Here is a 57,671-nt window from a genome sequence, read left to right on the forward strand (position 1 = left end):
CCACACAGTCTCACGACCATGACGTTTCGGGTACGGGAGGTGACTTCTCCTTCTATGAGCTTGGCGCGCCGCTTCTTGTTGAGGGCGATTTGAATCCCAATGTTCCTCTTGAGCGGGTCCGTGAGTATGTGTGGTTCACCGAAACGGGGCAGCCGTTTTCGAATCCGCCCAGTGCCCATCCGTATTTCCTGGGTCGGCATGAGGATGCGTCGTTGTTTTTCGTGTATGAGCCGGATCGTGTGACGAGTTTGGATCGTGGCTATCTGGCTTCTATCCCGATCGAGTGTGCGGCTAGTTCGTATGTGATTTATGCCGATACCTGTTTGTTGTCGGATGAGGAGCTGCGCTCGCTGAATATCACGTTCAAGAAGATCCCTCGGGATATCACCCGTCTCTAAGGAGTGTTGGTCATGGAGTTGAAGAAGTATCAAAACCGGGTGATTGCCGATCTGGAGGATTACCTCACCCAGCTTAACGAGCAGCCCACTCTGAGCGAGGCTTTCAAGATGTTTTGGGAGTCTCGCCAGATTGAGGTTGGCACCCTGCAGATGCCGGGCTACCAGAATGTGATCGATGGTGTTCCGCACGTGTGTTACAAGGTCCCAACTGGTGGTGGGAAGACGTTTTTGGCGTGTGCGTCGGTGAAGCCGATTTTTGAGGCTTTGCCGCCGACGCGGAAACAGGCTGTGGTGTGGCTGGTGCCGTCGGATTCGATTTTGACGCAGACGTTGGCGGCGTTGAAGAATTCCTCGCACCCGTATCGGCAGAAGTTGAATACTGATTTTGGTGGCCGGGTTGAGGTGTATTCGAAGGAAGAGCTGCTGGCGGGGCAGAATTTCAGCCCGTCGACGGTGGCTGAGCAGTTGTCGGTGATGGTGCTCTCGTATGACTCGTTCCGCTCACGGACAAAGGACGGGCGCAAGGCATACCAGGCCAATGGGAATCTGGCGTCGTTCTCGACTGCGTTTGGTGCCCCGGAGCAGCTGATCGAGAACGCGGATGAGACGGCTTTGTTTCAGGTGATTAACCAGTTGAATCCGGTGGTGATCGTGGATGAGTCGCATCACGCGACGAGCACGTTAAGCCAAGAGATGCTCACGAATTTTAACCCAGCGTTCATTCTTGATTTGACCGCGACCCCGAAGCGGCAAGCGAACGTGATCTCGTATGTGGATGCGCTCTCGCTCAAGAACGAGAGCATGGTTAAACTTCCGGTCATTGCGTATAACCGGTCCTCGCAAAAGGATGTTGTTACGGATGCGATCGATCTTCGCCGTTCTCTAGAGGTCGCCGCTACACAGCAGTATGAGAATGGTGGCGCTTATATTCGCCCGATCGTGTTGTTCCAGGCTCAGCCGAAGACGAGCGAGGATGCGACTTCGTTTGAGCGGCTGCGTGACAAGCTGGTTAAGGCTGGTATTCCTGCAGAGCAGATCGCGATCAAGACCGCCGACGTAAACGAGCTCAAGGGCGTGGATCTGCTCAGCGAGGAGTGTCCGATCAGGTTCATCATCACCGTGAACGCGTTGAAGGAAGGTTGGGACTGCCCCTTCGCCTACATTCTGGCGTCGTTGGCGAACAAAACCAGCCAGGTTGATGTTGAACAGATCCTTGGCCGTGTTCTGCGCCAACCCCACGCGAAGAAGCAGCCGAATACGTTGTTAAACATGAGTTACGTGTTGACCTCCTCGAACGATTTCGGCGTCACGCTCAAACAGATCGTTGCAGGGCTCAACAGTGCCGGATTCTCCAAGCGCGACTTCCGTACAGCCGATCAAGTAGCTTTCGACTTCACTGGTGCGAACCAGTCCAGCAAACCTGCCCCTACGTCGTCAGACTCAGTGGAAGGTATGGACGTTGAAGAGTTTCTGGAGTTCGATGAAGAACAGGTTGCAGCGGATTTAGATGCGCGAGAAGAATCCGCTAGTTCACCAGAGCCTTCGCCGGATCTGACGGTTGCTTCGATGATCGAGCAGGCGGCTCAGCAGGGTGCGGACTATGAGCAGGAGGCCGAAGAAGCCGCCCAGATGGGTGAGGGCTTCGTGCCTTCGGATTTGGAGGATGCTGTGGACACGAGCTTCGTGAACCCCGAATTCGCTGACGAGATCGAAACCCTTCGCCTTCCCCAATTCGTCATCCAAGAGCCTGGATCAGCATTGTTCCCGACCGCTCATGAGGGATACAACGAGCTCAAGCACGAGGCGCTAGCCGGTGACTTCGACTTGGCTACGAAAGACATCGATATCGACTTGTCGACGGCCGATGAGCAGATGTACAAGATTGACGTGCGAAAAGACTCAGAGGTTCCTAAAGCCTTCCGGATGTCGAGTACCGACCAGAAATTCATGCGCGAACACTTCTCGAAACTGAGCATCGAAGGACAAAAACGTAACACGGCTGAAGCGATCTACCAACGGATCAAACCGATCAATTCGATCACTGACTCTGACCTGCGGGCATACATCGTGCGGACGGTTGAGGCCTTCGGCACCGAGCAGCTGCTGACCTATCAAGAGCACCCGCATGCGGTAGCAAGCAAGGTCAAACAGAAAATTGACGGTCTTTTGGAAGCGCACAAGGTCAAGCGGTTCTATGAGGACATCGAGACCCGACGCGTTGATGTTCAACAACTCTATGCGTTCCCGAAAGCGATCCAGCCCATTCATGCTTCCTCCCTGATTGGCGGCTCCCTGTATGGGGCCGAAGACAAGATGAATGGCTTTGAGCTCGAACTCGCTGGTCGCTTCTCTGGAATGGACAACGTTCGCTGGTGGCACCGTGTCATTGAACGCAAGGGCTTTTGTCTCAATGGTCCGTTCAACCACTACCCAGATTTTGTCGTGATGACCGCTAGCGGCACCATCGTGGTTGTCGAGACCAAGGGTGAGCATTTGAAGAACGACGATTCTAACCGCAAGATTAGGCTCGGGCGGGCGTGGGCGAACATGTCTGGCAATGGCTATCGCTACTACATGGTCTTCGAAGATGGCGTCACTCCACCGGACGGGGCGGTTACTTTGTCGGAGCTCGTGCGTATCCTCGAAAAGCTGTAGGCGGGAAGGACACCTTTTGGGAGAATACGAGATGGCACAGGCGACAATCACATCAACGCTGCGCGGTGACACGTTTGCGTCCACGTTCACCGAGGTGGCGCATTCGAACACGTTAGGTCTTCGAAACGACGAACAGTTACGCCTGTTCCATCTGTCTGTCCAAAACAACCGCTTCGACCACACAGCCCTCGTCAAGTTCCTCAAACGAAACGTTGGACGCTACGTCTTCTCGCGCGCCGAATACGAAGGCTATAAGCAGCGAGACGATCTCGAAGAAGTCGCTCTCGACGCTGTGAGCCGGATGCGTTCACAACAAGACGGCATGGGGCTGGGCGAAATCTTGCTCTACGTCCTGCTCGAACAAATTCTCGAAGCACCCAAAGTGCTGAGCAAGATCGAGCTCAACCAGGCCCGAGGCCAGATCCACAGCCGCTGCGACGCCATCCACCTGCTCACACCAGACGGTCAGCGAACCACCAGCAGTATCGTGTTTGGAACCTCCAGCGTGGTCGGCAACATTGGGGATGCCATCACTGCAGCATTCGACCGCGTCGTAGACATCGAGCAGAACCGCTCAGACGAGGTTCAGCTCGCTGAGAATACCGTGTTCACCAAGACCCTCGACGCAGCGACCGCAGGCTACGTGAAGGATCTGTTGATCCCGAAGCCGGGTGGGGCACCCGGGTTCGATACCGCTTATTCGATGTTTCTGGGTTACGACATTGGTCTAGATCCGAAAAACTATGGCAATCAGCAGTATCGGTCTGCGCTCGATCAGAAAATGCAGGGAGATATCGCCGCGCACGCCCAAATGATCGCCAACGAGATCAACACCCGAAACCTAGATAACTACTCGTTCTACATTTACGTTTTGCCCCTCAATGAAGTAGACGTTGACGCGGTCGCAATCATGGATGGGCTCGTGGGCGGGCAAGGTGGTAGCCATGTCTGACAAGCAAGTAACAGTCGGCGATCTCGTATTTGCCGACATCGACTCCAACGAATTCCTCAAACAGCTGTACGCCAACCTGCTCCACAACTACGGCTTACATCGATTAGGGCTGGCGAATCGTCAACCATACGACGTGGATCTTGAAGCAGCGCTGCGGTTCGCTGACCTGCTCTCGAAATCAACCCACCCCACCAACCGTGACCAGCATAGGGTATGGGCGCAAGAAATCGCGCTCCTCTGCCACATCCTGTATCCGAATGATCCCCGCACGAAAGCATACGTTCCTGCAATCTTCACCACGCTAGGCAACTACCCAGGCCTGAAGCAGCTGGGCGTGACTTCCGATGCAGGCATCCTCGACGCCGCATTCAACGCCTACCAAGCCGAATACCTCACCGTACCCGGTGATAGGTCGATGAAGTTCTTCGCGCCGCAAAAGAAAATCTACGACCGCCTGAACGACGGCAAGTTTTCCTTCTCAGCCCCAACATCCTTGGGCAAGTCCTTCATCATGCGCACCTTCATCACCAACCAGATCAAATCCGGGGTGAAGGCCAACTTTGCGATCATCGTGCCGTCAAAAGCGCTGATCAACGAGACGCGCTCGAAACTGATCGCTGACCTTGGCGAAGACCTAGAACGACACAACTACCGAATCGTCAGTGCTGCAGGTGACATCGTGCTCGAAGGCGATCACAACTTCATCTTCGTACTCACCCCAGAACGCCTGCTTTACCTTCTGATCGGCAAACCTGCGATCGAATTCGAGTACGTCTTTTTCGACGAATCACACAAACTCTCAGGCAAGAACAGCCGCGCCCCGTTCTACTACCAAACCGTGACAATCCTTCAACACCGCCACAAGCCACCACACTTCGTCTTCGCTTCACCCAACATTCCCAACCCAGAGGTATTCCTAAGGCTGGTTGATCCAAACTCTGACGAAAATGAAACCAACGCGGTCGTAACCCAGTATTCGCCAGTCGCACAGTTCAAATACCTCGTCAACCTGCACGAAAACACCATTTCCAGTTACAACGACCACACCCAAGAATTCACGCACCTAGCCTCACTTCAAGCTCAGGACGCTACCGTACAGGGCATAACCCGATTTGTTAGTGAATCATCACGAGGTTCAGATCACCGTGGGCAAACCATCGTGTTTCATTCTGCCCGACATCACGCAGTGCAAGCGGCACGTGACTATGCCCAGGGTTTGGCAGACCTCAACGATAAAGACTTGGACGCTCTCGCAAAAGACATCGAACGCGACGTCCACGAGGACTACTACCTCAGCGATCTCATCCGTAGAGGCGTCAGCTACCACATCGGCTACCTCCCGCCAGCGATCCGCGAACGCATCGAAGGCCTGTTCCGCGAAGGCAAAATCTCGACACTATTCTGCACCAGCACGCTCCTCGAAGGAGTCAACCTTCCCGCCGACAACCTCGTCATCACAACCAACAAAATCGGCAGAGCAGGAATGACAACAGTCGACTTCAAGAACCTGATCGGCCGAGTCGGGCGTATCGAGTTCAACCTCTACGGCAACGTATTCATCATCGTGGGCAACCAACTTGCATCCGAGCAAAAGGCAAAGGAACTCCTGCAAGCGAACGTTCCTGCACAGAAGCTATCCGTGCAAACCGACTCACAAATTATCAGCAAGAAAATGAAGCAAGGAGTCGTTGCTGATCTTCAAGAAGGACAGATTGAGTTCGCCAAGGGAGATGAAAGCTACGAGCGCTACAACATGAAGCGCAAATTCGGACTCATGCTCTTACGCGACATCACCACAGGACGTCAAAGCCTGGTGCGTGAAGAATTCTCCGACTACCTCGACGACCAAACCATCAGCCAAATCCGCGAATCCTTCGCGCAAAGAGAAGGGCAACAAGACGACGACATCAACGTATCTGTCGACCAAGCAGAATCCTTAACTCAAGCTGTCCGAGCCGGACTCAAATACCCGCGCATCTCTCCAGACGGGAAGTTCAACTACGACGAAACTCTCGCGTTTCTCCAAAGGCTCGCCTCAATCTTCAAATGGCGCGTCTACGACCCCGAAACACTCGGAAAAACAGATAAGTACAGCAACCAACTCACGATGCTGCGCTGGTACACCGTATTACTCACACAATGGATGGAAGGTCACGGACTCCGTTCGATCATGAACCGTGCCCTCCAGTACCGCCTGCAACAAGGAACGCTCTACATCAAAGGGCAAGGAGAGATCCGTTACGAGAACACGCTCCAGCACCGCAACATCGTCATCAGTGAAATCCTGAAAGTTCTTGAAGACGTCATCCTCTTCAGCCTGTCGAACTACTTCCTCAAATTCTCCAACGAATACAAGAAGGTCCACGGAGTAGAGCAGTTCGACAACGACTGGTACGAATACGTCGAGTACGGCACGACGAAACAGAAAACCATCCTTCTCCAACGGCTGGGATTCACCCGCGAGAGCGCCACCTACATTCGAACCAACGTTTCCAATGCAATCTTCCTTCACGAAGGAAAGCCCCACCTGAACCCGATTCTTCTCGAAAGCTCGAACATCAACGTCCGCAAAGAAGCCAACGAAATCAGATACAACGTGCCAGAAGCCTTCTCGATGCCAGATTTTATGTTCTAGCCCCCGCACTAGGTACCCGCTAACGCAAGCACTCGCCCAGATCCCCTTGGCTTCAAACGGACGCCACCCCAGTGGGCGTTACAGCGACGACCGTCGGATCGCCAAACCTCCAGCGAAGTAGCGAGCAGCCCCAGAAACAGCAAAACCCCTGTTCAAAAGGGGTTCAAGGGCTCAAGCGGCTTTTATCATTTTCGACGTCTAAGTATCTCTTCAGTGCCGGCTTATCGAAGCCGGCCTTGCGTTAGTCTAGCCCGCCGCTGGATGGGTCAGAGAGACCCGCACGCTTCACTCCACACCCCTTCAGGCAACGTTTAACTCGTGTAATAATCGGTGCTGTGAATGATTGGCGCCAAGAGGTTATTGAAGGGCTTTCCGTTGCCCGCATGCGACCTTACCTGGACCGTTGTAACGGTAACCGTAAGGCGGCGCTGAACCTGTACAGGTGGAATGGTGAATTAACTGCAGCCGTGCAAACTGTGCTCGGGAACACTGAAGTTATTCTGCGCAACGCTATCGATAGTCAGTTACAAGCCTGGAATCGGGCACAAATACCCGGTGCAAATAGTTGGCTTTTAGAAGACCCCGCCTCACCTTTGAGATCCCTGACTGCTTATAAACGCAAAAATGCGCTCGCAAGGGCCATCGAAGAAGACAAGAACAGACCAATAGAGCACCACCGTTACGGACAGAAAGTCACTCACGACGATGTGCTAGCCCAGGTCATGTTCGGCATGTGGCGAGACCTACTGCCCAACCATCTCCCCGGTGCCAATCCTGAGGAAGATAAAAATAAAAATCGAAGGCGGCTATGGGACGAAGCCTTGAGCAATGCGTTTCCTCACATAGATGATGTAAACGGAAAAGTGACGTTTTGGCGGGTGGCCCACCTGCACAGGTTGCGGAATCGGATATCCCACGTCGAACCATTGATAAACGTTGATGTGAAATCAGCGATTCAGGAGGCGTTCGATCTCGTCTCTTCTATCAACCCCTCAATAGAACAATGGCTATCAGGCATCTCTCAAGTCAGTGATCTGTTGAAGCGTCGTCCGAACAGGAAATAAGAGAGGGCCTAACGGCGCTTACGTCCGCTAGACCCTCTCTAAACATGATGGGAGACCTTGTTCCCACCTTCTAATCACGTACTTTACCAGAATGCTCTGGAGGGTTTAAGACTCCGGTTCTTGCCTGGAGCACGGTACGGACAAAGACTTCAACACGCCTGGCCACATCACTGTTGTTGCAATCTTGCCCAACACAAGCGAGCAAGCACCTCGATCGATTGCACCCCTGCACACAGCCTCATACCTCTGGAATCGAAGTGCTTCACTTCACGTTTTACTGCTAGCATTCTCCCAATCACTCATTCGCATTCATAGTTCCAATTCTTAGTTCTAAGGACGCACCATGGCCACCAACCTTGAGAAGGACGGCACCGCCGGCGCCTCAACCAAGCCTCAGCTGACAAAGGGGAACCGCACCGCCCTCATGGGCGCTATGTTCCTCATGGCGACCTCCGCCATCGGCCCCGGCTTCATCACTCAGACCACCAACTTCACGGTCCAGCTGGGTGCCGCTTTCGCGTTCGCGATCCTCGTATCCATCCTCGTGGACATCGCGGTTCAGATGAACGTTTGGCGCATCATCGGTGTCTCCGGTTTGCGGGCACAAGAGATCGGTAACAAGGTCCTGCCCGGCGTGGGTTGGTTCCTCGCGATCCTCGTGTTCATCGGCGGGCTCGTCTTCAACATCGGCAACATCGGTGGTACCGGCCTGGGTGTCAATGCGATGTTCGGCTGGGATGCGCGCATCGGCGGCGGCATCTCGGCAGCGATCGCGATCCTGATTTTCCTGTCCAAGCGCGCAGGTATGGCGCTTGACCGCATCGTGGTTTTGCTCGGCGCGATCATGATTCTGCTGATGTTGTACGTCGCGATCGTGTCTGCCCCTCCAGTTGGTGAGGCTCTCAAGAACACTGTGATGCCGGATCAGGTCGATTTCCTTGTCATCACGACGCTCATCGGCGGTACCGTTGGCGGTTACATCACGTTCTCGGGTGCGCACCGCATGATCGACTCCGGTATCAAGGGCCCTGAGGCGGTCCGTCAGATTACCGTGAGCTCGGTCCTCGGCATCATTGTGACCGGTGTTCTGCGCGTGCTTTTGTTCCTCGCGATCCTCGGCGTTGTTGCCACCGGCGTGACGCTGGCACAAGACAACACTGCGGCCGACGCGTTCTACCACGCAGCTGGCGAGATCGGTCTGCGCATGTTCGGTGTGATCCTGTGGGCAGCCGGCCTGACGTCCGTGATCGGCGCGTCTTACACGTCGGTTTCGTTCATCACCAAGCACGACGCCAGCCCACGACTGCGGAACATTCTCACCGTCGGGTTCATCGCCGTGTGCGCGGTCGTGTACCTCATCATCAACCAGGCACCGCAGACCCTGCTGATTTTCGCTGGCGCGTTCAACGGTTTGATCCTCCCGATTTCGATGACGGTGCTGCTCTACGCCGCATGGGCCCGCCGAGATATTCTCAACGGCTATAAATACCCGGCGTGGCTGTTGTTGATCGGCTTGTTCGCGTGGCTGCTCACGCTGTTCCTCGGCTGGAACTCGCTTGGCGGTCTCGCCAAGCTCTGGGCCTAAACAGCTAGGGTCTGATGCTTGCCGCGTCAGGCCCTACGCTTTTAAACAAGCGGACAAAGGAGAACAGATGAACCCCGCCGAAGCTCACGGCAGCGCCACCAACGATGCGGCACGCCTTACCCCTGTGGAAGCCCGCGCGCTCTTCCGGGAAGGCCTGCGGCGACCCACTGCGGGTTTCAGTGACGGTTGGGCGCAAGCCAACCTGCTCATCGTGCCTAAGGATCTGGCTTTTGATGTGTTGCTGTTCGCGCAACGTAACCCGAAGCCGTGCCCTGTGCTCGGGGTTTTGGAGGCCGGCGCGACCACGGGGCCGCTGCTGGCCGGCGGAGACATCCGGACCGACGCGCCGTCCTACACCGTGTACCGGGATGGCAAGCTCGTGGACACCCCTTCGAATGTGCTGGAGTATTGGCGTGATGACCTCGTGACGTTCATCATCGGGTGTTCTTTCACGTTCGAAGCGCCACTGTTGGAAGCGGGGATCCCGGTCCAGCACATCGCGCAGGGCTGCAACGTCCCGATGTACCGCACGAACATCGAGTGCGAACCTGCGGGCCGGATGTCCGGGCCGCTCGTGGTTTCGATGCGGCCCATCCCCGCGGATCGTGTGGCGGATGCGGTGCGGATCAGCTCCCGTTACCCCGGCGTGCACGGCGCGCCAGTGCATGTGGGGCATCCGGAAGCGATCGGTATCGAGGACCTCGCGGAGCCGGACTTCGGGGACGCCGTACACATCCCCGAGGGTACCGTTCCCGTGTTTTGGGCGTGCGGCGTGACCCCACAGGCGGCCGTCATGGCTTCGAAGCCGGAGTTCGCGATCGGCCACGGCCCAGGCCACATGCTCGTCACCGACCTTAAGAACACCGACTTGCAGGTTCCGTGAAGGGCGGGAACTTAGGGGCGTACGGGAGAGTTAGAGCGTTTCTGCTCCAATCTTTTTGGCTACCCGGATCAACTCCTGGATTTTCTCTTGTGGGAACTGCGTTTTCCTATAGACCACATCAATCGTGTTCTGGAAGACCTCTTCCGCCAGCGGTCGATACACCAACCCGCCTTCAGCCGACAATGCCTGTGATTCGTGAGCGCTCTCCGTGCTCTTAGAATCGCATCCCGTGAGAACCTCCGGCGGTGCGATATTACTCACCGCAACGCCCAGGCCCCGGCGAACAAATGAGCGGATCGCCTCCCAAGAGGCGAAGCGCCATCTCGGCGAGATCTCAACCCCTAAATTTCGGGCCTTCTGAAGAAAAGGGCGTTGGATCTCCGGCGGGTCCAACGCAATCACCGTATGCATCGCTAAGTCTTTGATGGAAACCTGTTCCTGGACGGCCAACGGATGGTCTTCGTGTAAAACTGCTTTGAGCCTGACACGCCCTACGACATCAACTGCGAGGTCTGTCCGGGTACGTTGTTGCCCCAACATAAGAGCGGCGTCTATTTTCCCTTGAGCAACAGCTTCTTCCAAACCGCGCGGGCCTGCCTCAATAAAGCTCAGATCAACCTCTGAATGATGTTGCGCGAAATGCGCGGTGATATCGGGAAAGTAGAGGACGATGGTGGACTGCATCCCGCCGATCTTGAGAGGACCACGTAGTCGCCCTCCGGCAGACTTCGCCTCCTGATGCGCCTCCGCTATATCCGTCAGCACCCCTCGAACACGCTGCGCGTATCGCTCCCCTGCTGGAGTAAGAACTGAGCGTTGGCCCTTGCCGCGAAGAATCAGCTGAGTCCCGATGTCTTTTTCGAGGGCTGCTATCGCGCTCGAAATATTCGCCTGCGTGACATGGCAAGCATCCGCCGCAGCACTCATCGACCCGTGGTCAAGCACCGCCAAAAAGTATTCAAGTTGCCGGAACGTGACGTTCATTCCCTCCATATGCAAATTCTAGTTATATAGATTCGAAAAATAAATAGTTTGAAATAACCCACCTCTCCTCGGAGACTTAAAGGCACCCATGTGACGCAAGACACATTCTCTCTTGAGGAGGCACCGTGCGTTCTCTGCACATCAACCCAGATACCGCCTTGCCGCGCTGCGATGAGAACATCAACCCAGCGAGCATCGATAACCCCGGCATGCGAGTCATCACCCTCGGAACCGCAGGTGGCCCCCGCTACTGGAAAAACAACACCCGCGACCGGTACGGGATCTCAACTGCGGTTGTCGTTGACGACCGCTTCTACCTCGTCGATGCAGGCAGCGGAACCGGCCGACGTATCCGCCAATCCGGTCTTGACTACAGCCAGCTCGCAGGCTTCTTTATGACTCATATGCACTCCGATCACACCGTGGACCTCCCAGGGCTCCTCATATTCGGACTGTACGAATTCGACACCGACCGGGACACCCCGCTCCCCCTCTACGGCCCTGGCGACCGCGGTGCCCTGCCACCCGTATCACCTTTAGCCACCACCCCACCTCAGCCGGTTGCGCCAGAAAGTCCGACCCCGGGCATCGAAGACATGCTCAACTCCCTCTTCGCTGCCTACGCGACCGATCTCAACGACCGCGTCCTGGATTCCCTGCGTATCTCTCCAACCGATGTCTTCAAGGGCCACGACATCAAGATCCCCGAAGAAACCGGATACCATCCCAACGACAATCCGACACCGGACATGGAACCGTTCGTCATCTTCGAGGACGACAAAGTCACGGTCTCAGCGATCCTCGTTGAGCACCCACCGATCGCGCCGGCATTCGCCTTCCGCTTCGATTCGGAATACGGGTCCGTGACTATCAGCGGCGACACCACCGAAACACCCAACATGGTGCGCCTCGCGAAGGGGACCGACCTCCTGCTGCACGAAGCGATCGATTTCGGCTGGGTTGAGGAACTCTACGCACACGATGACAGGCCCAAGGCGCAAGCCAGCCGCGAGCACCACTACAAGTCCCACACTTCCGTCGAAGGGACCGTCCGCATCGCGCAAGAAGCCGGCGCTAAGCGGCTCGCGCTTCACCACATCGTCCCCGGAAACAGTGACCCCAACATCTGGGCCTACGGTAAATCACACATGGGCGACGCATTCCTGATTCCTGATGACCTCGACATCATCGAAATCATCCGCACCACATCAAACTAGAGGTTCCTCATGACTACAAACTCCACCGCCAAGACGCTCGGACAACCTCAAACAAAGAACGACGGCACCCAAAACAGCCTGCGCACTAAAGATATGAAGGCGATCCTCGCATCGAGTTTTATCGGTTCGATGATCGAGTTCTACGACTTCATGCTCTATGCGACGGCCTCATCCATCGTTTTCGCACACCTCTACTTCGCAGATCTCGGTCCCGGGTTGAGCCTGTTCGCATCCTTCACCACACTCGCTGTCGGTTACCTTACGCGCCCGCTCGGCGGCATCATCTTCGGCCACTTCGGCGATCGGATCGGCCGTAAATCAGCTCTCGTGACCACCATGACCATCATGGGAGCCGTAACCGTCATCATCGGGCTCATGCCACCTACAGCTCAGATCGGCATCATCGCACCAATCTCGCTGTTGCTCCTGCGCATCGTCCAGGGCATCGCCGTCGGCGGCGAATGGGGCGGCGCAGCACTCATGGCTATTGAGCATGCTCCAGCCAATAAGCGCGTCTTCGCCGCATCGTTTGCGAATGCCGGCGCACCTGCCGGCGCAGTTCTCGCGACCCTCACGATGTCGCTCATGACTGTCCTGACTGGGGACGACTTCGTCGTGTGGGGCTGGCGTATCCCGTTCCTGATCTCCGGCGTGCTGATCGCGATTGGCCTCTACATCCGTCTCAAGGTCGCAGAAACTCCAGCTTTCCAGAAGATGGATGAAGAGGCCCATAAGAAAAAGACGCCACTGGCCGAAGTCATCCAGAACTACAAGAAGCCAGTCATGGTATCGCTTGTTGCAGCGATCACCGTGTACACAACCCAGGCCATCACAACTGTGTGGGGTGTCTCCGTAGCGGTTGAAGCCGGCAACGACCGCACAACAGTCCTGAACTGGAAAGCCGTCGCGGCTATCATCACTGTTTTCGTGACTTTCGGGGCTGCTCGACTTGCCGACCACATAGGTCGCCGTCGAATGCTGATCAGTGCATGCATCGTGGCAGCTGTCGCGGCATTGCCCCTCGCGCAGTTGATCGGTTCTGGCGATATGGGCAAGTATGCGCTCGCTATTATCCTCGGAAACGGTATCGTTCAGGGCCTCGTATACGGTCCGATCGCAGCCTACGTTGCTGAGCTCTTCCCGCCGTCTGTACGCTACACCGGCGCTTCGCTTGGATATCAACTCGCTTCCGCTATCGGCGCTGGTGTTACCCCTATGATCGCTACCGCACTCGTTCATTGGAGCCCGTCCGGCGGCCTTTGGGCATTGGGCGCCATCTGGGGAGGTATCGCCTTAATGGGTGCGATCACGGTTGCGCTGTACAAGATGCCGGAAGACGTCCACACCGGCGCTATAGATGAAATCCGTGCCGCCAAGAAGGTCGCAGGTCAGCAACCGGAGGCGATGCAGGCGTAGGCGACGCATAACTTAGCCGACACACGCCTTAGCCGACGCGGGCGGGTAGGTTTAGATGAGGCCTCAGCGGAGGCCGAGCACTGAACCTACCCGCCTGTTTGTGTAAGGAGACCATGATGGGCAACGTTTCGGCGATGCTTGGCGTGCTGTCTGGCTTCACAGCTATCTGGGTTGTGATCCTGGTCGGCTACATTGCCGGAAAACTCAACGTCTTCGGCCCCGAGGGCCGCTACGTACTGAACCGGCTCACGTTCCTCATCGCAAGCCCGGCCCTGCTGTTCCACACGATCGCGCGAGCCGACGTCGCTGTCATCTTCGGGCCGCAAGTGTTCATCGCCGCGATCAGCGCGTTCACCGTCATGACGCTCTACGTGCTGATCGCATGCCTAGCCCTCAAACGCAGGTCAGCTGAACTTACCGTGGGCGCGCTTTCAGCCGGCATGGTCAACTCGGCTAACCTCGGCATCCCCATCGCGATCTTCGTGCTCGGCGACGCAACCTACTCCGTGCCGGTCCTGCTGTTCCAGCTCGCGATCCTCCAGCCGATCTCCCTCATCTGCCTCGATGTTCAGACCCAACGTGTCGGCTCCGGCGTGGTCGGCGCGCTCAAAGGCATCGCAACCAACCCGCTGATCCTCGCCTCACTCGCCGGCGTCATCGTAGCCACCACTGGAGCCACCATCCCAGAAACCGTCATGAACCCCATCGAAATCCTCGGTGGCGCCGCGGTCCCGGCGATGCTCATGGCGTTCGGTATCTCGCTCGTGGGTTCCAAGCCGCTCCAGCACGGCAGCGGCCGCCGGATCGACGTCATGCTCGTGCTCACCTTCAAACTCATCGTGCACCCGCTGATCGCGTGGTTCCTCGCCGCCGTCGTATTCCAGCTCGACTCCGCCGGCATCTTCATGGCCGTAATCCTCGGTGTGCTCCCCACCGCGCAAAACGTGTTCGTGACCGCAACCCACTACAACCAAGGCATGGTCACCGCGAAAGACACCGTACTGCTCTCCACACTGCTCGGGGTGCCGCTCATGTTCATCTGCGCGATGCTGTTCGGGTGAGCGCCCGTCCCACGCAGTCGGCGTACGATGCGGTAGCGGCCCAGCCGGCCATGTAACTGTTGGTGCTCAGCGGCCCATGAAGCGGACCCGGATGCGGCGCACACGGCGCCGCAACTCGCCTTGCGGTGCGTGCCGGTTCCAGTGCCACAGTCCCCACAAACCAGCCACCAACGAAATCAGCCCCGCCAAGAAAACAGACGCGCGGGCACCCAAGATCTCGGCCAGCCACCCCATCAAAGGCGCACCGAGCGGCGTGCCACCCATGACCAAAACCATGTACAGCGCCATCACGCGTCCGCGATACCGCGGGTCGACCGTCATCTGCAACGTCACATTGCACGAATTCAAGAACGTCACGGCCGCCCAACCAGTCGGGATCAGCAAGACCGCATACAGCCACAACCACGGGGCCGCGCACGCGGCGATCACGGTGATACCGAAACCGATCGCGCCACCCACCACAAACTTCAGCCGCGAACCCTGCCTCCGCGCCGCCATCAACGCGCCAGCCAACGTACCGCACGCCTGGATTGTGCCGAGCAAACCGAACACCTCAGCATCCGCATCGAACACCGTGGTAGCCATAACCGAGTTGAACACCGGGAAATTCAGACCAAACGAACCCACCACAAACGCGAGCACCATAATCATGATGAGCGTAGGCCGCTGCGCAACATACTTGATGCCCTCAACAACCTGGCCACGCTGACGCGGAACCCGCGGCTGGCTGTTCGCCGGCATGTTCCGGGAAATCACAAACAGCGAAAGCAGAACGCCCGCGAAACTCGCGGCGTTGAGCAAGAAAACCCAGCCCGTACCGACCGCGGCAATCAACAGCCCCGAAACACCCGGGCCAATCAGCCGTGCCGAATTAAAACTCGTCGAATTCAACGAAACCGCGTTCGGAACCAACTTAGACGGCACCAAGTCATTCACGAGAGCCTGACGGGCCGGCGCATCGAACGCCGCCCCCACACCCAGCAGCGTCGCGAAAACATACACATGCCACAGCTCAACCGTCTCCGTGAGCACCATGACACCCAGGATCACCGCGAGCACACACATGAACGCCTGCGCGATCTGCACGATGCGCAGGCGCGGATAACGGTCAGCCATCACGCCTGCATAGGCAGACAAAAAGAGGATCGGCAAAAACTGCAGACCCATCACGACGCCCACCGCGGTCCCCGAATTATCAGTCAGCTGGGTCAGGACCAGCCAGTCCTGCGCGATGCGCTGCATCCACGTCCCGATATTCGAAACCAAGCCGCCGAAAAACCACCACCGGTAATTCTTGATCTGCAGCGAGGCGAACATGCGGGACATGAATAGGCGGCCTCCTCAACGGCGCAGAACCGGTGGGGCCACACACAACGGGACCCCGGCGTGGATTGACGGCTAGATCGAGAAAAACAAAGACCGGCCCTGGGCTCCCACCAAAATGGGTAGCGGTACCGGTCATGTTGGTATTCAGGCTAGGCGATGACACCTAGCTGTGCAACGGTGAGGGCTCGACAAGCCACTCGATAATGTTTTTGTGTTGGATCCCGTCGCGGCTCATGTCGAACTGGTCCATGCTCAGCACGGTTTTCGGGAAGTTGTCGGTAACCCCGCGAAGGGCACCGAACTCGCGGTCGACGGTGTTTTGGCTGCCGAGCAGGTAACTCACCTGGAAGTACTCGGTGTCGGAACCTTTGCGGGCGATGAAGTCAATCTCGCGCGCGCCGGCTCTTCCGACACTTACCTCGTACCCGCGCGCAAGCAGCTCCACGCACACGATGTTTTCGAGGGTCAGCTCAATGTCGGCCTGGTTCGAAAGGCCGAGCGTTTCACGAAAACCGTGATCCACCGCATAGTACTTCTCAGTTGCCCGAAGCCTCGCCTTCCCCACAATGTCAAAGCGCGGAACCCGATAAATCAAGAAAGCGTTCACGCAAAACTCAAGGTAGTTCAACACGGTATCAACCGAAACGGTGCGCCCCTCGCTTTTGAAAAAACGCACCAGTGACTGCGCCGAGAAGGTTTTTCCAATATTTGCGAAGCAGTAACCGACGATGCGGTGAAAAATGTCGACGTCGCGGATCTGGTGATACTCAATCACGTCTTTGAGCACAACCGAGTTGTACACCGAGTCAAGGTAGTCGAGCGAGGGTTCCCGGTCGAGGTTGAAGTATTTCAACGCCGGGAAACCGCCGAACTGCACAAAGTGCTGGAAGTGTTCGCTCAGTGTGCGGTCGCTTTGGCGGTGCAGCTCGACAAATTCCGCAAACGAAAACGGTTGGATCAAGAACTCAACGTAGCGACCGGCAAGATGTGTGGCGAGATCACCGGAAAGCATGCGCGAATTCGACCCGGTGACATAGATATCTGCGTCATAGTCGACGCGGATCGCGTTGATGGCTTTCTCCCAGTCGGCGACCTGCTGAATTTCGTCAAAGAAGAAATACGCGCGGGTGTTTTTGTTGAGGTTTTCGGCTTCGATGCGCCGTAGCAGCGCCGCTGCGTCTGTGATGTGAAGCCCGTCAGCGGACTCAAAATTCATCGCAAACACTTGTGGATCAGCGCTGCCCGCGCGAATCACTTCTTGCAGCTGCTGCAGAATCGTAGATTTGCCGGAGCGACGCACACCGGTGAGCACCTTCACGAGGGGTTTGTCGATAAAGGGCTGGATCCGCGAAAAGTATCTCGGGCGTTCAATGATTCTGTCCACCACAAACCTCCCTGTTTTGTCGAGTATAGTCGACAAGCTGCTACTTTGCGGAGGTTTTGTCGATCATAGTCGACAAGAATCGCACTGGCTCGGGCACAAAACAGCGCACCGCGGGAAGGTTGCCGGCGTGTGCCAGCGTCCAACCCGCGGTGCGCTATTCGGACGGTGCGGCCCGAATCGAGCCGCTGAGCCCTCGAGCCGTTAAGCCCTTGAGCCTAGAAGTCCCAGTCGTCGTCGGTGGTGTCTTCGCCCTTACCGATGATGTAGCTCGATCCTGATCCACTGAAGAAGTCGTGGTTTTCGTTGCTGCCAGGTGACAGCGCCGCGAGAATCTCAGGGTTCACTTCGGTCTCTTCAGCGGTAAACCGCGACGGGTAACCGAGGTTCATCAGCGCCTTGTTCGCGTTGTAACGCACGAACACGGCAACGTCGTCCATCAGGCCGAGCGGCTCGTACAGCTCACCCGAGTACTGCAGCTCAAGCTCGTAGAGCTCTTCCAGCAGGTCGAAGGTGAACTTGCGCATCTCTTCCTGACGCTCTTTGCTCTGCGTCTCGAGTCCGCGCTGGTACTTGTAACCCGAGTAGTAACCATGCACTGCCTTGTCACGCAGAATCAGGCGGATCATGTCTGCGGTGTTCGTCAGCGTCGCGTGCACCGAGAAGTGCAGCGGCAGGTAGAACCCTGCGTACAGCAGCAGCGACGACAGCAGCGTCGAAGACACTTTACGCTTGAGCGGATCATCGCCGTAGTAGTGGTGCAGCACCTTCTTGCAGCGTTCCTGCAGCAGATCGTTGGCAACTGCCCAGCGGTAGGCGTCGTCGATTTCCGGGGTGCTCGTCAGCGTTGAGAACACCGAGGAGTACGAGCGGGCGTGCACCGACTGCATGAACGCAATGTTGGTGTAGACGGCCTCTTCGTGTTCGGTGCGGGAGTCTTGGATCTGCACGATCTCACCGACAGTTGCCTGCACGGTGTCGAGCATGGTCAGACCGGTGAAGACGCGCATCGTGAGGGTGCGCTCTTCCTGGGTCATTTTCTGCCACGCGGGGATGTCGTTTGACAGCGGCACCTTCTCTGGCAGCCAGAAGTTCGCGGTCAGACGGTTCCACACCTCGAGGTCTTTGTCGTCGGTGACGCGGTTCCAGTTAATGGGGCGCAGCCGGGCTGTCGGGTCGTGGCGGTACGACGGCGGGGTGACCGAGATCTCTTGCAGCGGGCGGTCGGTGTTCAACGGATCAGTCATAGTTCAATAAAGCTCTTTCACTAGTGGTGTCTGGTGGTCAGTGCGCGGAGTGCGCGGACGGCGCGCGGTGCGCCCGCGCGCGCAGCACGGGCGCACACGCGGGCGCGAACGCGACTACAGCGCGCAGGAAACGCAGCCTTCGATCTCGGTTCCCTCGAGCGCGGGCTGGCGCAGGCGGATGTAGTACAGCGTCTTGATGCCCTTGCGCCACGCGTAGATCTGCGCGCGGTTGATGTCGCGAGTGGTCGCCTCGTCTTTAAAGAACAGCGTGAGCGACAGACCCTGATCCACGTGCTTGGTCGCAGCAGCGTAGGTGTCGATGATCTTCTCGGCGCCGATTTCGTAGGCGTCTTCGAAGAACTCGAGGTTGTCGTTTGTCATGTGCGGAGCCGGGTAGTACACGCGGCCGAGCTTGCCCTCTTTACGAATCTCAATCTTCGAGGCGATCGGGTGGATCGAAGCCGTCGAGTTGTTCACGTAGCTAATCGACCCGGTCGGTGGCACCGCCTGCAGGTACGCGTTGTAGATACCGTGTTCGCGGATCGACTCGCGCAGCTGTTCCCAGTCCGCAACCGTCGGCAGCGCAACTCCGGCCTCGGCGAAGAGCTCACGCACCCGCGCGGTTTCTGGCACCCACTCCTCGGCCGTGTAACGGTCGAAGTAGCTGCCGTCAGCGTAGTCGCTCTTCTCGAAGCCCGCGAAGGTCGCACCGCGGTCAATCGCCAGCTGGTTCGAAGCGCGCAGCGCGTGGTAGGTCACCGTGCGGAAGTACGCGTCGGTGAAGTCAATTCCCTCTTCGCTGCCGTAGTGGATGCGCTGCGAAGCGAGGTAGCCATGCAGGTTCATCTGGCCGAGGCCGATGGCGTGTGACGCACGGTTACCCTCGGCAATTGACGGCACCGCCTGAATGTCGGTCTGATCCGACACACTCGTCAGCGCCCGCACCGCAATCTCAACGGTTGCGCCGAAGTCCGGGCTGGCCATTGCCTGCGCAATGTTCAGCGAGCCGAGGTTGCACGAAATGTCGTGACCGATCGTCTCGTACCCGATTGCGGCGTCGTACTCAGAGGCGGTGTTCACCTGCAGAATCTCCGAGCACAGGTTCGACATGTTGATGTGCCCCTCGAGCGGGTTCGCACGGTTCACAGTGTCTTCGAACAGCACGTACGGGTAGCCCGACTCGAACTGCAGCTCAGCGAGGGTCTTGAAGAACTCGCGCGCGCTGATCGTGGTCTTGCGGATCCGCGGGTTCGCGACGAACTCGTCGTAGCGCTCGGTGATTGACTGATCCGAAAGCGGAATACCGGTTTCGCGAAGCACATCGTAGGGGCTAAACAGGTGCATATCTTTGTTCTGCTTAGCCAGTTCGAAGGTCACATCCGGAATCACAACCCCAACCGACAGGGTCTTAATGCGGATCTTCTCGTCAGCGTTTTCACGCTTCGTGTCGAGGAACCGCATAATGTCGGGGTGGTGCGCGTGCAGGTACGCAGCGCCTGCGCCCTGGCGAGCGCCGAGCTGGTTCGCGTAGCTGAAGCTGTCTTCGAGGATCTTCATCACGGGAACAACACCGGAAGCCTGGTTCTCGACCTGCTTAATCGGGGCACCCGCCTCGCGGAGGTTTGACAGCAGCAGCGCCACACCGCCGCCGCGCTTGGACAGCTGCAGCGCAGAGTTAACGCTGCGGCCAATCGATTCGAGATTGTCTTCAACGCGCAGCAGGAAGCACGACACGAGCTCGCCGCGCTGTTTCTTACCCGTGTTCAAGAACGTCGGAGTTGCCGGCTGGAAACGGCCCGAGAGGATCTCGGTGACCGTCTTCGAAGCCAGTTCCTCGTCACCCTGACCGAGGAACAGCGCCGTGGCAACAACTCGCTGCTCGAAGTTTTCGAGGAAGAGGCTGCCGTCGAAGGTTTTCAGCGCGTAGGAGGTGAAGAACTTAAACGCACCGAGGAAGGTCTGGAACTTGTGCCCGAAAGCGTCGGCCTGTTCGTGGAGGCGCTCGACGAAGTCCTTGTCGTAGGCGCGCAGGTATTCGGCTTCGTAGTACTCGTTTTCGATCAGCCACTCCAGGCGTTCCCACACCGAAGCGAACTGCTTCGTGTTCGGGATGACCTGCTGGTTCAGGTAGGCCTCCGCCGCTTCGTGATCCTTGTCAAACTGGATCGACCCGTCCGCCGCAAACAGGTTCAGCTGGGCGTTGAGCGCGTGGTAGTCCTTCCGCTCGCCGACCCCGCCAACCCGTGCAGTGTTGGGGGTGGTTGTTTCTGATGGTGTGGCGATCGTCATGCGACGTCCTCCTCATTTGCTTCTGCTTCTAATGTGTTCTGTCGTGCCCAAAATTCGTCTAAACCAGCCTTGACTCGAGCAACGTCGCGGTTGGTGCCAAGAAGTTCAAAGCGGTACAGCTCAGGAACTTTGCACTTGGCTGAGATGATCGGTCCTGCGATGCAGTAGTGCTCACCGAAGTTGGTGTTCCCCGCGGTAATCACGCCGCGGATCAGCGCGCGGTTTGCAGGATCGTTCAGGAACGTAATCACCTGCCGCGGCACCGCCCCGGCCTGCGCTCCGCCGCCGTAGGTCGGAACCACGAGCACGTAGGGCCTGGTCACTCGGATCATTCCCTCTGTGCGCGGTCGGAGTGGGATCCGCACCGCCGGGCGCTCGAGCTTCTCGACGAAGCGGAGGGTGTTCTCCGAAACGCTCGAGAAAAACACCAGGTCAGGTGAATCTTGCCCCTCGAGCACTCGCACCTCCGCGACGCTTCGTGTTCGGCCTTCCCTGCGTTCACTCATCAGCATGTTCTCCTCTCAGCATTTGCGCCTCAGCAATCCCACCCCTACATCTAGTCCTGACCCACATTGCGGGCACCACATATAGTGTTTAGCACGAATACTCTCACAAATCTACGACACGCCGAAGTGCAGACTACGTCATACCGAACCCAAGACTCAAAGGGGTTGCTTATGGTGCTGTCAGACTCGACGTACTACGGTAGAGAGCACAAGTGAGACCCGGAAACTAAAGAATGAATGAGGGCGCCTGATGACCGCATCAAAGCAATTTCAAGTTCCTCCAGAGATTCACGTGGAAAGCGTTCGCGCTTTTGTGAGCGAGTGGGCAGAGATCACCAATCCTGAAAAGATCGAGCTCGTCTCAGCAGCGGATGACGCCAGGCTGCTCGAAGAGGCCATCGCCGCCGGCGAAATGCTCCGCGCAGGCAAAGGTCGCTACTACTCACGGTCACACCCGAAAGACACCGCCCGCACCGAAGAGCGCACCTTTGTCGCCACGGCTGACGAGGCGGATCGCGGGCGCTACAACAACTGGCGCCACTCAAGCGAGGTCAAACCGCTGCTGACGAGCCGCATGCGCGGCGCTTCGGCGGGTAAAACCATGTACGTGGTGCCGTACCTGATGGCCCCTCCCGGCACCCCGCTTGCGAACTTCGCGCTCGGAGTTGAGCTCACCGACGACCGCAACGTGGTGCTGCAGATGATCCGCATGGCCCGCGTCGGAATTGAGCACTTCGACGGTGTCAGCGACCAGGACTTCTTCGTGCGCGGTGTGCACCTCACCGGTGACCTGACCGCGCTGCAGCAGGGCACCGACGCCGACGAGCGGATGTTTGTGACCGTCGCAGACGAGCGCACCATTTTGCACTTCGGCTCCGCGTACGGCGGCAACGCGCTGCTTGGTAAAATCGCCCACGGTCTGCGCCAGGCGTCCTACGACGGTTACGCCTCAGGGAAGTTCCTCGCGGAGCAGTTCCTGCTGCTTGGGATCCACGACCGTGAAACCGGCGTCACCACGCACGTGTGCGGCGGCTTCCCGAGCGCGTCAGGGAAAACCAACCTCGCGATGACGCTGCCGCCAAACGGACTCGGCGACCGCTACCGCGTTGATTTTTACGGCGACGACATCGCCTGGATGTGGGTTGACGACGAAGGGAAACTCCGTGCCATCAACCCCGAAAACGGTGCCTTCGGTGTCGCAAAAGACACCAACGAGGGTTCCAACCCCACCGCGATGGCGGCAATCGCTGAGGGATCGGGCACGATCTTCACCAACACCGCCTACAACGAAGTCACCGGCGAGGTGTGGTGGGAGGGTCTCACCCCCGAACCCCCGGCCGACCCGGCAGGGTGGCTCGACTGGACCGGCGCGAAAATCACCGACCGCACCGCCGAGCAGCAAAACGAACCGTGGGCGCACCCGAACAGCCGCTTCACTATTCCGCTGGAGCGCATCCCGAACCTCGCCGAAGACGTCTCCAAACCCGAGGGCGTGGTCGTTGACGCGATTATCTTCGGTGGCCGCACCCGCGATCGTGAACCGCTGATCCGCGCAATCGACAACCTTGTTGATGGCGTCTACGACGGGCTGACACTCGGCGCCGAGGCGACTTTCGCAGCGGACGGGCTTGACGGGCAGCTGCGTTACGACCCGATGTCGATGCGTCCGTTCTTCTCGTACTCCGAGGGTCGCTACGCCGAACACTGGCTTAAAGTGCTCGGGCAGCTGAAAGAGATGCCGATGTTTGCCCACGTCAACTGGTTCCAGCGCGAACCCGAAACCGGTCGTTACCTGTGGCCGGGCTTCCGCGAGAACCTGCGCGCGCTGAACTGGCTCACACAGTACCGCGACGGCAAAGTCAAGGGACGCAAAACCCCGATCGGCGTGCTCCCGCTTGTTGAAGAGCTCGACTTTACCGGTCTCGAAATCGACGCGGCGGATCTCGACAAACTGCTGCGGGTTGACGTTGAACGCTGGCTGCAGGAAACCGATCACCGCGCTGAGCACCTGCGCGAGCTGCCCGATATGCCGCGCGAAATCTGGGACGCACACGAGGCGCTTGTCGAGGCGTTGCGGGCCGAGGCGGCAACTGACGCAGGGGGCGCAGACAGCTAGCGCCTGCGCCACCGCGCGGCCGCGGCGACACAAAACTGCCACACAACAAACGAGGGGGAAACCGAAACGTGTTCGGTTTCCCCCTCGCCTTTGGGTTACGCGCCCGCGAAAACTAATCGCGGCTGGTTTTTTCGATCAGCTCAGCGAAGCGGTCAATGTATTTCTGCAGGAACTCAACGGTTGACTCGCGGGTGATCTTATCCCCGTCACCGAAAAGCTCAGGCGACTGCGACAGGAACACCTCGGGCTGGCCAAGCGTTGGCATGTCGAAGTAGGAAAGCGCAAGGCGCAGGTTCTTCTGCGACGAGTACCCGCCCATGCGTCCAACAGAGTGGCTCACAATTCCCGCCGGGAGTCCCTTCCACGCAACGTCGGCGTTGGGTTTCGACCCAATATCCACCGCGTTTTTCAGGCACGCCGGGATGGTGCGGTTGTTCTCCGGGGTCACAAACAGCACCCCGTCAGAGGCCTTAATCGTCTCGCGGAACTCCGTGTACTCCGCCGGCACCGGCTTGTCGGTGACCTCTGGGTCGTCGTAGTCGAAATCGTACAGCGGCAGGTCGCGGATCTCCACGATCTTCGCCTCGTACCCCTCAGGGAACATCGGAATCAGGTTGTGCGCAATCTTACGGGCAAAGGAGCCACGACGCAGGCTCCCAACAATCACACTCACGCGCTTCGTCATACGTTTCACTCTCTTTTCTCTATTTCAACTGTGGATCATGCACCGCGATCCGCGCCCTCATACGCCACAGACTCGCGCGGCGCGAGCTGCCGGTCGCTGCCCCAAGCCGAGCAGAACCGGCACTCGCTCACGAGGTCAAGCCTATGTTAACAATTCCGCCATTGCGAACCTCATGAGTAACCGAAGCTCCGAGCACCAAGCGCGGCCTGGTGCTCCCGGAACTTGCGGGGATCCAAGCCACTGGCTTTCAACTGTTCCACACAATCGCGCGGGCCGACGTCGCTGTCATCTTCGGGCCGCAAGTGTTCATCGCTGCGATCGGCGCGTTCACCGTCATGACCCTCTACGTACTGATCGCGCGCCTAGCCCTCAAACGCAGGTCAACTGAACTCACCGTGGGCGCGCTCTCAGCCGGCATGGTCAACTCGGCTAACCTCGGCATCCCCATCGCGATCTTCGTGCTCGGCGACGCAACCTACTCCGTGCCGGTCCTGCTGTTCCAGCTCGCGATCCTCCAGCCGATCTCCCTCATCTGCCTCGATGTTCAGACCCAACGTGTCGGCTCCGGCGTGGTCGGCGCGCTCAAAGGCATCGCAACCAACCCGCTGATCCTCGCCTCACTCGCCGGCGTCATCGTAGCCACCACTGGAGCCACCATCCCAGAAACCGTCATGAACCCCATCGAAATCCTCGGTGGCGCCGCGGTCCCGGCGATGCTCATGGCGTTCGGAATCTCGCTCGTGGGTTCCAAGCCGCTCCAGCACGGCAGCGGCCGCCGGATCGACGTCATGCTCGTGCTCACCTTCAAACTCATCGTGCACCCGCTGATCGCGTGGTTCCTCGCCGCCGTCGTATTCCAGCTCGACTCCGCCGGCATCTTCATGGCCGTAATCCTCGGTGTGCTCCCCACCGCGCAAAACGTGTTCGTGACCGCAACCCACTACAACCAAGGCATGGTCACCGCGAAAGACACCGTACTGCTCTCCACACTGCTCGGGGTGCCGCTCATGTTCATCTGCGCGATGCTGTTCGGGTGAGCGCCCGTCCCACGCAGTCGGCGTACGATGCGGTAGCGGCCCAGCCGGCCATGTAACTGTTGGTGCTCAGCGGCCCATGAAGCGGACCCGGATGCGGCGCACACGGCGCCGCAACTCGCCTTGCGGTGCGTGCCGGTTCCAGTGCCACAGTCCCCACAAACCAGCCACCAACGAAATCAGCCCCGCCAAGAAAACAGACGCGCGGGCACCCAAGATCTCGGCCAGCCACCCCATCAAAGGCGCACCGAGCGGCGTGCCACCCATGACCAAAACCATGTACAGCGCCATCACGCGTCCGCGATACCGCGGGTCGACCGTCATCTGCAACGTCACATTGCACGAATTCAAGAACGTCACGGCCGCCCAACCAGTCGGGATCAGCAAGACCGCATACAGCCACAACCACGGGGCCGCGCACGCGGCGATCACGGTGATACCGAAACCGATCGCGCCACCCACCACAAACTTCAGCCGCGAACCCTGCCTCCGCGCCGCCATCAACGCGCCAGCCAACGTACCGCACGCCTGGATTGTGCCGAGCAAACCGAACACCTCAGCATCCGCATCGAACACCGTGGTAGCCATAACCGAGTTGAACACCGGGAAATTCAGACCAAACGAACCCACCACAAACGCGAGCACCATAATCATGATGAGCGTAGGCCGCTGCGCAACATACTTGATGCCCTCAACAACCTGGCCACGCTGACGCGGAACCCGCGGCTGGCTGTTCGCCGGCATGTTCCGGGAAATCACAAACAGCGAAAGCAGAACGCCCGCGAAACTCGCGGCGTTGAGCAAGAAAACCCAGCCCGTACCGACCGCGGCAATCAACAGCCCCGAAACACCCGGGCCAATCAGCCGTGCCGAATTAAAACTCGTCGAATTCAACGAAACCGCGTTCGGAACCAACTTAGACGGCACCAAGTCATTCACGAGAGCCTGACGGGCCGGCGCATCGAACGCCGCCCCCACACCCAGCAGCGTCGCGAAAACATACACATGCCACAGCTCAACCGTCTCCGTGAGCACCATGACACCCAGGATCACCGCGAGCACACACATGAACGCCTGCGCGATCTGCACGATGCGCAAACGCGGATAACGGTCAGCCATCACGCCCGCATAGGCAGACAAAAAGAGGATCGGCAAAAACTGCAGACCCATCACGACGCCCACCGCGGTCCCCGAATTATCAGTCAGCTGGGTCAGGACCAGCCAGTCCTGCGCGATGCGCTGCATCCACGTCCCGATATTCGAAACCAAGCCGCCGAAAAACCACCACCGGTAATTCTTGATCTGCAGCGAGGCGAACATGCGGGACATGAATAGGCGGCCTCCTCAACGGCGCAGAACCGGTGGGGCCACACAAAACGGGACCCCGGCGTGGATTGAACTGTAGATTCAACCCTACGCCTAGGGTCCCGCCTTGTTAAGAGATGCTTCTGTAGAGGATCGCCGAAGCCGGCGTTAGTTTAGGCCGCGCAGGTCAAGCTCGAGGTGGTCCTCGCCCGCGTCATCAAGCTGTACCGGGATGCCCCAGTCCTGCTGGTAGAGGTGGCACGCAGCGTGGTCCGGGATTTCCTGGCCTTCCTCGCCATCGCATGCCGCGGCGCGCGCCGTGATGTGCAGGACACCTTCGGTGATCTCCGGGTTGAGGACGAGCTCACGCACGAGGCCCTGGCTCGTACCAGCGCCCTCAAGGATGAGCTCCTCAGGGGAGGCGGAAACCTGCAGCTGCGTCGGGTCACCCCAGCGGTAGTCGAGCTTCTGCCCCACCGGAGCGGTGAAGCGCGCGGTGAGCTTGTGCTGGCCCGGCTTCACGAGAGTCTTAGGGCGTTGTGTCTGCGATGCGCCACGATCAACCGTGGTCGATTCCTTCGGCAACGGGACGCGCACGAGCTGATGCTGGTTGGTCTCAACGACCAACAGAACCGGATCGCCGTCAACGCTATGGTCCACGAGCACTTCCGCCGGCTCCTGCAAGCCCTCGGCGAGCGTGCCAACGGTATGCGTTACAGGGTCGTAGCGGCGCACGGCGCCGTTGTAGGTGTCTGCAATCGCAACCGAACCGTCCGGAAGCACCGAAACGCCCAGCGGATGCTGCAGGCGAGCCTCATCGGCCGGGCCGTCGCGGAAACCGAAGTCGAAAAGCCCCAGGCCGGTCGCGGTCTCAACCTTGGCAACCGTGCCGTCCTCGCCGATGCGCAGCACACGCACCGCGGACGTCTCCGAGTCGGCAATCCACACGTCCCCGTTCGCGTCCGTGTCCACGCCGGACGGCTGCGCGAACATCGCGACATCCGCCGTGCCATCATCCAAGCCTTCGATGCCGGAGCCGGCTTCCAAGGTCACCTCGGCCTTGAGGGGGTCGAAGCCGAAGATCTGGTGCGTTCCAGCCATCGCAACGATAAAACGGCCAGCCTTCTCAGCCCACGCGAGATCCCACGGGGACGAGAGCGAAAGCTCGGTAGCGTTCTCGCCCAGCTCGCGCGACCAGCCGGCATCCTGCAGGCGGGCGCGTTCCGCATCGAGCAACCGCTGCACACCGTTACCCGCAACGGTCGTGACCTCACCCGTGGCCGTGTTGACGCCACGCAAACGGTGGTTGACCGTGTCCGCAACCAGGACGTCGTAGCCGACCTTTTCCGCGATGTGCGCAGGCACAACCGCGGCGCCTTGCGGCTCGTTGAACTGCGCAGTTTCTGCGTTGCCGTCGGCGAAACCACGCACCCCGGAACCGATCTGGCCGACCTTGGTCACGAGGTCTGTGTCCATGATCGTCAAGCGGTGGTGGCCGGAGTCAACCACGAGGAACTGGCCGTTCGGAAGCTCGATCGCCGAGCCCGGGAAGCGGAGGTCGCCTTCGCGCGCCGGCGGAGCCACATACGGTCCGTCACCACGGTGCAGGGTGCCCTTCGCGTCGTGCTCCTCGATCAGCTCCTCGACCAAAGACTCGAGGCCCGCGGCGTGCCCCTCACCCGAAAGATGCGCGACGATGTAGCCCTCCGGGTCAACAACAACCAGCGTTGGCCATGCACGCGCGGTGTAGGCCTGCCACGTCAACAGCTCCGGGTCATCCAGAACAGGGTGCTCGATCTCGTAGCGCTCGACCGCGGCCTCGAGCGCTTCCTTCTTCGCCTCATGCTCAAACTTGGGGCTGTGCACGCCGATCGTGACGAGCACGTCGCTGTACTTTTCCTCAAGCGGACGCAGCTCATCGAGCACATGCAGGCAGTTGATGCAGCAGAACGTCCAGAAATCCAGAAGCACGATCTTGCCGCGAAGGCTCGCTAGATCAAGGTCCTTACCGCCAGTGTTCATCCAGCCGCGGCCGCGAAGCTCGCTCGCGCGCAAACGGACGCCGGTACGAAGTGCATCAGACTCTGCAGACACCTAAACTCCTGGGATTCAGACGGGACTCTCACTCATTGCACACACAGCGCAACTGACTGTGTCCCATTCTAAAAGTTGGGTGCGCGTGAGCGGTTACAGCGCGTAACATCGCGCTTTATGCCCGCGGCGTATCGTCCTCCGGTAGGCCATCGACCGGCAAGCCTGCGCGGATCCGGGCCGCGCGTCGGGCCTCCTCGAGACCTTGAGCCTGGTCGCCCTGGAGCTGTTGCAGCATCTCGTTGTAGTCGCGCAGCTCGCGGTTGCCGGTGCGCTCGGCCACGCGCTCGTCGCGTCGGGCAATGCGTTCCTCCGAACGCGACCACCCGACGGCCACGCCCACGGCGAGCATGAGTGTCGGAACCTCGCCGATACCCCACATCACGCCGGCGCCTATTCGCTGATCTTCAATCGCGCTCGGGCCCCACTCACGGCCTTGGTTGCCGAACCAGTCCGGCTGGATCAAGACGTCGGTGCCCATGATGCTGGTCGCGTAGAACGCATGGAAGATCATGGTGATCAGCAGGATCACGAGCCGCACAAAGTATGGAGCGCGATGCGGCAACGGGTCGAGGCCGATCATGTTGACTGCCAGGACATAGCCGGTCAGTAGGAAGTGGAAGTTCATGAACTCGTGACCCAGGTGGTACTTCATCGAGAACCACATGAGGTCAGTCGAGTAGAAGATCACGATCGACGCGGTGAAGTTCACGGCTGCGATGATCGGGTTCGTGACTCCCTGAGCCCACTTGGAGTGCAGGAACACCAGCGTCCATTCGCGTGGGCCGCGGGTTCCGTCGCGCCGCGCAGGGATCGCTTTGAGGGCGAGGGCGATCGGCGAACCGACCACGAGGAAGAACGGCGCAACCATGGTGAGCGCCATGTGGTCCACCATGTGCATCGAGAACAGGTTCACACCGTAGACCGCAATCGGCCCTGACGTGATGTAGAACAGGGACGCGAGCCCTACGTAGAAGCTGAGGGTGCGCCACCAATCCCAGTGTCCGCCTTTCGCGTGGACACGGCGCGCCCAGCGGCCGTACGCGATCGCGAGGAAAACAATGATCGCTACCCACAGCCAGTCGAAGCGCCATACGGTTGCCCACGACGACATGGTTAACTCTGGCGGCAGTTCGTAGCCGGAGAGGCGACGGGCTGGCGACATGACTTCCGGCGGTGCGGTGGATACCGGCGGCTGAGTGCGGGCGAGCACCACTGCGATGGCCGCGACTGCGGACATGATCGCCACTTCAACGCCGATGATGAGCCACGCGGCTTTGCGCGCGGTGAGGTCGCCGTTTCTGAGCCGCGGGATGATGTTGGCCCGGTGGATCAGCCCGAGGAAGCCGAGGATGATCGACAGGAGCGCTTTGAGGATGAGGAACCAGCCGTATTGGGTTCCGAACAACTGATCGAGGGTGTGGACGCGGATCGCTCCAGCGGCCACGCCGGACAGCACGACCAGGAAGAACGATGCGCCTGCGAGGTGCGAAAAGCGTTGCAGGACTTCCGCCGCGGATGGGTTAGTCTCGGCGCCGGTAATGTTCTTTTGCGGCCCACCAAGCAGGCCTGCGACGACGGCGAGGGCCACGAGCCCACCACCCCAGGCCACGACACCGAGCAGGTGTAGGCCGATCGAGTTCACGGCACCCCAGTGGTCGTCACCGCCGGCAGCGTGGCCGAGCAGCGCGAGAGGTACAAGCGCAACGCCTGCCGCACCTGCGGCCCAGCCGAGCGCATTCGCACTGCGCGCCGCGAACATGATGGTGCTTGTGGTGATAGCGAGAGCAACCACCACAACCCAGCTTCGACCGAAGTCGAAGTTCAGCATGTAGTCGAAGATGCCGTTGGTGAACGACGTGTCCGCGGTGACCGGTAATGCTGCGGCGTCGGAGTAGCTGAGCACGAGCGTCGCCATCGCGGCGAACGTCCACACGATCGCGGCGACCGACCCAACGAGGATGAGCCGGTTGAAAGCCTTCGTGAATTCCCCGCCGTCCGTGGATCCGGCGGGACGAGTGGTCCGTTTCGGCCGGGTTGTGCGCGGGATGATTGCGCACAGGAAGATGAGGCTCCCGAGAGTCATTGAGAAGCTGGCGTCGTGCACCCAGCGTGCGATCGGCAGACCGTAGCGGGTCACGACGCCGGGGTCGCCTAGCAGCACGGACAGCGCAGTTCCGGAGTAGGCTAGCGCGATGAACAGGGTGATGAGCCCGATGGGGATGGCACCCCACGTGAGCGCGTGTGCAACGCGAGGGTTGTCAGCAGCTAGCCCGGCGTCGCGCGCGGAGGGGGCATCATGTTTTCCGCGGGCGGGCTTGCCTGACGCACGCTTGGACGTTGCAACCTGCGACTGCGACATGGACGCCTTTCTGGGGCTCTATCTTTCAGGGACTCTGTTCTACCGCGAACTTTGTTCACATGGAGTTCGGCGAGCGAAGCTCATCAGAACCAGTTTAGGCGGTGCCTGCGCTATGGCTGAAAGCGGAGTCGTTAAGAGGAAACCCGCTACAACCATTGTGGTTGTAGCGGGTTCTTCGCTCAGCTTTCGCTGAAAGACTTACTTCTTGGAAACAGCAGCCTTCAGCTTGGAGCCAGCGGAGAGCTTGACGGAGTGGCCAGCTGGGATCTGGATGGTCTCGCCGGTCTGTGGGTTGCGGCCCTGGCGTGCTGCACGGTCGGTGCGCTCGAAAGCCATCCAGCCTGGGATGGAGACCTTGTTGCCCTGGGAGATCTGCTCGGTCACGGTCTGGAAGAGCGCATCCAGTACGTCGTTAACCGTGGTCTGGGTCTGGCCGGTGTTGTTAGCGATTGCGCTGACAAGCTCGCTGCGGTTCATTACTTGTCCTCCTGGACTCGGATAGTCCCCAACCAGTCGGGATGAGGATTGCCCCAGTTTTCGGGGCCTGGATAAGAAACTAACAGGTTTTGGCAGGTTTTCGCGCGTTTTAGGACGAATTTTCCGCCCTGAGTGAGAATTTACCCAGTTTTTCGCCAGATTTGGGGGTTTTCGCGGGTTCCTGGGCGGCTCAAACGCGGGGTTTCCCGCTTAAACGCGAACGTCCCGGAACCGTGCTGAATCATGTTCAGCTGGGCTGAAACTCTGTTCAGCTGATTCCGGGACGTTCGGTGAAGCTATGTGTTCCTCAGCGTGCTGAGGTACAACCAGCGATTACCAGGACGACTTGGTGATGCCTGGCAGCTCGCCCTTGTGAGCCATTTCGCGGAAGCGTACGCGGGAGATACCAAACTTCTGGAATGTACCGCGTGGGCGGCCGTCGATGGAGTCACGGTTGCGAACGCGAACTGGGGAAGCGTCACGTGGAAGCTTCTGCAGGCCGACGCGTGCTGCCTCGCGGGCTTCGTCGGATGCGTTCGGGTCGATCAGGGTCTTCTTGAGCTCGGCGCGGCGCTCGGCGTAGCGAGCCACGATCACCTTGCGCTGCTCGTTCTTGGCGATCTTAGACTTCTTAGCCATGCTTTACCGCTCCTCACGGAAATCGACGTGCTTGCGAACCACTGGATCGTACTTCTTGAGTACGATGCGGTCCGGGTTGTTGCGGCGGTTCTTACGGGTTACGTAGGTGTAACCAGTGCCAGCCGTGGACTTGAGCTTAATGATTGGGCGAACATCCTGTGCCTTAGCCATCAGAACTTCTCTCCCTTCGCCTTAAGCTCAGCGACGACAGCTTCGATGCCGCGTGCGTCGATCGTCTTGATGCCCTTGGTGGACAGATTCAGGGTGATCGTCCGGCCGAGGGACGGTACGTAGTACCGCTTCTTCTGAATGTTCAGGTCCCACCGACGCTTGGTGCGGCGGTGCGAGTGCGAGATGCTGTGTCCGAATCCGGGCACTGCACCGGTCACCTGGCAACGCTGTGCCATGTTCACTCCTCCAGTGTTGGTCAGTTGTGCTGCGGTCCCTTGCCGTCTGGCTGTGGTGTTGGCTCACCTGGAGTCAGGTGTGCGCAGCCGTTGACGCTGCGAGGTCCCGCTACCCAGTTGGGGACACCGTGCTTACAACGCTGGAGGGCCTAAAGCAGCTGGGTGAGATCCAGCCAGTGGTTGACCATCAGACAGGTTTCAAACAACGGTGGTCCGGGTGAGGCGTGGGCATTTTTCCCTACCCACTGTTCACCTTCTCTTCCGTGTGACGGGCTGTTGGGGCACGCGAAATTAACGCGTGGCAACAGAACGCCTATCTATCTTAGACAATCCCGCACATCAGGAGCAAATTATGGTAAGCGACATTAGCCACATCTGCACCGACTCTGTGTCGCATCGAGATCTTAGCTAGGCTTATACACATCGACAGGGGAGCGCTACCGAGCGCTGAGAGTGCCGGTCGCGGCAGACCCTCGAACCTGATCCGGTTAGTACCGGTGTAGGAAGTTCGAATGACTCTCGTGGGCGCACACGGGCCACCCCCTTCATGACATGGAAGGTTGATGTGGGAAATATGCGTAAGAATCCTTTGCTGGCGGCCACTGCGGCGCTCTCGATCGTTGGTTTGTCGCTGACCGGCTGCTCGATTGCGGCTCAGAAGGATAACGAGGATTCGAAAGACAAGACGGTCACGATCATCACGCATGATTCGTTTGAGCTGACCAAGGAACAGATCAAGAAGTTCGAATCTGAGTCCGGCTACAAGCTCAAGACGACCTCCCCTGGTGACGCGTCCTCCGTCGTCAACCAGCTGTTACTTGCTGAGGGTAAGGCAGCCGCCGATGGTTTCTACGGCGTCGACAACCTCCAGGCTGGCGCGCTGACCAAGAAGGGTGTCGTTGAGGACTACGTCCCGGAGAACCTGCCGGAGGCCGCGAAGAAGCTGACCAACAGTGACGCACTAACCCCAATCGATCAGGGTCAGGTGTGTATCAACGCTGACGCCGAGTGGTTCAAGAAAAACAAGGTTGACCTGCCGAAGACCACCGAGGATCTCACCAAGCCTGAGTACGCCAAGCTCTTGGTCGCTCAGGACCCGGCGCAGTCCTCCCCTGGTTTCGCGTTCATGGTTGCCACGATGCACCAGACCAGCGACTGGAAGAAGGCCTGGGAAGACATGCTGGCTGGCGGAACCAAGGTTGTGGCATCGTGGTCGAACGCTTACAACACTGATTTCTCGGGTTCCGAGGGTAAGGGTAAGTACCCGTTGGTTGTTTCGTACTCTTCCTCCCCTGCCTATGAGGGCGGCAAGACCGTGAACATCGACGCGACCTGCATCGATCAGGTCGAGTACGCGGGCGTGCTCAAGGGCGCTAAGAACCCTGAGGGCGCGAAGGCTTTCGTGGACTTCATGCTCAGCGATGAGATGCAGAACGCGATCCCTGAGCAGATGTACATGTACCCAGTGAATCCCGATGCGAAGCTTCCGGAAGAGTGGGCAACTCACGCGCCGCTGTCGAAGACTTCCGTAACCCCTGATCCGTCTGAGATCGCTGAGAAGCGCGACGAGTGGATCAAGGAGTTCCGCGCGATCGCTGAGAAGAAATAGCGCAGGGAAGAACTAATTCAGAGAAGAACTAAGTCCGACAAGTGACACTCGAGCAGAACCGCCTTCGGGGCAAGCTGGCACGCAAGCGCCGCATCGTGACCATCCTGTGGTCTGTTGCGGCGCTCGCGCTGCCTGCGATCTTCCTCGCGTACTTCTTTGTGTGGCCGGTCGCGGCGATGATCGGCCGCGGCGTGACGCCGCACGAAGGCGTTGAGGGCACCTGGTGGGGGCCGTTGCTCGAGGTTGTGCTGGCTGAGCGCACGTGGCGGCTGATCGCACAGACGCTCGGCCTAGCTTTGGGTGGAACGATCGGGTCGATCGCGTTGGGGCTTTTCGGGGCCCACATCCTTTCGACCCGCTCGTTCCCCGGCCGCGGCGTGATCCGGGCGATCGCGACCATCCCGTTTGTTTTGCCGACCGTCGTGGTGGGTGTCGCGTTCCGCGCGCTTCTCGCCGAGAACGGGCCGCTCGGGTTCTTGGGACTGGATCAGTCGATGACGGCGGTCATCCTCGCGATGATCTTCTTCAACTTCTCGGTTGTTGTCCGCCAAGTCGGTGCGGTGTGGGCTGATCTGGATCCGCGCCAAGCCGAGGCGGCGCGAACGCTAGGTGCGAGCCGCTTCCGGGCGTTCTGGACCGTGACACTTCCGGCCTTGAAGCCGTCGATCTGGTCCGCGGCCTCGCTCATTTTCTTGTATTGCTCGACGGCGTACGGTCTCATGATGACGCTCGGGAAGCCAGGGTTCGGAACCCTTGAAACCGAGATCTACATCCAAACCAAGACGTTCCTGGACCTACCGCAAGCCGCGGCCCTGTCGATTCTGCAGCTCGTGATCGTGATCGCCTCACTCGCGGTTTCGCAGCGCGCGCGTTCTAAGTCAGAGACGGCGCTGCGGCTCTCGCAGCCGCGCTTGCGGCCGTTGGCTCGCCGCGACTGGTTCCCTGCGGTGGTGACGTTCGCGACGGTCGGTTCGCTCATCATCGCGCCACTGTTCGCACTCGTGCTGCGCTCGTTCTCTACCCCGCACGGCTGGAGCCTCAACAACTACAAGCTCTTGGCCACTAGTTCGGGCGCAGGCTTCGGCGGCGGCGCGACCCCGCTGGAGACGCTGCGGAACTCGCTGCTGACCGCATCGGACGCCATGTGGATCACCTTGATCGCCGGGCTTCCGTTGGCGTGGTGGCTCTCCCGCCACGCACGCACCCCCGCGTTCGGTCGGGCACAGAAGATCGTGGACGCGGCCGTGATGTTGCCGGTCGGCGTCTCGGGTGTCACGATCGGCTTCGGCTTCATCGTGTCGCTGCAGATCGCGTTCCCGGACCTCGCGCGTTCAGGAACGCTCGTGCCGTTCGCTCAAGCGGTAGTCGCGTTGCCGGTTGTGGTGCGCATGATCATCCCGATCCTTCGTTCGGTTGACCCTAAACTCCGGGAGGCCGCCGCAACCTTGGGTGCGAGCCCGCTACGGGTCGCGTTGACGGTCGATGGGCCGATGGTCGCGCGCGGCATCGGATTCGCCGCGGGATTGTCGTTTGCGATCGCGCTCGGTGAGTTCGGCGCGACGAGCTTCCTCGCTTCCCCCGACTTCCAGACCCTGCCGGTCACAATCGTTCGGCTCATGGGCCGCCCCGGCGCCGACAACTACGGCATGGGCATGGCGGCCTCCGTGATCTTGGCCCTGGTCGCGGCTACCGCGATGGGCCTGTGCGAATGGCTTGCCGAACGCTCAACCCGCGCCGCGAAACTCGCTTCGACGTCCGCACGACGCGGTGCTGTTACCGCAACTCAGGAGGACTAACCTATGGCTACTACTTCCTATGCACTCGAAGTGCGCGATGTGGATGTCACCTACCCTGACGGAACTGTTGCGGTGCGTGGGGTCAGCGTGGGCGTTGAGCCGGGTTCGGTCTTGAGCCTTTTGGGGGCCTCGGGTTCGGGTAAGTCCACGCTTCTGCGTGGCATCGCGGGTCTCGAAGACGTAACTGCTGGCCAGATCCTGCTCGATGGCGAGGATATCGCCGAGGTCCCGGTGCACCGCCGAAACATCGGGATGGTCTTCCAGGATGGCCAGCTTTTCCCGCACCGCAATGTCGGCCGCAACATTAGCTACGGCCTCGAGATGGCCGGAGTCCCGAAAGAACAGCGCAAAGAGCAGGTTGACAAGATGCTGTCACTTATTGATTTGGACGGCTACGCCGAACGCCCCATCCGTTCGCTCTCCGGCGGCCAGGCTCAACGCGTCGCGCTTGCCCGCACACTCGCCCCGGAGCCTAAAGTCGTGCTCCTCGACGAGCCGTTTTCCGCTCTCGACCGCGGCCTGCGTGCAACGCTCGCGCCACAAGTGCGAGACATCCTCGCCAGCACCAACACGACCGCCGTCCACGTGACCCACGACCACACCGAAGCCCGAGCGATCGCAACCCACGTGGCGATCCTCGACCACGGCAAACTCATCGCCCACGGAACCTGGGACGAAATCGACGCGGCAGCGGCAACCGACCCGCGCATCGAACGCCTGCTCGGCTAGCCCGGCGGCTCAGCACTCGACGACGTTCACGGCCAAGCCGCCGCGAGCCGTCTCCTTGTACTTATCGAGCATGTCCTGGCCGGTGTCCCACATCGTCTTGATGACCTCGTCGAGGCTCACCTTCTGAGTGCCGTCGCCCATCATCGCCATGCGGGCAGCGTTCACGGCCTTGGTAGCGGCGAGCGCGTTCCGCTCGATGCACGGAATCTGAACCAGGCCGCCGATAGGGTCACACGTCAGGCCAAGGTTGTGCTCCATCGCGATCTCAGCGGCGACCTCAACCTGCCACGGTTCACCACCCAGCACCTCGGCAAGGCCTGCCGCCGCCATCGACGACGCGGAACCGACCTCACCCTGGCAGCCGACCTCAGCGCCCGAAATCGAGGCCTGCTTCTTGTACAGGTTTCCGATCGCGGCCGCTGTGAGCAGGTAACGGCGCACCTGCTCCGCAATGACCTCAAGGGCCTGGTCGCGGCACGCCCGCGCATAGTGGGTCACGTAGAACCCGACCGCCGGGATGATGCCCGCGGCACCGTTGGTTGGAGCGGTGACGATGCGGCCGCCCGAAGCGTTCTCCTCGTTCACGGCCAGAGCCGCGAGGTTGACCCATTCCTGCCAGTACTCGAACGAGCGGTCCGTGTCGCGTTCGTACAGTTCCTTGTGCCAACGCGGGGCACGGCGCGAAACGTTCAAGCCGCCCGGCAAGACGCCCGTGCGCTTGATCGCGGAATCCTTGCAGTCCTCCATGACCTGCCACAAGTGATCGATACCGTCCAGGACCTCCTGACGGTCACGGATCGCTTCCTCGTTCGCTAACGCGACTTCCCAGATCGCGAGGTCGTTGTCCTTGCACTGTTGTAGGAGCTCCGCTCCCGTATCGAACGGGTACGGGACGTCGACGTCCACGTGGGAGGCCGCGTCCTCGTCGCCTTCTCGCTCGATGAAGCCACCACCGATCGAGAAATACGTCTCCTCAGCGATCACGCCACCCGCCGACTCAAGGGCTGCGATCTTCAAACCATTCGTGTGGCGCGGCAGGACGGTGAGCGGCCGCTGCGTCATGTCCTCAACACCGAAGGCGAGCTCAACAGTCTCAACGCCGTCCAGCGCGGAACCCACCGCGAGCTTCTCGCCGCGCTCCCACGCGGCGTACCGAGCCTCAGCTTCCTCAGGCAAAACCGTCTCCGGGGCATAACCCTCAAGCCCCAGCAGCAACGCCGTGAATGTGCCATGACCCTTACCCGTGGCGGCAAGCGATCCATACACATCGACCCGCAAGCCAGCCAGACGGCTGTATGCCGAAGGGTTAGCGGCAAGACGCTGCACGAAGTCCCGGCCAGCACGCAACGGCCCCACCGTGTGAGAGCTCGAAGGCCCCAAACCAACAGAGAAAAGATCAAAAATACTCAGGTACATGTGTACTCCTAGAGACAGCACGGCACGCCCGCCGTGAAGGTGGGCGTGCCGTGAAGGTTATGTGTCCCTGTGACGAGGCGCCCTGCCTGGCCCCGTCACCACGGAAAACGCGTCAAACGACGCTTTAGACGAGGTTGCCGCCATTCGCGGAAGCGTAATCCTCAGCGGAGAGCAGCTCGCCCTCCGAGGTCACCTCAACGGTGAAGAGCCAGGCCTCGCCGTAAGGGTCCGAGTTCAACAAAGCAGGATCATCGATCACAGCCTGGTTGATCTCAACGATCGTGCCGCTCACTGGCGCGTACAGGTCGGAAACCGACTTGGTCGACTCGACCTCGCCGCACGTCTCGCCTGCGGTTACCTCGCCACCAACCTCAGGCAGGTCAACGTAGACGACATCACCCAGGGCGTCAGCAGCAACCTGAGAAATACCGACCTTCACCGGGTTCGAATCATCGACCCACTCGTGCTCAGCCGAGTAACGGAGGTTCTTCTTAACATCGGACATGGTCTCTCCTTGATGTTCAGGCCCCGAACAGGCCTCTCTTGTGTGACTTTAGTTGGAACGACGATAAAACGGGAGTGGCACCACAGTAAATCCGAGCATCTTGCCTCGGATATCGACGGCCAGCTCGGTGCCTTCTTCAGCGTGGGCAACGTCAACCATCGCCAACGCAACCGGATAACCCAGCGTCGGGGAAGGCTGGCCACTCGTGACCTGGCCAACCTCAGCGCCATCAAGCATCACGGTGTAACCGCCGCGAGCAGCGCGACGCTCAAGGCCCTTCAAACCGACCAAACGGCGGCCGCTCGTCGAACCAAGGCCGGCTTCCTTCGCGGCTTCGAAAGCGTCACGGCCTTCGAAACGCTCTTCCTTCTTCAACGACACCACTGGGCCCAAGCCGGCCTCGAGCGGCGAGGTCGTCGCAGAGAGCTCGTTGCCGTACAGCGGCATGCCCGCCTCAAGACGCAGCGAGTCACGCGCCGCCAAGCCGCACGGAAGCAAACCATGCTCCTCGCCAGCCTCAGCTACCGCATCCCACACGGCCTTCGCATCGGCATTCGCTACGTAAATCTCGTAGCCGTCCTCGCCCGTGTAACCCGTGCGAGCAACCAGCGCATCCACGCCAGCAACCGTGGCGCGCGCCGCTGAATAGAAGCGCAAACCAACCACCGCATCGCGGTCAGCTTCCGCCGTCACAGCGGCAACGATCTTCTCAGCGTTCGGGCCCTGAACCGCGACCAGAGCGGTCTCATCCGATTCATCCTCGACCGCCACATCGAACCCGAGCGCGCGCTCCTTGAGCGCCTCAACCACCGCAGGGGTGTTGGACGCGTTCGGGACCACGAGGAACTCGGTCTCTCCCAGGCGGTAGACGATCAGGTCGTCGATGATCCCGCCGTCCGCGTTCAACAGCAGCGAATACTTCGCGCGCCCCACGGCCACCGCCGCGAGGTTACCTGCAAGCGCCGTGTTGAGGTAGCGGGCAGAATCCGGTCCGGTGACTCGGACTTCGCCCATGTGAGAGAGGTCGAAAACACCCGCAGCCTCACGCACAGCCTTGTGCTCTGCAAGCTCAGAACCATATCGCAGCGGCATATCCCAGCCGCCGAAATCGGTGAAGGACGCACCCAGCGCCTCATGGGTCTCATGAAGCGGGGTGTGACGAGACGTCGTATGCATGTTCGTTGGAACCCTTTCGTGGAGGGTCGGCGAAACGCCGGTGGTGTTGTGGTTATGGGTTGGGTTATCGGCCAAGGACTAGTCCTCGAAAGCCGAAAGCGGAGGGCATTCGCACATCAGGTTGCGGTCGCCGTACGCCTGGTCGATGCGGCTCACCGGAGTGAAGTACTTGTCCGTCAACGACGTCTCGCCAGGGAACGCACCCTGTTGACGCGAGTACGTGCGGTCCCACTCGGTGCGGGTCACGACGTCCGCGGTGTGCGGAGCGTTGCGCAGCGGGGATCCCTCGAGCGAGTGGATGCCGTCTGCTACCTCATCGATCTCTTCACGGATGGTCAGCATCGCGTCGATGAAGCGATCCAGCTCCGCAAGATCCTCAGACTCGGTTGGCTCAACCATGAGAGTTCCAGCAACCGGGAACGCGAGCGTTGGCGCGTGGAAGCCGAAGTCCATGAGGCGCTTGGTCACGTCCTCAGCGGTCACACCCGTCTTGTTCGTGAGCTCACGCAGGTCAAGGATGCATTCGTGTGCAACCAGGCCGGCGTTACCCGTGTAGAGGACCGGGAAGGCCTGCTTGAGGCGAGCCGCGATGTAGTTGGCACCCAGCAGCGCGTGCTTAGTCGCTTCTGTGAGGCCGGCAGGGCCCATCATCGCGATGTAGGCCCAGGAAATCGGCAGAACGCCCGCGGATCCGAAGCTCGCCGCGGTGATCGGTGCGCCGTCGCGGCCACCCAGACCCTCGTCGTCCCGGCCTTCCAGAGCAGGGCCTGGCAGGAACGGAACCAAATGCTCGGCTACAGCAACCGGGCCAACACCCGGGCCACCGCCGCCGTGAGGGATGCAGAACGTCTTGTGGAGGTTCAGGTGGGACACGTCGCCACCGAACTTGCCCGGCTGAGCCAGCCCGACCATCGCGTTCATGTTCGCGCCGTCGATGTAGACCTGACCGCCCGCGTCGTGGACGGCCTTGCACACCTCGACAACCTGCGCGTCGAATACGCCGTGGGTCGATGGGTAGGTGATCATGATCGCGGCGATCTTGCCCTGATTCGCTTCGATCTTTGCGGCGAGGTCGGCTTCGTCGATCGAGCCGTCATCGGCGGTCTTGACGACCACAACGCGCAGGCCAGCGAGAACAGCGGATGCCGCGTTGGTTCCGTGCGCGGAGGCCGGGATGAGGCACACGTCGCGGTCGGCTTCGCCGCGCGACTGGTGGTACTGGCGGATCGCGAGCAGGCCCGCGTATTCGCCCTGGGAGCCGGCGTTCGGCTGGATCGAGACGCCCGCGTAGCCGGTGATCGCTTCGAGACGTTCCTCAAGGTCGGCGATGAGTTCGCGCCAGCCGCGGGTCTGGGTTACCGGAGCGAACGGGTGGATGCCCGCAAACTCAGGCCACGTGATGGCTTCCATCTCGGCTGCGGCGTTGAGCTTCATGGTGCACGAACCCAGCGGGATCATCGTGCGGTCGAGTGCGAGGTCGCGGTTAGCGAGGCGGGTCAGGTAGCGCATCATCTGGGTCTCGGAGCGCACCGAGTTGAAGATCGGGTGCGTCATGAACTCAGATTCACGGACCAGGTCGGCTGCCTTGCCGTAGTCGCCTTCGCATGCCTCGCGTGCTTCACACGCCGCGGAAATCGCGTCGTCAGCGTTGGCGATCAGGGCCTTGCAGACGGCGGAGATGACGGCTTCGACGTGCTCGTCGGTCGTGGTTTCGTCGGTCGAAACCGAAACCGTGTTCGCGTCTACGCGGCGGATGTTGATGCCTGCGGCGTCTGCCGCGTCAACGATCGAGTCCGCTGCCCCGTCAGCCGAGAACCGGACGGTGTCAAAGAACGATGTGGTGGCCAGCTTCGCTCCGGCCGCTTCAACGCCTGCCGCGAGCGCGCACGCGTGGGCGTGGGTGCGGCGTGCAATGGCCTTGAGGCCTTCTGGGCCGTGGTAGACGCCGTACATCGACGCGACAACAGCGAGAAGTGCCTGTGCGGTGCAGATGTTGGAGGTCGCCTTTTCGCGGCGGATGTGCTGTTCGCGGGTCTGTAGCGAGAGGCGGTAGGCCGGGCGGCCTTCGGTGTCGTAGGAGACACCGACGAGGCGGCCTGGCAGGTTGCGTTCGAGGCCCTTGGTCACGGCCATGAATGCGGCGTGTGGGCCGCCGAAGAACAGTGGGACGCCGAAGCGCTGGGAGTTACCGACTGCGATGTCAGCGCCTTGTTCGCCTGGCGACGTCAGCTGGGTCAGCGCGAGCAGGTCGGTTGCGATCGTAACTTTCGCGCCGCGTTCCTTGGCTTCCGCGATGATCTCGGCGTGGTTGACGATCGCCCCCGAATCGGCCGGCTGCTGCAGAACGATGCCCGAGATCGGGCCTTCTGGGAGGCCTTCGGTCGCGAAGTCGCGCACCTCAAGCGGGATGCCAAGCGCTTCAGCGCGGCCACGAACCACATTCAGGGTCTGCGGGAACATGTCAGCGTCGACCACAGTGAGCGCGTCGTCCTTGGCACGGGTTGCGCGGCGCATCAACAGGATCGCTTCGGCAACAGCGGAAGCTTCGTCAAGCAGCGACGCGTTCGCGATCGCAAGCCCCGTGAGGTCAGCGACCATCGTCTGGAAGTTCAAGAGCGCTTCGAGGCGGCCCTGGGAAATTTCCGGCTGGTACGGAGTGTAGGCGGTGTACCAGCCCGGGTTTTCAACGATGTTGCGGCGGATCACGGCCGGGGTGTGGGTGTCGTAGAAGCCCTGCCCGATCATCTGGACGCGCAGCGTGTTCTTCTGCGCCAGGTCACGCAACGCGGCGAGCACTTCCTCTTCCGAAAGCCCCTCCGGGATGTCCAGCGGTTCCTCCATGCGAATGGAGGACGGGACCGCGGCATCGACGAGGGCATCTAGCGACGCGTAGCCAACGGTTTCCAGCATGTGTTCGGTTTCTGAGCCACGAGGGCCGATGTGGCGGGAAACGAATGCGGACATAGCTGAGCCTGTCATGACGTGATCTGCTCTTCTCAACTCGAGGTTCGACATTACGGGGCAACGTTCGGGACGCGTAGTGCCCCTCTGTTTGGTTGTCCTCCCCGCCCTGTCTTGGAACCTGAGAGCTTCCACGCTGTTGCTGCACCGGCATCATGCGCTTGCACCATCGGTGGGAACCTGCCTGCGATGGCGTGGTTCCGCTTTCCAGGGTCGCCTGTGCTTTGCGGTGCGGTTGCCTGAGAGTTTCCCGGGGAGGGTTTGCTCCTACGGCGCCTCGCTGGGGAGGTCTCTCCCGCAAAGCGTGGTCGGCGTACTGCGGAGCCCATCCCGCTGGATGCGGGCGTGAGATTCACAGCACACGCAAGTCTACCGGTGAGCTTGCAATCCTGTGAAGTACATCCCGTGCGCCCCAGGGGACATGCCACGGGGAATATGCCCCTGGTTCTCAGCAGTATCTGAGCCCGGTCCTCTTAGCCTTGGTCTTCAGGCGCTTCGATGCGCACGTATTCGGGGTAGCGCGGGCTCAGCGTATCGCCGGAAGAAACACGTTTGATGCGGCGGCGGACCCATGGGCCGGCGTGTTCCTTCACCCATTCGGCGTTGGTGCGGGCGCGTTGGAGTTTGGATAGTTCGGGTAGCTCGAGCGGTTCAACGTCGATTCCGCCGACCTCGTAGCCGAGCACATCGAGGGTTCGGCGGGCTGTGAGCTCGTGGCCGCGGCTGTTCATGTGGAGGCGGTCTTCAGACCAGTAGCCAGGATCCTGGAGTTCGCGCCAGCGCCAGTAGTCGGCGATGATCGCACCAGTGTTGTCTGCGATCTCGCGGAGACGTTCGTTGTACAGCGCGGCGCGGCCCGCGAGTGCCCGGTAAAGCGGGCTCTTGGACACGTCGAGGCTTGTAAACAGCACGACTTTGGCCCCGATGCCGCGTAGCTCGGACACGAGGTGGTGAACGCCGCCCGCGATGGAGTCGATGTCGACGCGTGGGCGCATGATGTCGTTACCACCCATGCAGACGGTCGCAAGTGTTGGCTTGAGCTCGAGCGCTGGCTCGAACTGTTCCTGCATGATCTGTGGAACTTTTTTGCCTCGGATAGCGAGGTTCGCGTATCCGAAGTCCGGGTGTTCGCGGCAGAGCCGTTCAGCAACTCGATCTGCCCAGCCTCGTACGCCGTTGGGGCGGTTGAGGTCAACATCGCCGACACCTTCCGTGAAGGAATCACCGATGGCCACGTAGCGCTGCGCGTATGGCTCGCGAGAGCTATTTTCAGAGACTGGGAATGGCTTAACGTTGTGTTCCGCGTTGTCTTGACTCACACATGTGATCCTACGAGGTTACGTTGGAAACGCGAACCGCCTGCTCCGCGACTGTTGAGACTCAACCATTCAGGTTGACAGTCTCCTGTCGGAAAAAGCATTGCCACCGCTGTTGCCCAGGCTGGCCGGTGAGTCGCCACCATGACAGCACCACCGCATCGGCCGTTGATGCCCGATGCGCGCGGTAGGCGACGTAGGCGACGTCACCGCTGATGCGTTCGGTTGTGATCATCTCGAGGTTTTCGATGGGTTCCTGGCCGCGCAAGCCATCTATCCCATGCAGAGATCCACCCGCAGATACGCCGCGGAAATCATCGGTGAGAAGGTAGCGCAGGGTCGGTTCATCGTCCTGGTCGATGCTGTCCAGCAGATCGGCCTCTGCCGCCGCGAGAAGCTCACGGATGTCCTGGCTATCAGCGAGGCTTTGATCTTCAGCGATATCCTCAAGCGCAGCCTGTTCCGGCCCAGCTGGGGCGACCTCCTCGCCAGCCGGTGCGGCCGGTACCTCACCATTGAAACCGGGACCTTCATTGGGGGCACTGCCGTCCTTATAAGCCTGCGCGCACGCGCGGGCACGCTCATCTGCGGCTTCGTTTAGTTCATGGCCCGTGTGACCGCGAACCCATTCGAACTCGACGTCACGCCCGGCGAGTGCTGCGTCAAGCGCTTTCATGAGTTCCGCGTTCAGAACCGGTTTACCGTCGGCCTTCTTCCAGCCACGCTTCTTCCAGCCGAAGCGCCACTTGGTGAGCGAGTTGATGACGTACTGGGAATCGCACAAAATCTTGAGCGGCGCTCCTGCATTTTCAGTGGCCTGCAACAGCTCGAGGACCGCCTGTAGCTCACCCTGATTATTCGTCCCGTTAGGCCAGCCGCCGGCCGCCCACTGGTGGTCGTCGATGTACCAGGCCCATCCAGCTGGGCCTGGGTTGCCGAGAGCAGACCCGTCTGCCGCGGCAACGATGGGGAGGGATTCGGATGCGGTTGCGGTGGGCTTGCGTGCAGAACTCATAGCTCTATCCCATCACGAACCGGAGTGATGGCCTGGCAAGCAAGGGCGATGCGGCGGATGAAACGGTTAGCCAAACATGGGATGATTGATGCATCAATAACATTCGATACTTCCATAACCATGGAGTGAATGAATTGGAGTGTTTGCGGTGAACGCACAGCAGAACCCCGCACAGGTCACCCCGAACCACAGCGAGAACAGCCCACTGCCTCAGGACAACGTGCGGTGGCTCAACGAGGACGAAGCCGAGCTCTGGTACTCGTTGCGCGAGTTCATCTGGGGCTTCCCCTCAACGCTCGACCGCCAGCTACTCCACGATTCTTCTCTCTCATCCGGTGAATACTCGGTGATGGCTACCCTCTCGGACGCTCCGGACCACCGCGTGCGTGCCGGCGAGCTAGCTGAAGCACTCGGCTGGGAACGCTCCCGGCTTTCCCACCTACTGCGGCGCATGGAAGAACGAGATCTCGTGGAACGTGCACCCTCCAAGGGGCACGACCGCCGCGCCCAGGACGTGATCCTGACCCCATACGGGTGGGAGGTTCTGCGTAACGCCGCCCCCGATCACGTGACCTTCGTACGCGAAACCGTGTTTGACCCACTCACTGCCGAAGAACACACGCAACTACTGGACATGCTGGTCCGGATCAACAGAGCCTGCGACGAACAAAACGCACGACGCAAAGGCTGAATTTTTCTACTAGCCCCCTTCCTAGTGGCGCTGCCGCGCCGACTTCTTGCGTGTCACCTGCAGGACAAGACCGATCAAGAAAACCACCACGAAGGCTCCGCCAACAACCCACATGATGGTCGTTGTATCAGCCGTCGATTCCGGAATTGCAGCTTTGTCCTGGGCTGCCGCAGATTCGGAAGGTTGCGTCGTTTCGCTTGCCCCAGAACCCGCGCTCTCTGAAGCATCTTCGGAGGCATCCTCAGAGCTTCCCTCTGAGGACTCCGTGGAACCGTTGCCACCATGTTCCTTTTCCCACGCTTCAACCTCCTTCTTTGACGCACCTTCCGTGATCGTAAAGGAGTAGTTACCATCCCCCTGGATCCGGTGGCCGTCCGAAGACAAAGCCGACCACTGAACGTCATACGTTCCCGCAGGCATCGGCTTCAAAGGCCGCGTCACTTTGGTCCCTTTAACCGTGACGTCGCCATACGTGAACTCGTTGCCATCGCGGTCCTGAACCACAATCTGGTTCGCCTCACCACCTGCAACCTGCCTGATCTCGCCTGAGAACGTCAACGTGATCTTCTTGGGAGCCTTCGCAATCGCATTACCCGAAAGCGGATCTCCCGCTATGAGCTGATCGTGCGCAAATGCGCTCTGTGCCCCAAAACCTGCAAACATGCCCGAGAACAGCAACATAGCCGCGGCCAGCACCGCCACCATCCGCCGCGACAAGCGACCACGTACGTCCACAGTTCATTCCTTACTGTTCGTCATTTCCCTCGCGAGTCCTCAGACCCACAACTGTGTCACGGAGACCTCCCGGGCTTCCACAACAACTTTAGACGCATCATCACCTCCATTCGGCCCCCCTTGATGCGCGTACCCGTTATCTTCGGGAAACTGTCAGGGGGTTCCTGCATACTGGGGGCATGACGCAGATTGAGAAGAATCCGCACGAACACGGCCCCACGGACGCTGTCAGCGATCAAGCCCCAAAGGGTGCAGTCGCTACGCCCGTCGACGGCGTGTGGATGCTGCAACAAGACAACCCTGGCCCAATGACGCTGGAAGGCACACAAACCTATTGGATCCCCACACGCGACGGGGCCATCGTTGTGGACCCAGGTGACGATGACGAGGAACATCAAGCTGCCCTAGCTTCACAAAAGGTCGCTCTCATCCTGCTCACTCACCGGCATCCAGACCATGTTGGCGGCCTTGAACGGCTACGCAACCTCACCGATGCCCCAAGCCGTGCGTTCAGCACCGACTACTGCAGCCCTGGCCAAGAGCCACTCAGTGACGGGGAGGTCATCGACGTGCCGGGCGCTGAGCTTCAACTGAAGATCCTTGCCACGCCAGGGCACACGTCAGACTCGATCAGCATTCTCATTGAATCTGCAGCCGATTCGCGCCCTCACGGCGTATTGACCGCAGACACCATCCTCGGCCGCGGAACCACCATCATCGATCACCCGGATGGGCGCCTCACCGACTACCTCGCTTCTCTTGAAAAGCTCGAAGCACTCGGAGACATTCCCGCGCTTCCCGCGCATGCCGGTTACCTACCCTCAGTGGCTAAGACCGCACGAGAATACTTGGCACATCGGCAAGACCGGCTCGAACAAGTCCGGGCAGCCGTACAGGCCGTCCGTGAACGCGGCGAAGAACCTACAGTGAGCAACGTCACCGATATCGTCTACGCCGACGTCGACGCCGGTGTCAGGCCAGCCGCGGAACACACCGTGAGCGCCCAACTGGCCGCACTAGAAGAGGGCGCATAAGCGCGGCACCAACGCGCTACGCCGCCGAACGACTAGAGTTTCATTATGGACACCACCCCAGCACCACTTAACGCACCGCACCGTACAGCACTGATCACTGGGGCAACCGCAGGGATCGGCGAAGAATTCGCAGAACAACTCGCCGCCCAAGGCCGGCATCTAGTGCTCTGCGCCCGCGACGCCGATGCGCTCGCAAGCGTGGCGCACCGGCTTGAAAGCCGCTACGCCGTCCACGTTGAAACGCTCATCGGCGACCTACTCACCGAAGAAGGCATCAAGGGAGTAGAGAAACGCCTCAGCTCCGATATCGACCCCGTAGAACTGCTCATCAACAACGCAGGCTTCGGACTCATCCACGGCTTCACATCTAGCGATTGGGAAGACGAACGCGATCACTGGCGCATTCACACCGAAATCCCACTGCGGCTCATGCACACTGCAATCCCCGCGATGATCCAACGCGGAGGCGGCCGCATCATCAATATCGCTTCGATCGCCGCATTCACGGGAGTCAGCACCTACTCCGCAGCGAAACGCGCCATCGTTGAATTCTCTGAGTACGCATCCCGCCGCTACAAAGAACGCGGCGTATCCGTGACCGCGGTCTGCCCAGGCATGACCCGCACGTCTTTCCATGAGCGCATGCACATGGACGTCAGCCGCGTCCCCAAGTTCGCGTGGCTTCAGCCCGAACAAGTAGTGCGAGAAGGGCTGTTGGCCTCCGCAACGGGTAGAGCCCTCTGCATCCCTTCGCGTCGCTATCGTTTGGCTCGCTTCCTCCTGCGTTTCCCTCCCGCAAGCGTCTCCCGGAAGGTCGTCGCGAACTCAGCTAGTTCCACGAAACGTTAACTATGACGTAACACACAGTTCAATAACGCCGCCCGGCGCGAAACCGCAAGATTCCGCGCCGGGCGGCGTTTTTGTTTTCGTGAACATCCATCTAAAACGAAGAGGAAACCTCCACTCCACCCGCCCGTAAAGAAACCTCCACTTGCGCATCCTGGATAGGATCGCCTAACCTCATACTCAGGCGATTACGAAACGTAAATGTTTCCTAATCAAAACGGCGGTCACGGGACCTCCGCACCGCCTTCCAACGGATAGACAGAACGAGAGAAATCCATGAAGCGTACACGCCTCGCAACCCGGCTCACCGCCGTCGTTGCCACTGCAGCCCTCGCGCTGACCGGTTGCTCCGCTAACGGAGAAAAAGAGAAGGGCTCGGCGGAAACCGTCGAGATCAAACACGCGCAGGGCACCACCGAGGTACCGAAGAACCCAAAGAAGATCTTCAGCTACGACCTCGCCGCGACTGACACCCTCAAGGCTCTCGGCACCGACGTCGCAGGCGTCGCCAAGTTCGTCTACCCAGAACAGATGAAGTACCTCGAGGCCGACAAGTACACCAAGATCGGCGGACCAAAGGAGCCGGACCTCGAGAAGGTCGCCGCTGAAAAGCCAGACCTCATCATCATCTCCGGCCGCACCGCAGACGCTTATAAGGACCTCCGCGAGATCGCACCGACCATCGACATGTCGGTTGATGCCGCCAAGCCGCTGGAGTCCTTCGAGGAAAACACTCGTTCCCTCGCAAAGATTGTCGACAAGGAAAAAGAAGCTGACGAAAAGCTGGGCGAGCTTGAAAAGCGCATCGACGACGTCAAGACTCGCGCTGAAAAGTCCGGCCTGACCAGCATGACCCTCATGGTTTCCGGCGGCAAGCTCACCGCTTACGCGAAGGGCTCCCGCTTCGCGATCATCAACGACATCCTCGGCTTCAAACCAGCCGCTGATGTGAAGTCCGAAGGCCCACACGGCGAGTCGGTTTCTTTCGAATTCGTCAAGGACAAGAACCCGGGCGTGATCTTCGCGATCGACCGCGACCAGGCCATCGGTGAGTCCTCCGGCGAGTCCGCAAAGCAGGTTCTCGACAACGAACTCGTCAACACGACCGATGCCGCTAAGAACAACAAGATCGTCTACCTCGACTCCGCATCGTGGTACCTGGTCGGCTACGGCCTGACCACGGTTCCAAAGATGATCGATGAAGTTGAAACAGCGCTCAACTAGCCTGTAAACCACGGATGGGTGGGGCGTCGACAACGACGCCCCACCCATCGGCATGTCAACCATTCGGCACGTCAACCATAGGGAACAACCGGAACGCATGATTCGAGCACGTCGTTCCGTCGTCGCCTCATGATTAACTCGGTAATAACCATGAACAAAACGACAGCCAACACACCGCCCCGGGCGAAGCTGAAGTCTTCACCGGAGCCTCGCCGTGTCACTTTCGGGCCAGCCGATACATCGTTCGCGACCCGCTGGTGGGTCCTCCTCCTGGCACTCGCCGCAGTCATCGCGCTCGCAGGCGTCTCACTCATTGTGGGGGCGTCCCCGCTGTCACTCTCCGACCTCCTCAACGGAAACCAGTCGGCGCAGGAAGTCTTCTGGATCTCGCGTGTCCCGCGCACCGTTGCCGCGCTCCTCGCCGGCGCCGCCGTCGCGATTTCCGGGCTCATCATGCAGCAGCTGGCACGGAACCGCTTTGTTGAACCGAACATGGTCGGCTCGACCGAATCCGCGATGCTCGGCATCCTCGCCGTCACGATTTTTGTTCCGTCCATGCCGGTCATCGGCAAGATGGGTGTCGCCACGATCTTCTCTCTGGTCGGCACCGCGCTGTTCCTCGCGATCATCAACAACCTCCCAACCCGCGCAACGCTTTTGATCCCGCTGGTTGGCATCATGCTCGGCGGCATCATATCGGCCGCAGCAACGTTCGTCGCCTACCGCAATGACCTGTTACAGACCCTCAACGCGTGGTTGATCGGTGACCTCTCCGGCATCATCCAGGGCCGCTATGAACTCCTATGGATCGTCGCAGTCGTTGGCCTTGTTGGATATATCGCCGCTGACCGTTTCACCGCGGCAGGCCTCGGTAGCGACTTCTGCACGTCGATCGGCATGAACTACAGGATCACCGTGCGCCTCGGTATGGCTGTCGTCGCCCTCATCTCGGCGGTGACCGTGACAACCGTAGGTGCGCTCCCGTTCCTGGGCCTCGTCGTCCCTAACCTCGTTTCCGTTCTTGTTGGCGACCACCTCCGCCGCGCAGTCCCGTGGACGGCGTTGATCGGCGCCGGCATGGTCCTGGCATGCGACATCGCCGGCCGCCTCATCCGCATGCCCTACGAGGTTCCAGTGGGCATGATCATGTCCGTACTCGGCTCGATCGTGTTCCTCAGCATGATCATTCACCAGCGCTACCAAAACGTTCCGCCGTCGTCGAAGAAGCGGGCCCGCCAGGCCGCTAAGAAGGCCGCCGCGATGCGCAAGAGCGCCGCACAGGAGGCTGCACGTGGCTAATCAAAAGACGATTGCAACACCGTCGCCCACGTTGGATGAGCTTATTGCACAAGGCCAGCGAGCCGAACGACGCGATGCCCGACGCGGATGGATCTGGATTGCTACCTTGGGTACCGCACTGATGATTGCTGTTGCCGTGTTCCTGACGTGGGATCTGTTAGGAGCGCTAGATTTCGCGTTGAAGCTACGCGGAACGCGCATTGGCGCGATGATTGTGTGCGCGGTTGCGGTCGCGGTTTCAACTGTCGCGTTCCAGACGGTCACCGCCAACAGGATCTTGACGCCGTCCATTATGGGTATGGACGCCCTCTACATCCTGTTGCAGACCACCGCGGTGTTCATTCTGGGTGGCACCGCGTGGATGACCGCCTCCCCGCTGATGCGCTTCGGTATCGAGCTAGTGCTCATGGTTCTGTTCGCGGTGCTTCTGTACCGGTGGATGTTCACCGGACGCACCGCCAACCTGCACCTGATGCTCTTGGTCGGAATCGTCTTGGGGACTCTATTCCGCGGCATTTCTGCTCTTCTGCAGAAACTGCTGGATCCGAGTGAATACACGCAGTTGCAGGACCTGTTCTTTGCATCGTTCAACCGCGTCGACCCCACTCTTTTGGGTGCCTCGGCTGCAGTTGTCGCTGTGGCTGTGTTCTTCGCGTGGCGCATGCGCCGCACCCTGGACGCGATGGCGTTGGGGCGCGATATGGCAACCAGCCTCGGCATCGACCACCAGAAGGTAACGACCATCGTGCTGATTGTGTCTGCTGTTTTGGTTGCTACATGCACCGCTTTGGTCGGGCCGATCACGTTCTTTGGCCTGCTTGTGGTTTCGCTCGCATACCAAGCGCTTCCTGGGGCTGGCCACGGAACGTTGTTCATTGTTTCTTCGCTGATCGGCGCGTTCGCTTTGGTCGTGGGTCAGTTCGTTGTTGAGCGGCTCGCCGGCCATTCGACCACTTTGTCCGTTGTGATTGAGTTTGCTGGTGGCATTGTGTTCATCACGCTGTTGCTGAAGGGATCGCTGAAGTCATGATCGAAATCAAGAACGTTTCCAAGCAGTACGGCGCCACGACTGTGGTGGACGATGTCACGACGGTGATCCCGGCGGGTGGACTCACGAGCATCATCGGCCCTAACGGCGCCGGCAAGTCCACGTTGCTTTCGATGGTTTCGCGCCTGATCCCTATGGAGGAAGGCAACGTCACTGTGGACGGCTTGAACGTCTCGAAGACGCCGTCGAAGACGTTGGCGAAGAAGCTCGCTATTTTGCGGCAGGACAACCACGTTTCACTGCGGTTGCGTGTGCGCGACCTCGTGGGTTTCGGCCGTTTCCCGCACAACGGTGGTCAGGCTACTCGTGAGGACCGCGCAATCATTGCGCAGGCGATGCAGGAGATGGACATTACTCCGCTCGCGTTCAAGTACCTCGACGAGCTTTCGGGCGGCCAGCGTCAGCGCGCGTTCATCGCGATGGTTTTGGCGCAGGACACCGACTACATCCTTTTGGATGAGCCACTCAACAACCTGGACATGCGCCACTCAGTGGAGATGATGAAGCTCATGCGTCGCCTTGTCGATGAGCAGGGCAAGACGGTGGTTGTGGTGCTGCACGACATCAACTTCGCCTCGGTGTATTCCGACACGATTATGGCGATGCGCGATGGCCGTCTGGTTCAGCAGAGTAGCCCGGAAAGGCTCATGACGACCGAGAAGCTCGCTGAGGTCTATCAGATGCAGATCCCGATCCACGAGATCGATGGCAAGCGCATCGGCGTCTATTTCGGTTAGGCGGTTGGCGGTTAGACGGCGTTGGCCGATTAGGCCGCGCCGCCGCCACCGATGACCTCCGGGAGGGATTCCGGGTACTTGGTCATGACTTCGTGGACGAGGTTTTCGCGGATGTAGTTTCTGAGGTCCCAGAGGTCGCCGGGGTTGCGGGCGCTCAACATGACGGTGAGTTCCATGTTGCCGCCGGCGGCGTTGGTGACGACCGTTTCGCCAACGCGTCCATCCCAGAGGTCGGTTGCATCCAGCAACTGTTCCACGCGTTTGCGGAGCGCCGCAACCGGCGCATCCCAGGCGAGGTCGAGAACTACGGAGCCGTTGATTTCTTCGCCGCCGCGTGACCAGTTTTCAAACGGCGTGGTGGTGAAGTATGTCGAGGGCAGGATCATTTTCCGCCCGTCCACGAGTTTCACGACAACGTAGGTCAGCGTGATTTCTTTGACGTTACCGCGTTGCCCTTCCACGACCACGATGTCTTCGACGCGGATCGCGTCCGAGAACGCAAGTTGCAGCCCGGCGAACACGTTGGTCAGCACGCCTTGAACCGCGAGGCCCGCTACCACCGAGATCAAGCCGGCGGATGCGAGGACGGTTGCGCCCATCGCACGCACGCTTGGGATCATGAGCAGCACCGCACCCACGCCGAGCACGAGCACGATCGCCGTCACGAGGCGCCTCATGAGCGTCATTTGGGTGCGTAGTTTGGCTACTTGGCGTGGGTCGCCGGATTCTTCGTAGTGGACGATCACGGAGACTTCGACGACCGAAAGCACCGTCACGGCGAGCCACGTGATGGAGGCAACGGCCGCGACTTTGAGGATCACGGCGAGCGCCACGGCGAACCCCTCGTCCTCGATGACGCCGGGGGTTCCGAACATGAGCCCTACGGAGAGCAGTAGGCAGAATACGGGGATCTGGAGGCGCCCGAGCTGTTCTTTGACCCGCGGGCGTTTCCGCAAGAGCCGCGCAAGGATGAACCAAACAAGCCACGTGACGATGAGCGCAGCGACGATCGGGATGCCGAAGGCGAGCCATGGCCGCAGGGGGGATGGCGCGTTTTCGACGATGGGTTCGAGGCCTGGCAGCGTGGGCTCGCTTGGGTCTGGCTCAAGGAAACCGCTGGGGCTTGAGCTGGGTTCTGCGGAGGGGCTGGATCCCGTGGATGGTTGCGAAGATTCCGCTGCGTTGGGGCTCGCGCTGTCGCTTGCACCGTCACTTGCCTTCGGGCTCGCTTTTTCTGCGGGCAGGGCTGTGAACCAGTTCGCTAGGAATCTCATAGGTGTCAGCGTTTCACATGTTGCTGATGGATGCCTAGGTGCGCGGTGAAGTAGGTCTGATCGCTCGTGTTTTCACGCGTCTGGATCTGGTCAGATGCACGTAAAATGTTAGGCTGGTCACATCTGGTTACTTACGGGTAACTCAAGGGATTTAGTTGAACCCTGCCGCCCGTTGCCTTCTTCTCGTTTCAGGAGTTCCCATGTCTGATGCTTCCTTCACCACTCCACAGCCTTCCCCTTCCCGCCCGGCTTCGCTCACGGAACCTGATTACGATCTGTACCCAACCGGCCCGGACGCACCGAATGTCGACCCGGCGGGTGTCTTCAACGACCTTCCGGAGGCCGCACAGGCTGTGCGCGAACGTGCGCGCACTTTCGCGCTTGAGAAGGTTGCGCCGGTCATCGACGATTTTTGGCATCGCGGCGAATACCCAGCTCACCTGACCAAGGAACTGGGCGAAGCTGATCTGCTGCGTGACGGCATCGGGGTCGATGGCCGCGAAAGCACGAGCCGCCTCGAAGCCGCGATGGTCGGCATGGAGCTCGGCCGCGTTGACCTCTCGATCTCGACCATCGTGGGCGTCCAGGGTGGTTTGGCGTTGCGTTCGGTTGACTTGTGCGGTTCGGAGGAACAGAAGCAGAAGTGGGGCCCGGCACTCGCTGAGGGCAGCGTCGCGGGCGCGTTCGCTCTAACGGAGCCGACTCACGGTTCCGATTCGATCGGCCTCGAGACTTCGGCTACCAAGGTCGATGGTGGCTGGCGCATCACTGGAGCCAAGAAGTGGATCGGTAACGGCGCTATCGGCCCAGAGTTTGGCGCTCCTGCGATGTCGATTGTGTGGGCCCGCGATACCGACGACGGCCAGGTCAAGGGCTTCATTGTTCCGCAGGATTCGGAGGGCTACAGCGCGTTCCACTTGAAAGAAAAGCTGGCTTTGCGTTGCTTGTGGCAGGCGGAGATTGATCTGCAGGACGTGTTTGTTCCGGATGAGAACGTACTGCCGGGTGCGCAATCGTTCAAGAATACGGCCCAGGTTTTGTTCGCTACCCGCCTTGGTGTTGCGTGGGCGGCTGTTGGTGCCGCTATGGGCGCGTACGAGGTGGCCGCGCAGTATGCGAGCAAGCGGACGCAGTTTGGCCGTCCACTCGCGCATTCTCAGATTGTGAATGAGCGTTTGGCGCGCATGCAGTCCACGCTCGTGCAGGCGCAGCTTTTGGCGCGTCACTGCACTGAGTTGGAGGATCGCGGCGAGCTTTCGGGTGAGCTCGCATCGCTCGCTAAGTTCACCGCTACGCGTGCGGCGCGCTCTATTGCGGCCGATGCGCGTGACCTCTTGGGCGGCAACGGCATCTTGATCAAGAACCGGGTGGCTCGTCACTTCGCGGACATCGAGGCATTGCACACGTATGAGGGCACGGAAACGGTTCAGGCCCTGTTGATCGGCCGTGGCGTTAAGGGCAAGTCGACCTTCACCGGCTAAGCCAGCCCCGTCTAACTGACCAGGACCGCAGCACGCCGCCGCTTCGCGCAGACCCGGCTATCCAATGCCACTAGCTCAGCCCTGGGTAGTTCTTGTCCAGGAACGGCTTGATGACGGCAAGGTTGTCTTGCGCATAGAACAGGGTTCCTGCGTGGTTGCGTCCAGGTAGCGGATGGAACCGGCAGTTCTGGGCGATCTGCGCCTGGTCTTGCGAATCGGAGTAACGCCGCGGGTCTTGGTCTCCGGCCATCGTGAGCACGGGCGCGCTGACTTGCGCGATGAGCGTGTCCGGAATGCTCCTCTCAGCGTTTTCCATCTCAGTGAACATCGCGTAGAGGGCAAGCGGGTCATTGGCTTTGAATGCGAGCGCGGTTGCTTGGTCGAGCCCTGGCCCGAAGCCGGCAACGAACGCGTCGATGTCGCCGTTTTTGAGGGTTTCGAGGTAGCCGGGGTAGAAAATATTTTTGATCTCGCCGGTTTGCTTCCGGTGGCTCCCACCTAGCGCGACGAACGTTGAGAACCGGGATGGGGCCGTCGTCATGAGCTGCCAGCCAGTGCGCGCGCCGAGTGAGTAGCCGACGATGCCGGCGCTGGCGATCTGTTCAGCGTCCATGACCGCGAGCACGTCTTCGGCCATCCGTTCCATCGCATACGCTTCTGGCTCGTGGGGTTTATCGGATTTCCCGTGGCCTCGCGCATCGATGCGGATGTGAGTGTAGCCAGGTAGCCCTTTGAGGTATCCGAGCCCGCGCCAGATAACGCGTGACAAAGCGGACCCGTGCAGGAAGATCAGCACTGGCCCGTCGCCTGTCACTTCGTAGTAGATACGGGTTCCGTCGGTGGGATTGATTGCGTAGCTCACGAGTGTGGATTCTAGCGAAAGCATCAGCGCATGATGCCGTTGACCTGATGGTATGGACCTTAACGTGCCAAGATAGGGGTATGGATCAGTATGAAACCCGCACCCATATCCCTGCCGCGGCGCAGAAGCCAGCGGATGTCTCCGGGAGCACGGAGGCCAATACGTCGCACGGCTTGCCAGCCGTAGAGGGTCTACCTAACCCGTGGAAGGACCGTTGGGGTCGCGCGGGTGCACGGAGCGCGCAGGTTTTGCTGATCATCGCGCTAGCTTCGGTGCTGATTTTCGGGTTGATCCAGGTTTCCGTTCTCGTCATCCCTGTTCTGTTGGCGACGATCCTGGCGTGTGCCGCATGGCCGCTGGTCGAGTGGTTGCGTCGACGGATGTCCGACACGTGGGCCGCTGTTGTTGTTGTAGTTGCCGCGGTGCTCGTCTTAGGTGGCATCGTGGGCGGGATCGCGACCACGATCGCTACCCAGTGGAGCGGCCTGGTGGATTCTGCGGCGCAGGGCTTCAACCAGGCGCGTGATCTGGCCAATAAGTGGGGCATCCAGTTCAGTTCTGCGCAAATGGATGAGGCGCTCGAGCAGGTCAAGAAGTTCCTGACTAGTTCAACCTTCAGCACGGGCGCTGTTGCTGGTTTGTCTTCTGCGAGCATGTTCTTCGCGGGCATGGGTACGTTCATTGTCACGATCGCGATCTTCTTACGTGATGGCGACAAGATCTGGACTTTCCTGCACTCGTGGGTTCCGGAGTCGGCTCAGCCTACGTGGCACACGGCTGCGGTGCGTGCGCGTGACACGTTCGGCGGCTATGTGCGCGGTACCGCGATTATTGCTGCGGTCGATGCGGCGGGCATCGCGCTGGTCATGCTCGTCTTTGGCGTGAAGTTGTGGTTCCCGCTGGGCGTCATTGTCTTTGTGGGTGGCTTCATCCCGATTGTGGGTGCGCTGGTTAGTTCGATCTTGGCCGCGCTCGTCGCCTTGGTGACGAACGGCTGGATTCCTGCTGTTGCGATCATCATCGGTTCGATTGTGGTGAATCAGCTCGAGGGTAACCTGTTGCAGCCGCTTGTGATGGGTTCGGCGTTGCGAGTTCACGCTCTCGTGGTGTTGTTCGCGTTGACGGCCGGTACTGTTCTTGCCGGAATCGTCGGTGCTTTGCTTGCGGTTCCGCTGACTGCTGCGGCGTGGGCTGTCATCAAG

47 protein-coding genes and 3 riboswitches (2 of these 50 only partly in view) are annotated in these 57,671 nt (G+C 60.0%); of the genes, 24 read left to right on the plus strand and 23 right to left on the minus strand.

The window, feature by feature from the left end:
- From JOD50_RS02935 to JOD50_RS02965, 7 genes are all read left to right on the plus strand, one after another.
- Nucleotides 1-398 carry the final stretch of a site-specific DNA-methyltransferase gene (locus tag JOD50_RS02935; protein ID WP_071129488.1) on the plus strand. The gene continues 1,561 nt to the left of window position 1, outside the view, so the window shows 398 of its 1,959 coding nt (coding positions 1,562-1,959); the start codon falls outside the window, past its left edge; its stop codon occupies nucleotides 396-398.
- Nucleotides 399-410: 12 nt separating this feature from the next.
- Complete coding sequence (locus tag JOD50_RS02940; protein ID WP_102216789.1) at nucleotides 411-3,053, plus strand: DEAD/DEAH box helicase family protein; 2,643 nt, start codon at nucleotides 411-413, stop codon at nucleotides 3,051-3,053.
- Nucleotides 3,054-3,084: 31 nt separating this feature from the next.
- Complete coding sequence (locus JOD50_RS02945; protein ID WP_062613102.1) at nucleotides 3,085-4,005, plus strand: HamA C-terminal domain-containing protein; 921 nt, start codon at nucleotides 3,085-3,087, stop codon at nucleotides 4,003-4,005.
- A complete protein-coding gene (locus JOD50_RS02950) occupies nucleotides 3,998-6,640 on the plus strand; it encodes a DEAD/DEAH box helicase (RefSeq protein ID WP_204880341.1) in 2,643 nt (880 codons plus the stop codon). Before JOD50_RS02945 ends, JOD50_RS02950 begins: the two co-directional genes overlap by 8 nt.
- 335 nt (nucleotides 6,641-6,975) lie before the next feature.
- On the plus strand, nucleotides 6,976-7,704 hold the full coding sequence (locus tag JOD50_RS02955) for a hypothetical protein (protein WP_285327266.1): 729 nt from the start codon (nucleotides 6,976-6,978) through the stop codon (nucleotides 7,702-7,704).
- A gap of 343 nt (nucleotides 7,705-8,047) precedes the next feature.
- Nucleotides 8,048-9,289, plus strand: coding sequence for an NRAMP family divalent metal transporter (locus tag JOD50_RS02960; protein WP_420825525.1), 1,242 nt, complete (start codon nucleotides 8,048-8,050; stop codon nucleotides 9,287-9,289).
- Between the two features lie 67 nt (nucleotides 9,290-9,356).
- Nucleotides 9,357-10,172 carry a putative hydro-lyase gene (locus tag JOD50_RS02965; protein ID WP_204880342.1) on the plus strand — a complete coding sequence of 272 codons (816 nt, stop codon included), beginning with the start codon at nucleotides 9,357-9,359 and terminating at the stop codon, nucleotides 10,170-10,172.
- 30 nt (nucleotides 10,173-10,202) lie between these two features.
- On the opposite strand, the gene JOD50_RS02970 is transcribed toward JOD50_RS02965, so the two are convergent.
- Nucleotides 10,203-11,165 (minus strand): LysR family transcriptional regulator, encoded by a 963-nt coding sequence (locus JOD50_RS02970; RefSeq protein WP_204880343.1) that lies wholly within the window; start codon nucleotides 11,163-11,165, stop codon nucleotides 10,203-10,205.
- A 116-nt stretch (nucleotides 11,166-11,281) separates the two neighbouring features.
- Between JOD50_RS02970 and JOD50_RS02975 the strand changes: the two genes are divergently transcribed.
- The 3 genes from JOD50_RS02975 (at nucleotide 11,282) to JOD50_RS02985 (ending at nucleotide 14,850) form a co-directional block, all read left to right on the plus strand.
- Nucleotides 11,282-12,373, plus strand: a complete 1,092-nt coding sequence (locus tag JOD50_RS02975) for an MBL fold metallo-hydrolase (protein ID WP_338051980.1) — start codon at nucleotides 11,282-11,284, stop codon at nucleotides 12,371-12,373.
- 9 nt (nucleotides 12,374-12,382) lie between these two features.
- On the plus strand, nucleotides 12,383-13,789 hold the full coding sequence (locus JOD50_RS02980; protein ID WP_204880344.1) for an MFS transporter: 1,407 nt from the start codon (nucleotides 12,383-12,385) through the stop codon (nucleotides 13,787-13,789).
- 113 nt (nucleotides 13,790-13,902) lie between these two features.
- A complete protein-coding gene (locus JOD50_RS02985) occupies nucleotides 13,903-14,850 on the plus strand; it encodes an AEC family transporter (RefSeq protein WP_239541505.1) in 948 nt (315 codons plus the stop codon).
- Nucleotides 14,851-14,916: 66 nt separating this feature from the next.
- Here JOD50_RS02985 and JOD50_RS02990 read toward each other — a convergent pair whose 3' ends face one another.
- The 5 genes from JOD50_RS02990 to nrdI all read right to left on the minus strand — a co-directional run bounded on the left by JOD50_RS02990 (nucleotide 14,917) and on the right by nrdI (nucleotide 21,605).
- Nucleotides 14,917-16,176, minus strand: a complete 1,260-nt coding sequence (locus JOD50_RS02990) for an MFS transporter (protein WP_204880345.1) — start codon at nucleotides 16,174-16,176, stop codon at nucleotides 14,917-14,919.
- 163 nt (nucleotides 16,177-16,339) lie between these two features.
- Nucleotides 16,340-17,560, minus strand: coding sequence for an AAA family ATPase (locus JOD50_RS02995; RefSeq protein WP_204880346.1), 1,221 nt, complete (start codon nucleotides 17,558-17,560; stop codon nucleotides 16,340-16,342).
- 215 nt (nucleotides 17,561-17,775) lie between these two features.
- Nucleotides 17,776-18,804 (minus strand): class 1b ribonucleoside-diphosphate reductase subunit beta, encoded by a 1,029-nt coding sequence (gene nrdF, locus JOD50_RS03000; RefSeq protein ID WP_082784698.1) that lies wholly within the window; start codon nucleotides 18,802-18,804, stop codon nucleotides 17,776-17,778.
- Nucleotides 18,805-18,918: 114 nt separating this feature from the next.
- Nucleotides 18,919-21,093, minus strand: a complete 2,175-nt coding sequence (nrdE, locus tag JOD50_RS03005; protein ID WP_204880347.1) for a class 1b ribonucleoside-diphosphate reductase subunit alpha — start codon at nucleotides 21,091-21,093, stop codon at nucleotides 18,919-18,921.
- On the minus strand, nucleotides 21,090-21,605 hold the full coding sequence (nrdI, locus tag JOD50_RS03010) for a class Ib ribonucleoside-diphosphate reductase assembly flavoprotein NrdI (RefSeq protein WP_019174207.1): 516 nt from the start codon (nucleotides 21,603-21,605) through the stop codon (nucleotides 21,090-21,092). The genes nrdE and nrdI overlap by 4 nt, the downstream gene beginning before the upstream one ends.
- 244 nt (nucleotides 21,606-21,849) lie before the next feature.
- Between nrdI and JOD50_RS03015 the strand changes: the two genes are divergently transcribed.
- Nucleotides 21,850-23,715 carry a phosphoenolpyruvate carboxykinase (GTP) gene (locus JOD50_RS03015; RefSeq protein WP_070491708.1) on the plus strand — a complete coding sequence of 622 codons (1,866 nt, stop codon included), beginning with the start codon at nucleotides 21,850-21,852 and terminating at the stop codon, nucleotides 23,713-23,715.
- Between the two features lie 112 nt (nucleotides 23,716-23,827).
- Here the strand turns inward: JOD50_RS03015 and JOD50_RS03020 are convergent, their stop codons facing one another.
- Nucleotides 23,828-24,400 carry an NADPH-dependent FMN reductase gene (locus JOD50_RS03020; protein WP_019174205.1) on the minus strand — a complete coding sequence of 191 codons (573 nt, stop codon included), beginning with the start codon at nucleotides 24,398-24,400 and terminating at the stop codon, nucleotides 23,828-23,830.
- Between the two features lie 209 nt (nucleotides 24,401-24,609).
- Between JOD50_RS03020 and JOD50_RS03025 the strand changes: the two genes are divergently transcribed.
- A complete protein-coding gene (locus tag JOD50_RS03025; protein ID WP_204880348.1) occupies nucleotides 24,610-25,437 on the plus strand; it encodes an AEC family transporter in 828 nt (275 codons plus the stop codon).
- Between the two features lie 66 nt (nucleotides 25,438-25,503).
- Here JOD50_RS03025 and JOD50_RS03030 read toward each other — a convergent pair whose 3' ends face one another.
- From JOD50_RS03030 to rpmB, 7 genes are all read right to left on the minus strand, one after another.
- Nucleotides 25,504-26,763: an MFS transporter gene (locus tag JOD50_RS03030; protein ID WP_204880345.1), complete on the minus strand. Its 1,260-nt coding sequence runs from the start codon at nucleotides 26,761-26,763 to the stop codon at nucleotides 25,504-25,506.
- Between the two features lie 144 nt (nucleotides 26,764-26,907).
- Nucleotides 26,908-28,833, minus strand: coding sequence for an NHL domain-containing thioredoxin family protein (locus JOD50_RS03035; protein WP_338051981.1), 1,926 nt, complete (start codon nucleotides 28,831-28,833; stop codon nucleotides 26,908-26,910).
- 115 nt (nucleotides 28,834-28,948) lie between these two features.
- Nucleotides 28,949-31,192 (minus strand): bifunctional copper resistance protein CopD/cytochrome c oxidase assembly protein, encoded by a 2,244-nt coding sequence (locus JOD50_RS03040; RefSeq protein WP_204880349.1) that lies wholly within the window; start codon nucleotides 31,190-31,192, stop codon nucleotides 28,949-28,951.
- A gap of 198 nt (nucleotides 31,193-31,390) precedes the next feature.
- Nucleotides 31,391-31,669, minus strand: coding sequence for an HU family DNA-binding protein (locus JOD50_RS03045; RefSeq protein WP_101630839.1), 279 nt, complete (start codon nucleotides 31,667-31,669; stop codon nucleotides 31,391-31,393).
- Between the two features lie 333 nt (nucleotides 31,670-32,002).
- The gene (gene rpsN, locus JOD50_RS03050; protein WP_101630840.1) at nucleotides 32,003-32,308 is read right to left on the minus strand and encodes a 30S ribosomal protein S14; all 306 of its coding nucleotides are present in this window, start codon (nucleotides 32,306-32,308) and stop codon (nucleotides 32,003-32,005) included.
- Nucleotides 32,309-32,311: 3 nt separating this feature from the next.
- Complete coding sequence (gene rpmG / locus JOD50_RS03055; protein WP_035756283.1) at nucleotides 32,312-32,479, minus strand: 50S ribosomal protein L33; 168 nt, start codon at nucleotides 32,477-32,479, stop codon at nucleotides 32,312-32,314.
- Nucleotides 32,479-32,715: a 50S ribosomal protein L28 gene (gene rpmB / locus JOD50_RS03060; RefSeq protein WP_035756281.1), complete on the minus strand. Its 237-nt coding sequence runs from the start codon at nucleotides 32,713-32,715 to the stop codon at nucleotides 32,479-32,481. The genes rpmG and rpmB overlap by 1 nt, the downstream gene beginning before the upstream one ends.
- Before the next feature lie 418 nt (nucleotides 32,716-33,133).
- Nucleotides 33,134-33,239, plus strand: a riboswitch (TPP riboswitch).
- A gap of 50 nt (nucleotides 33,240-33,289) precedes the next feature.
- Between rpmB and JOD50_RS03065 the strand changes: the two genes are divergently transcribed.
- The 3 genes from JOD50_RS03065 to JOD50_RS03075 are packed head-to-tail and all read left to right on the plus strand — an operon-like array spanning nucleotide 33,290 to nucleotide 36,849.
- A complete protein-coding gene (locus JOD50_RS03065; protein ID WP_204880350.1) occupies nucleotides 33,290-34,324 on the plus strand; it encodes a thiamine ABC transporter substrate-binding protein in 1,035 nt (344 codons plus the stop codon).
- Between the two features lie 41 nt (nucleotides 34,325-34,365).
- Nucleotides 34,366-36,120: an ABC transporter permease gene (locus JOD50_RS03070; RefSeq protein ID WP_233430970.1), complete on the plus strand. Its 1,755-nt coding sequence runs from the start codon at nucleotides 34,366-34,368 to the stop codon at nucleotides 36,118-36,120.
- A gap of 3 nt (nucleotides 36,121-36,123) precedes the next feature.
- A complete protein-coding gene (locus JOD50_RS03075) occupies nucleotides 36,124-36,849 on the plus strand; it encodes an ABC transporter ATP-binding protein (protein WP_101630842.1) in 726 nt (241 codons plus the stop codon).
- Between the two features lie 9 nt (nucleotides 36,850-36,858).
- On the opposite strand, the gene JOD50_RS03080 is transcribed toward JOD50_RS03075, so the two are convergent.
- The 6 genes from JOD50_RS03080 to JOD50_RS03105 form a co-directional block, all read right to left on the minus strand.
- The gene (locus JOD50_RS03080; protein ID WP_204880351.1) at nucleotides 36,859-38,265 is read right to left on the minus strand and encodes an L-serine ammonia-lyase; all 1,407 of its coding nucleotides are present in this window, start codon (nucleotides 38,263-38,265) and stop codon (nucleotides 36,859-36,861) included.
- Between the two features lie 124 nt (nucleotides 38,266-38,389).
- Nucleotides 38,390-38,770 (minus strand): glycine cleavage system protein GcvH, encoded by a 381-nt coding sequence (gcvH, locus tag JOD50_RS03085; protein ID WP_204880352.1) that lies wholly within the window; start codon nucleotides 38,768-38,770, stop codon nucleotides 38,390-38,392.
- A gap of 48 nt (nucleotides 38,771-38,818) precedes the next feature.
- Nucleotides 38,819-39,946 carry a glycine cleavage system aminomethyltransferase GcvT gene (gene gcvT, locus JOD50_RS03090; RefSeq protein ID WP_204880353.1) on the minus strand — a complete coding sequence of 376 codons (1,128 nt, stop codon included), beginning with the start codon at nucleotides 39,944-39,946 and terminating at the stop codon, nucleotides 38,819-38,821.
- A 78-nt stretch (nucleotides 39,947-40,024) separates the two neighbouring features.
- Nucleotides 40,025-42,910, minus strand: a complete 2,886-nt coding sequence (gene gcvP, locus JOD50_RS03095) for an aminomethyl-transferring glycine dehydrogenase (RefSeq protein ID WP_239541506.1) — start codon at nucleotides 42,908-42,910, stop codon at nucleotides 40,025-40,027.
- A gap of 96 nt (nucleotides 42,911-43,006) precedes the next feature.
- Nucleotides 43,007-43,124, minus strand: a riboswitch (glycine riboswitch).
- Nucleotides 43,125-43,215, minus strand: a riboswitch (glycine riboswitch).
- Nucleotides 43,216-43,380: 165 nt separating this feature from the next.
- Nucleotides 43,381-44,226, minus strand: coding sequence for an SGNH/GDSL hydrolase family protein (locus JOD50_RS03100; protein WP_338051982.1), 846 nt, complete (start codon nucleotides 44,224-44,226; stop codon nucleotides 43,381-43,383).
- Nucleotides 44,227-44,287: 61 nt separating this feature from the next.
- Nucleotides 44,288-45,238, minus strand: a complete 951-nt coding sequence (locus tag JOD50_RS03105) for a ribonuclease H family protein (protein WP_204880355.1) — start codon at nucleotides 45,236-45,238, stop codon at nucleotides 44,288-44,290.
- 148 nt (nucleotides 45,239-45,386) lie between these two features.
- Between JOD50_RS03105 and JOD50_RS03110 the strand changes: the two genes are divergently transcribed.
- A complete protein-coding gene (locus JOD50_RS03110) occupies nucleotides 45,387-45,929 on the plus strand; it encodes a MarR family winged helix-turn-helix transcriptional regulator (protein ID WP_338051983.1) in 543 nt (180 codons plus the stop codon).
- 21 nt (nucleotides 45,930-45,950) lie between these two features.
- Here JOD50_RS03110 and JOD50_RS03115 read toward each other — a convergent pair whose 3' ends face one another.
- Entirely contained in the window at nucleotides 45,951-46,664 is a 714-nt protein-coding gene (locus JOD50_RS03115; protein WP_204880356.1) for a copper resistance protein CopC, read from the minus strand.
- A 179-nt stretch (nucleotides 46,665-46,843) separates the two neighbouring features.
- On the opposite strand from JOD50_RS03115, the gene JOD50_RS03120 reads away from it, so the two are divergent.
- From JOD50_RS03120 to JOD50_RS03145, 6 genes are all read left to right on the plus strand, one after another.
- Nucleotides 46,844-47,698 carry an MBL fold metallo-hydrolase gene (locus tag JOD50_RS03120; protein WP_239541507.1) on the plus strand — a complete coding sequence of 285 codons (855 nt, stop codon included), beginning with the start codon at nucleotides 46,844-46,846 and terminating at the stop codon, nucleotides 47,696-47,698.
- A 45-nt stretch (nucleotides 47,699-47,743) separates the two neighbouring features.
- Entirely contained in the window at nucleotides 47,744-48,547 is an 804-nt protein-coding gene (locus tag JOD50_RS03125; protein WP_204880357.1) for an SDR family NAD(P)-dependent oxidoreductase, read from the plus strand.
- Between the two features lie 273 nt (nucleotides 48,548-48,820).
- On the plus strand, nucleotides 48,821-49,768 hold the full coding sequence (locus tag JOD50_RS03130; protein ID WP_204880358.1) for a siderophore ABC transporter substrate-binding protein: 948 nt from the start codon (nucleotides 48,821-48,823) through the stop codon (nucleotides 49,766-49,768).
- Nucleotides 49,769-49,918: 150 nt separating this feature from the next.
- Complete coding sequence (locus JOD50_RS03135) at nucleotides 49,919-51,067, plus strand: ABC transporter permease (RefSeq protein ID WP_101630851.1); 1,149 nt, start codon at nucleotides 49,919-49,921, stop codon at nucleotides 51,065-51,067.
- Nucleotides 51,060-52,097 carry an iron chelate uptake ABC transporter family permease subunit gene (locus JOD50_RS03140; protein WP_338051984.1) on the plus strand — a complete coding sequence of 346 codons (1,038 nt, stop codon included), beginning with the start codon at nucleotides 51,060-51,062 and terminating at the stop codon, nucleotides 52,095-52,097. Before JOD50_RS03135 ends, JOD50_RS03140 begins: the two co-directional genes overlap by 8 nt.
- Nucleotides 52,094-52,852 carry an iron ABC transporter ATP-binding protein gene (locus JOD50_RS03145; RefSeq protein WP_204880359.1) on the plus strand — a complete coding sequence of 253 codons (759 nt, stop codon included), beginning with the start codon at nucleotides 52,094-52,096 and terminating at the stop codon, nucleotides 52,850-52,852. The genes JOD50_RS03140 and JOD50_RS03145 overlap by 4 nt, the downstream gene beginning before the upstream one ends.
- 29 nt (nucleotides 52,853-52,881) lie before the next feature.
- Here the strand turns inward: JOD50_RS03145 and JOD50_RS03150 are convergent, their stop codons facing one another.
- Complete coding sequence (locus JOD50_RS03150; RefSeq protein ID WP_204880360.1) at nucleotides 52,882-54,126, minus strand: mechanosensitive ion channel family protein; 1,245 nt, start codon at nucleotides 54,124-54,126, stop codon at nucleotides 52,882-52,884.
- 200 nt (nucleotides 54,127-54,326) lie between these two features.
- On the opposite strand from JOD50_RS03150, the gene JOD50_RS03155 reads away from it, so the two are divergent.
- On the plus strand, nucleotides 54,327-55,607 hold the full coding sequence (locus JOD50_RS03155) for an acyl-CoA dehydrogenase family protein (protein WP_204880361.1): 1,281 nt from the start codon (nucleotides 54,327-54,329) through the stop codon (nucleotides 55,605-55,607).
- Between the two features lie 70 nt (nucleotides 55,608-55,677).
- Here the strand turns inward: JOD50_RS03155 and JOD50_RS03160 are convergent, their stop codons facing one another.
- Nucleotides 55,678-56,469: an alpha/beta fold hydrolase gene (locus tag JOD50_RS03160; RefSeq protein ID WP_204880362.1), complete on the minus strand. Its 792-nt coding sequence runs from the start codon at nucleotides 56,467-56,469 to the stop codon at nucleotides 55,678-55,680.
- Between the two features lie 80 nt (nucleotides 56,470-56,549).
- Between JOD50_RS03160 and JOD50_RS03165 the strand changes: the two genes are divergently transcribed.
- Nucleotides 56,550-57,671, plus strand: the 5' portion of a protein-coding gene (locus JOD50_RS03165; protein ID WP_180754790.1) for an AI-2E family transporter. 111 nt of this gene lie beyond the right edge of the window; the window shows 1,122 of its 1,233 coding nt (coding positions 1-1,122); it begins with the start codon at nucleotides 56,550-56,552; its stop codon lies off the right edge, out of view.

The organism is Pseudoglutamicibacter cumminsii, from assembly GCF_016907775.1.
In the GTDB taxonomy this organism is placed as follows: domain Bacteria; phylum Actinomycetota; class Actinomycetes; order Actinomycetales; family Micrococcaceae; genus Pseudoglutamicibacter; species Pseudoglutamicibacter cumminsii.

What these genes read in the sequence shown, in the direction of transcription:
- JOD50_RS03155 (WP_204880361.1), top strand. Translation starts at nt 54,327, where the DNA reads ATGTCTGATGCTTCCTTCACCACTCCACAGCCTTCCCCTTCCCGCCCG.
- JOD50_RS03125 (WP_204880357.1), top strand. Translation starts at nt 47,744, where the DNA reads ATGGACACCACCCCAGCACCACTTAACGCACCGCACCGTACAGCACTG.
- JOD50_RS03135 (WP_101630851.1), top strand. Translation starts at nt 49,919, where the DNA reads ATGAACAAAACGACAGCCAACACACCGCCCCGGGCGAAGCTGAAGTCT.
- JOD50_RS03045 (WP_101630839.1), bottom strand. Translation starts at nt 31,669, where the DNA reads ATGAACCGCAGCGAGCTTGTCAGCGCAATCGCTAACAACACCGGCCAG.
- rpmG (WP_035756283.1), bottom strand. Translation starts at nt 32,479, where the DNA reads ATGGCTAAGGCACAGGATGTTCGCCCAATCATTAAGCTCAAGTCCACG.
- JOD50_RS02990 (WP_204880345.1), bottom strand. Translation starts at nt 16,176, where the DNA reads ATGTCCCGCATGTTCGCCTCGCTGCAGATCAAGAATTACCGGTGGTGG.
- JOD50_RS03030 (WP_204880345.1), bottom strand. Translation starts at nt 26,763, where the DNA reads ATGTCCCGCATGTTCGCCTCGCTGCAGATCAAGAATTACCGGTGGTGG.
- gcvT (WP_204880353.1), bottom strand. Translation starts at nt 39,946, where the DNA reads ATGCATACGACGTCTCGTCACACCCCGCTTCATGAGACCCATGAGGCG.
- JOD50_RS03105 (WP_204880355.1), bottom strand. Translation starts at nt 45,238, where the DNA reads ATGAGTTCTGCACGCAAGCCCACCGCAACCGCATCCGAATCCCTCCCC.
- JOD50_RS02960 (WP_420825525.1), top strand. Translation starts at nt 8,048, where the DNA reads ATGGCCACCAACCTTGAGAAGGACGGCACCGCCGGCGCCTCAACCAAG.
- JOD50_RS02940 (WP_102216789.1), top strand. Translation starts at nt 411, where the DNA reads ATGGAGTTGAAGAAGTATCAAAACCGGGTGATTGCCGATCTGGAGGAT.
- JOD50_RS02980 (WP_204880344.1), top strand. Translation starts at nt 12,383, where the DNA reads ATGACTACAAACTCCACCGCCAAGACGCTCGGACAACCTCAAACAAAG.
- gcvP (WP_239541506.1), bottom strand. Translation starts at nt 42,910, where the DNA reads ATGTCCGCATTCGTTTCCCGCCACATCGGCCCTCGTGGCTCAGAAACC.
- JOD50_RS03080 (WP_204880351.1), bottom strand. Translation starts at nt 38,265, where the DNA reads ATGTACCTGAGTATTTTTGATCTTTTCTCTGTTGGTTTGGGGCCTTCG.
- JOD50_RS02985 (WP_239541505.1), top strand. Translation starts at nt 13,903, where the DNA reads ATGATGGGCAACGTTTCGGCGATGCTTGGCGTGCTGTCTGGCTTCACA.
- JOD50_RS02970 (WP_204880343.1), bottom strand. Translation starts at nt 11,165, where the DNA reads ATGGAGGGAATGAACGTCACGTTCCGGCAACTTGAATACTTTTTGGCG.
- JOD50_RS03065 (WP_204880350.1), top strand. Translation starts at nt 33,290, where the DNA reads ATGCGTAAGAATCCTTTGCTGGCGGCCACTGCGGCGCTCTCGATCGTT.
- nrdI (WP_019174207.1), bottom strand. Translation starts at nt 21,605, where the DNA reads ATGCTGATGAGTGAACGCAGGGAAGGCCGAACACGAAGCGTCGCGGAG.
- rpmB (WP_035756281.1), bottom strand. Translation starts at nt 32,715, where the DNA reads ATGGCACAGCGTTGCCAGGTGACCGGTGCAGTGCCCGGATTCGGACAC.
- nrdF (WP_082784698.1), bottom strand. Translation starts at nt 18,804, where the DNA reads ATGACTGATCCGTTGAACACCGACCGCCCGCTGCAAGAGATCTCGGTC.
- JOD50_RS03150 (WP_204880360.1), bottom strand. Translation starts at nt 54,126, where the DNA reads ATGAGATTCCTAGCGAACTGGTTCACAGCCCTGCCCGCAGAAAAAGCG.
- JOD50_RS03120 (WP_239541507.1), top strand. Translation starts at nt 46,844, where the DNA reads ATGACGCAGATTGAGAAGAATCCGCACGAACACGGCCCCACGGACGCT.
- JOD50_RS02945 (WP_062613102.1), top strand. Translation starts at nt 3,085, where the DNA reads ATGGCACAGGCGACAATCACATCAACGCTGCGCGGTGACACGTTTGCG.
- JOD50_RS03075 (WP_101630842.1), top strand. Translation starts at nt 36,124, where the DNA reads ATGGCTACTACTTCCTATGCACTCGAAGTGCGCGATGTGGATGTCACC.
- JOD50_RS02965 (WP_204880342.1), top strand. Translation starts at nt 9,357, where the DNA reads ATGAACCCCGCCGAAGCTCACGGCAGCGCCACCAACGATGCGGCACGC.
- JOD50_RS03145 (WP_204880359.1), top strand. Translation starts at nt 52,094, where the DNA reads ATGATCGAAATCAAGAACGTTTCCAAGCAGTACGGCGCCACGACTGTG.
- JOD50_RS03040 (WP_204880349.1), bottom strand. Translation starts at nt 31,192, where the DNA reads ATGTCGCAGTCGCAGGTTGCAACGTCCAAGCGTGCGTCAGGCAAGCCC.
- JOD50_RS03130 (WP_204880358.1), top strand. Translation starts at nt 48,821, where the DNA reads ATGAAGCGTACACGCCTCGCAACCCGGCTCACCGCCGTCGTTGCCACT.
- rpsN (WP_101630840.1), bottom strand. Translation starts at nt 32,308, where the DNA reads ATGGCTAAGAAGTCTAAGATCGCCAAGAACGAGCAGCGCAAGGTGATC.
- JOD50_RS03015 (WP_070491708.1), top strand. Translation starts at nt 21,850, where the DNA reads ATGACCGCATCAAAGCAATTTCAAGTTCCTCCAGAGATTCACGTGGAA.
- nrdE (WP_204880347.1), bottom strand. Translation starts at nt 21,093, where the DNA reads ATGACGATCGCCACACCATCAGAAACAACCACCCCCAACACTGCACGG.
- gcvH (WP_204880352.1), bottom strand. Translation starts at nt 38,770, where the DNA reads ATGTCCGATGTTAAGAAGAACCTCCGTTACTCGGCTGAGCACGAGTGG.
- JOD50_RS02950 (WP_204880341.1), top strand. Translation starts at nt 3,998, where the DNA reads ATGTCTGACAAGCAAGTAACAGTCGGCGATCTCGTATTTGCCGACATC.
- JOD50_RS03020 (WP_019174205.1), bottom strand. Translation starts at nt 24,400, where the DNA reads ATGACGAAGCGCGTGAGTGTGATTGTTGGGAGCCTGCGTCGTGGCTCC.